This window comes from Streptomyces sp. NPDC047453 (assembly GCF_040643155.1).
Taxonomy (GTDB): domain Bacteria; phylum Actinomycetota; class Actinomycetes; order Streptomycetales; family Streptomycetaceae; genus Streptomyces.
Window position 1 is genome coordinate 56453 of record NZ_JBEYTS010000020.1, and the last position, 56114, is coordinate 112566.

Consider the following 56114-nt stretch of genomic DNA (forward strand, 5'->3'; position numbering starts at 1 on the left):
CGCCCGGGCCTTCAGCGCCTCCTTCATCGGGTACAGGACGTTGTCCTCGCCCTTCGCGGCCTTCTTCAGGGCGGACAGCGCCGTGTCCACGGCCGTCTGGTCGCGCTCGGTGCGCAACTTGGCCAGGCGTTCGGCCTGCTGGGCCTCGATGGCGGGGTCGACGCGGAGCGGCTCGTACGGCTCCTCCTCGTCGAGTTCGAAGCGGTTGACGCCGACGACGACCCGCTCGCCGGAGTCGGTCTCCTGGGCGATGCGGTAGGCGCTGCGCTCGATCTCCTGCTTCTGGAAGCCGTGCTCGATCGCCGAGACCGCGCCCCCGAGGTCCTCGACCTTCCGCATCAGAGCGACGGTGGCCGCCTCCACCTCGTCCGTCATCTTCTCGATGACGTAGGAGCCGGCGAACGGGTCCACCGTCGCGGTCACGTCCGTCTCGTACGCCAGGACCTGCTGGGTGCGCAGAGCCAGGCGCGCGCTCTTGTCGGTGGGCAGCGCGATCGCCTCGTCGAAGGAGTTCGTGTGCAGCGACTGGGTGCCGCCCAGAACCGCAGCCAGGCCCTGGACGGCGACCCGGACCAGGTTCACCTCGGGCTGCTGCGCCGTCAGCTGGACACCCGCCGTCTGCGTGTGGAAGCGCAGCATCAGCGACTTGGGGTTCTTCGCGCCGAACTCCTCCTTCATCACACGCGCCCAGATCCGGCGGGCCGCGCGGAACTTGGCGACCTCCTCCAGGATCGTCGTACGGGCGACGAAGAAGAACGACAGGCGCGGGGCGAAGTCGTCGACGTCCATGCCGGCCGCGACCGCCGTGCGGACGTACTCGATGCCGTCGGCGAGGGTGAACGCGATCTCCTGCGCTGGGGACGCGCCCGCCTCGGCCATGTGGTAGCCCGAGATCGAGATGGTGTTCCACTTGGGGATCTCGGCCTTGCAGTACTTGAAGATGTCCGCGATCAGCCGCAGGGACGGCTTGGGCGGGAAGATGTACGTCCCGCGCGCGATGTACTCCTTCAGCACGTCGTTCTGGATCGTGCCCGTCAGCTTGTCGGCGCCGACCCCCTGCTCCTCCGCCACCAGTTGGTACAGCAGGAGCAGGAGCGCCGCGGGGGCGTTGATCGTCATCGACGTCGACACCTTGTCCAGCGGGATCCCGCCGAACAGCACCCGCATGTCGTCGATCGAGTCGATGGCCACGCCCACCTTGCCGACCTCGCCGTGCGCGATCGGCGCGTCGGAGTCGTGGCCCATCTGGGTGGGCAGGTCGAAGGCGACGGACAGGCCCATCGTGCCGTTGGCGATCAGTTGCTTGTAGCGGGCGTTGGACTCCACCGCCGTGCCGAAGCCGGCGTACTGGCGCATGGTCCAGGGGCGGCCCGTGTACATGGTGGGGTACACACCGCGGGTGAAGGGGTAGGCCCCCGGCTCGCCCAGCTTCTCGGCCGGGTCCCAGCCCTTCAGGGCGTCCGGCCCGTAGACCGGCTCGATGGGCAGCCCCGACTCCGACTCGCGCGCCATGGTGTGTGCCTCCGCGTTTCCTTGTTACTCGCCAGTTACCCGCCAGTACAACCGACTCTCGCCACGGACTGTAGCGGCGGCCGTGCGCCGGGTGGAGTGCCCCACGCTGGGAGCTATCTCACAGCCCTGGTGGTCACTCTGTCTCCCCACCTTGCCCCCTGGTTCGCCGCCCGTCACCTGTGGGGAGACATTCCGGTGTACGCCGGCGACGGAGGCCGGTGAGACAGCGGGGAGCGCCATGCGTACCAGGGGCATGAGGGGCATGAGGAGAGCGATCTCCGCCGTCGCCGCGGCCACGGCACTGGCCGCCGTGTGCGGCTGCACGGTGCAGTCCCCGGGCCCGGACGGCCGGCCGCGCTCGCCGGTGCACATCGAGATCCCGGACACCGGGCCGCCCGGCGCCCGCACCAGCGCCCCCGGCGACGCGGGACGGACCCGGACCCCGGTCCGCACCGCCGCCCGGGTCCTGTGGTCCCGCGGCGACAGCGGCCGTGACGTCCGGGAGCTCCAGGCCCGGCTGCGCCAGATCGGCTGGCTGTTCGACGGGCCCACCGGGTCCTACGACGACCTGACCCAACAGGCCGTCACGGGCTTCCAGGGAAAGCGCGGGCTGCCGCGGACGGGGCGGACCGACACGGGGACCTGGCAGCGGCTGCTGCGGATGACGCACGAGCCGGGCCGGTGGGAGCTGTACCTGATGGGCGGTCAGCCGGCCGGCCCGCCGGACCGGCGCTGCCTGACCGGCCGGGTGCTGTGCATCGACAAGACCAGCCGGACGCTGCGCTGGATGGTGGACGGGCGGACGCTCTCGACGATGGCGGTGCGGTTCGGGACGGAGTACACGCCCACCCGCGAGGGTGTGTTCCAGGTCTACTGGAAGTCGCGGCACCATGTGTCGACGCTCTACGACTCCCCCATGCCCTACGCGCTGTTCTTCAGCGGCGGCCAGGCCGTGCACTACTCCTACGACTTCGCGGCGCGCGGTTACGCGGGCGGCTCGCACGGATGCGTCAACGTTCGGGACGAGGCGGCGGTCTCACGGCTGTTCGCGCAGGTGCGGATCGGCGACAGGGTCGTCGTGCACTGGTGACGCACGGGGCGCGGCGAGGAGAGTGGAGGAGAGGGAGAGAGCGGGGGCGCGGGCGGGACCGGGGGAACGTGTCCCGCCCGCGCCGAAATGCACGAGCCGTGGGTACGGGGGGAACCCCGGCTCTGTGCGGTGGCCGATGACCAGTCGGCTCACTCACTACTGCGCCACCGCCGCGGAAAACGTCACACCCCGCCGGGACAATTTTTCCCGCGGAACGAACTCGCAGGTCAGAGCAGCGGCAGGCGGGTGATCACAGGGCGCTGGAGCAGGATCACAGGGCACTGTAGGTGGGCCCCGGCGACGACGCCGAGGGCGAGGGCGGGGCCGGCTCTTCCGGGACCGACGAGGCGGAGTCCGGGAGCTGCGGGGCGAGGACTGTGGGTGCGAGGCCTTTGCGGAGACCGAGGTCGCCGCTGCTGCCGTCTCTGTCGCCGCCTTGGTCGTCACCCTGTTCGCCCGGGGCGCCCTTGTCGTCCTGGCCGTTCCCGCCGCCCTTGCTCTTCCCGCCGCTCTTGCCGTTGTGGCCGCCGTCGTTCTGGCCCTGGTCGTCGCCGCCGGTGTCACCGGAGCGGCCGTCGACCGCCTTCAGGACACCCCGGCAGTAGGACCACACGCGCGTGGAGCCGCCGGCCGCTCCCTCCAGGTCGCGCAGGCGGCCGGAGTCCAGGGTCTTGCCGTCCCGCAGGTCGCGGCAGGACGAGACCAGCCGGTTCCAGCTGTCGCCGGAACCGCCCTGTTCGCCGGCGGAGCCGGTGGCCGCGTCGCGGCCGGGGGCGGTGCCGCCCTCGTGCGGGGTGCTTCCGGCGTCGCCGTCGGTGGCACCGGTCGTGGTGCCGCCGGGCCTCGGCGTGCCCGGACCGCTGCCCGTGGTGCCGCCGGGCGAGGGCGACACCAGCGGGCGTTCCGGTGCCGCCGGGACGGAGACGGAGGTGCCGGGTGCGGGCTCGTCGCCGCCGAACGGCGTCGGCAGCACGCCGGTGGTGGCCGCCGCCGCGACCCCGCCGACCGCGCCCGCGGCGAGCGCGGCCGACACCGCGAGGCGTACTGGTCGGCCCCGGCGCCGCGCCCCGGCACGCCGGGCGCGCCCTCCCGTACCGCCACGCGCGTGCGTGCCGATCCGGACGAGCCCGACGTCGTCGGCGAGCGGGGAACGCGGACGGGAGTGCGCTCCGAGGGCCGCGCCGCGCACGTCGGTCCCCTCCGCGGCCCGCTCGTCGGCGCGCTCGGCGCGCGCCTTGCGGAAGGCGGCCAGCGCGGCGGCCTCACCGGGCAGCGCGGCGTCGGCGGAGTCGTCCGGGTACGCGGAGGCGGGAGAAGCGTTCGGGTCCGGGAATGCCCGGGCGGCCGGAGGAGACGGGTACGACTCGGCGGACAGGGCGCCGAGCGCCTTGGCGAGCCGTTCGGCCTGGTGAAGGACGGTGATGTCGACGGTGTCCAGTGGCTCCCCGCGCAGCAAACGCTCCGCGGTGTCGTGGTCCAGCCACCTGTGCTGCTCCTCGGCCATCACATGTCCTTCTGCGTCCGGGCACGCATATGCGTCACACCGGCGGATGTCACCGCGCGGCCGCGCGGTTCTCGCGGAGGCGGCAGCGCATCGAGCGCGTGGGGGGATTCCGAATCGTCGCCGAGGAGTTCCGCGAGCCGTTTCAGACCGCGGTGCGCGGCGGTGCGCACGGCACCGGGGCGCTTGCCGAGCGTCTCCGCCGCGGTCTTCGCGTCGAGGCCCACGACCACGCGCAGCACCACGGCCTCGGCCTGGTCCTGCGGGAGTTGGGCGATGAGCGAGAGGGTGCTGCCGGTGGCCAGGGCCTCCATGGCCTCGCCCGCGGTGTCGGACTCCGCGGCCCGGCCGGTCAGTTCCGCCTCGTCGCCGCCGATCGCGGGGCGGCGGCCGCGCATGCGTATGTGGTCCAGAGCGCGGTTGCGGGCGATCCTGGCGGCCCAGCCGCGGAACCGGTCGGCGTCCCCGCTGAACCGCTCCAGATCGCGGGCGATCTGGAGCCAGGCCTCGGACGCCACGTCCTCGGCGTCCGGGTCGCCGACCAGCGTGCGTATGTATCCGAGCAGCCGCGGGTGCACGGCACGGTACACAGTCCGGAACGCGGTCTCGTCCCCGTCCTGCGCCGCGAGCACCGCGGCGGTCAGCTCCGCGTCGTCCCCCAGCACCCGTGGTGCCCTTCCTTGCGACTGAACCGGCACCGCTGTCGCGGACCGGACTCTGGCCGTCGTAATTCCTCGGTTGATGGTTGCGGTGTTCGAGGCGGCAGATCGTTGCGGTGGCCATGCCCGCCACGCCTCGGCGCGAAAGGCACGTTACGGCCTGAAACCGCCTTCCGTCCATGACCGTACAACGTGCAACTAACCGGAGCCGGGGTGAGGTGTGACAGAAACCGCACGCTCGGCGCTGTAAGGAGTACGGGCCGCGCGGCCCGTGCCGCGCGACGGCCGGGGCCTCTCCTGTGGGGGGTGGCGGCCCCGGTCGTTGCCTCGGCACTCATCGCTCCCCCGCCCCGCCCCGGGCCTCCTCCTCGAGCTGCCGCGCCAGCCGTTTCAGCCCCCGATAGGCCGCGGTGCGCACCGCGCCCGGCCGTTTGCCGAGGACACGTGCGGCGGCGGGGCCGTCGAGGCCGACGACGACCCGAAGCAGTACCGCCTCCGCCTGGTCGCGGGGCAGCCGGCGGACCAGGTCGAGAGCGCGCTCGGTGGTCATGGACTCCAGGGCCTGGTCATGGGTGCTGTACGGGCCGGGCAGCTCCAGGACGTCCTGTTCCAGTGTGGCGGCCTGGGGCCGCACCCGCCGCCGGCGCAGATGGTCGAGCGCCCGGTGCCGGGCGATGGTCGCCGTCCAGCCGCGAAAGCCCGCCCCGTCGCCCCGGAACCGGCCGAGGTCCCGCGCGATCTCCAGCCAGGCCTCGGACGCCACGTCCTCGGCGTCTTCACCGACGAGTCCGCGCACATACCCGAGCAGTCCGGGCTGCGCCAACCGGTACGCGACGGCGAAGGCCTCCTCGTCGCCTTCCTGAGCCCGTGCGACGGCCGCGCCCAACTCCCCGTCGTACGCCTGCGCGCGGCGGGGTTCCCCTCCCTGGCCCAAGAACCGTCCTCGTCCGTAGCGAGTCCCCAGACGTACGCACCGCCGACCGGCCGTGTCCACGCCCCCACGGTCATCAGCGTCGGCTCCCACAGAAGTGTCACAGCTCGTCAGCAGCCCCACGGCCACGGCTCAGGTCCGCTCGGTCCCCATCGCGTCCCGGCACAGCAGCCGCAGCGACCCCTGGCCCGTGAAGCACTGCCCGGCCTCCTCGATGGGGTCCCACAGCCGTCCGTCCGCGGTGCGCACCCAGTGCTCACCGCCGCTCGCCCACCACTCGGCCCCGTCGCCATGACGGACGATCACCTCGCCGGCGTACGCGCCGAAGCCGCGCAGCACGCTCCGCACGGCCGCGTGCGGCGTGCCCTCGCGGCGTATCTCCTCGATCGTCCGGTCGACGCGCCACAGGCTCTGCGCCGAATAGTCCAGGCGCAGCCGAGCGCCCTCGCGCATCGCCGTCACGGTGTCCGCCGCCCACCGCACCGGTTTGGTGGCGGCCTGGGGCCTGCTCTGCTGATGAGTCGTCACATGCTGGACTGTCACATAGGGAAGAGCGCGATCCGCCCTCGGTTCGTCACCCGTGATCGCGGTCTTGCCCACAACCGGCGCACGACCGGCGCAGGACCACCGCACCGCGCCCGCAGGACGCTCACAGATCCCCGCCGCGTGTTCGGCCCGTCCGGGGCCCCCGGCTCACACCCGGCCGCGGGCCCGGCGGGACACCACCGCCCGCAGGACGCGGCGCCCCTCCGTGGAGACCTCCAGGGCCTGGCGGAGTCCGGCCCGCCCGTGTCCGGCGACCAGCTCCAGGACGGTGATCTGGCGGCGCAGCTCGCCGGCGACCAGCGGCGACATGCTTTCGACGGGACCCGGGACGGGGCTCGCCCCGGCGCGAACGGAGTCGAGCGCCTCGGGGAGGGAGTCGGCGGGGGCGGCGTCCTCGGCCGGGTCGAGGAGCCGGTGGATCTGGAGCGAGGCGACCGAGCAGGCGTCGGCCCACTGCCGGACCCCGGCCGCGGACCGGGCGGCCGGCGCGGCGGCCAGCATCCGGCGGGCCAGCAGCGCGGCCTCGTCCTCGGTCTCCTCGGCGGCCTCCCCACCCAGCGCGGCCAGCGCGCCGCGTGCCTGCTCCAGCCGCTCGGCCCAGTCGCCGTCCGAGGAGTGGGCCGAGTCCTCGGCGAGGCTCCCCCACAGCGGCCGCAGGACCTCGTCGTCGCCGCCGAGCAGCGGCACGCAGCGATCCAAACAAGCCAGCCCGCTGGCGGCCAGTCCGCGCTCGTCGGCCTGCGCGATCAGTTCCACCAGACTCATCAACGCCTCCTCAAAGGGCGCCGACCCCTACGGAGCCCGCACTTGCCCTTACTGCGTGCGATCGGCCGGTAGTGTCACACGGGTCGCACGCAGAGTCGAGCAAGTTGGCATAAGAGAAGGTTTCGGCCAATGACCGAGGTCGGCGGCCGGGGCGGGGGAAGCGGGGTCAGGCCGCGGCCGGCGCCGGTCCCCGCAGCGCCTTCTCGTGCTGCATACGGGTCAGCCGGAGCACCACGAGAACGGCGAACACGGCGGCGATGATGTCGAGGACGTCGCTGAACATCATTCCCCCGGCGGCCTCGTGAAGGTCCTTGGCCGTGACGGCCCGGTTGTATTCGGTGGCCGCGAACCGGCCGGCCACCACCCCGATGAGCCACAGCGTCCACCAGGTTTTCACCAACCAGTTCGACCTGGGCCCGTCCGCCGGGCTGCTGGCCCCCCAGATGTCCAAGGCGATCCTGCGCGGGAACCACAGGTTGACGACCGGGGTGAACCACGCGCCGATCGCCCAGCCGCGCTTCATGCGGTGCCCGAAGGGATCGAACACCTCGGCGTTGACCCGCACCCGGTAGAACCAGCACAGGAAGACGACGCAACTGGCGAGCAGCGTGACCAGCTGGACGACGCCCGCGACGGCGTAGAGCCGGTCGGCGTCGTCGGCCCGCCGCATCACGTCCGCGCCGAGCGAGCCGTTCGCGAGGTCGCCCGAGACGTCGTACATCACGATGTCCGTCCAGACGGCGAACAGGTCGGCGGCGGCGGCGAGGAGGAGCAGCGCGGCGGCGGCCCGGCCGAGTCCGACCGGCGAGCGCAGCCAGGCCCGCGGCACCCCCGCGTACGGCGGGGCGGCCGGCGTCGGGACGGCCGCGCAACTGGTGCACAGGGTGCCGCCGGGTACCGCCGCGAGGTGGTGACAGCGTGCGCAGATCATGTGGGTCCCCCCGAGGTGTCGTAGTGGAGCCGGCCCGGCTCCCCCCGGAGCGCGGGCGCGGCACCCGGAACCTACGGCGCCCGCCCTTCGCACGTCCACTCGATTCGGCGTCAACTCAGCTTGTCGGCAAGCCTCTTGAACTCCGCCCAGGACATCGCCGGTTCGCCCGGGTGCCACAGCTTCTGGACGGTCGCCCGCAGCGGCATCCGGATACCGGCCGCGACCTGGTCCTGGGTCTGGGAGTCGGCCAGGTCGCACCACACGGCGAAGGAGCCGCCCAGAATCTGCGCGTCGTACTTGGCGGACACCGGCTCGGTGCCGCGCAGCACGCGCGGGGTCCACTGCTCGTAGATCCGCCGGCCGGTCGGGTAGACGAAGGTCTGCGGCTCGCCGAGGACGTAGTAGAGGAACTCGTCGTTGTAGTTGAGCACCTTGCGGCCGGCGTCGAGGTACTCGAGCGGCTGCCGGGCGCCGTACTCCTTGCCCGTCCAGTAGGCGACCTCGATGTCCCGGGCGGGCGGTACCGACGAACTCCGGAAGAACCCGTCGTTCCAGGCGCGCGGGGCGCGGTCGTGTTCGCGGACGGTGGCCACGCGGTCGTTCAGCCAGCCCGTCGTCAGGTCGGCCACGTTGCCGCCGGAGCCGTAGGCCTTCCGCGCGGCGGCTGCCAGCTGCGGGTAGGACGCCTGGGGGTCGCGCACGGTCAGCGCCTGGTACTCGTCGCCGCCGAGGTGCCAGTGGCCGCCGGGGAAGAGGTCCGTGTACTCGTCGAGCAGGTCGTCGACGATCGCGGCCGACCGGGGTTCGGAGATGTCGATGGCGCCGCGTGTCGCCACGCCCTGCGCGTTGCGCAGCTGCAACTCGGGGTGGGCGGCCATCACGGCGCCGAGGTGGCCGGGCGAGTCGATCTCGGGGACGACGGTGATGTGCCGGCTGGCGGCCAGGTCGACCAACCGTTTGACCTGGGCCTTGGTCAGGTGGTCCGCGGAGACGACCTCCGGGTGCGTGTCGGACTCGATGCGGAAGCCCTGGTCGTCGGAGTAGTGCAGGCCGAGCTCGTTGAACTTCAGGTCGCCGAGTTCCCGTATGCGGTCCTCCAGCCAGTCGGCCGTGTACGGCTTGCGGGCGATGTCCAGCATGAAACCGCGCCGCGGCTTGTCCGGCGCGTCCTCCACGACCCCCTCGGGGGCCGTGCCGCCGCCGTGCACCTCCTGCTTCAGGGTGCGGGTTCCGTAGAAGACCCCCGCGTCGGCCGGACCGCTGATGGTCACCCCGCCGCCGCGCACGGTCATGGTGTACGCCTCGGGGTTGCGGCCCGCGCCCTTGTCCAGCGCCAGCCGCACGTCCCCCGGGCGCGCGTCGCCGCTGCGACCGGAGTAGGTGAGACCGAGTTCACCCGCGATCAGCTTCCCCTCGTCGGCGAGGGAGGCGTCGTCCACCACGACCCGGGAGCCGGACTCCGGGCGCCAGCCGGGGCCGTGGGCGGCGGTGTGGGAGCGCACGGCGGGGATGGTCCGCGGCGCCTGCGACAGCGGGTAGCTGCGGGTGGGGCTGGGACTCCCCGAGCCGGAGGCCCCGCCCGGCGCCGCGTCCGCAGGGGTTCCGTCGCCCCCGAAGGACCACACGGCCAGTCCGATGCCCAGTCCGGCAGCGGTGACGAACCCGCCGACGACGACAGCCCGCGTGCGCGGCGGCTTGCGTGCCGGAGCCCGGCGCCTGTGCTTGCTCACCCGGCCAACCTAACGGCCGATGACCACCGCCCGTGTCCACCGCACGTTCTCAAACTCTCCCGTCCGAGTGAAATTCAAGCACCCGTCGAACACGTCATGAGCACACCCGATAACGTAGCGGCGCATCTCTCACGGATTCCCCTGCCGACACGCTGCCGGCATCCTGCCGACATCCCTGCCGACCTAGGACCCACGCTGCCCGCGCAGAACCTGGAGCGCTTCAACACCGCCCCCGCCCCCAAGGTCCACCGGACCCTCCTGACCTGCCTGCACAGCCCCCGCTGGGCCCACCGTGTCGCCGCCCACCGCCCCTATCCGGACGTGCCGTCCCTCCTGGCGGCGGCGGACGAGGCGACGTACGACCTGGGCCCCGAGGAACTCGCCGGGGCCCTGGCGGAAGAACCCCTGCCGAAGCTGCCCGCCCACACGTACGCGGCCGCCTCCACGGCCCTGAGCGCCGGCTACGCCGCCTACGAGGCCAGATTCGGCCACACCTTCGTCATCTGTCTGGACGGCACCGCTCCGGACGAGGCCCTGGACCGGGTCCTGCCGGCGATCCGGTCACGTCTGGCCAACGACCCCGAGGACGAGCGCGTCGTCGCCCGGGAGGAGCTGCGGAGGCTGGCGAACGGGCGACTTCGGGGCCTTCTGGGCGCAGCCACTGCGCCGTCCGTGCACCTTTGAGGACGAGTTCGATCACACGGGCGGACCCCCCGTAAGGCCCCAGCCAGCTCATCGGTACGATACTGGGGGCCGGTGGACCGTACCCGGCCGGGCCCGACCGACAGTGAAGCCGGCGCGGCCCTAGTCCCCGCTCCCGGAGGGTTCTTCCGTGCCGGCTGGAACGCTGTACCGCGGCCGGGAAGGAATGTGGTCCTGGGTGGCTCACCGAGTCACCGGCGTCCTCATCTTCTTCTTCCTGTTCGTCCATGTGCTGGACACCGCACTCGTGCGTGTGTCTCCGGAGGCCTACGACAAGGTCGTGGCCACCTACAAGACGCCGATCGTCGCCCTGCTCGAATACGGCTTGGTCGCCGCCATCCTCTTCCACGCGCTCAACGGCCTGCGCGTCATCGCCGTCGACTTCTGGGCCAAGGGCGCCCGCTACCAGAAGCAGATGCTGTGGACCGTGGTCGGCGTCTGGGTCCTGCTCATGATCGGGGCGATCTACCCCGTCCTCGGCCATGCCGCTCGTGCAGTATTCGGGAGCTGACGCACATGTCCACCACTGAAACCACCGCTTCCGGCATCGGCCCGGTCGAGGGCGGCTCCGTCTACGGCGTGGACAACCCCGCCCCCCTCATCGAGGCCCCGCGTCAGCGCACCAAGAAGACCCCGAAGTCGACCCGGGGCAACTTCGAGATGTACGGCTGGCTGTTCATGCGCCTGTCCGGCATCGTCCTGGTCGTCCTCGTCCTCGGCCACCTGCTGATCCAGCTCGTCCTGGACGGCGGCGTCTCCAAGATCGGCTTCGCCTTCGTGGCGGGCCGCTGGGCCTCCCCGTGGTGGCAGGTCTGGGACCTCGCCATGCTGTGGCTGGCGATGCTGCACGGCGCCAACGGTCTGCGTACCGTCATCAACGACTACGCGGAGCGGGCCAACACCCGGCTGTGGCTGAAGGCACTGCTGTACACCGCCACGGTGTGGACCATCCTGCTGGGCACGCTGGTGATCTTCACCTTCGACCCGAACATCCGCTAGGCCCCGGGACCGAGGTATTTCACTGATGAAGATCCACAAGTACGACACCGTCATCGTCGGCGCCGGCGGCGCCGGTATGCGGGCCGCCATCGAGGCGACCAAGCGCAGCCGCACCGCGGTCCTGACCAAGCTCTACCCCACCCGCTCCCACACGGGCGCCGCGCAGGGCGGCATGGCCGCCGCGCTGGCCAACGTGGAGGAGGACAACTGGGAGTGGCACACCTTCGACACGGTCAAGGGCGGTGACTACCTGGTCGACCAGGACGCCGCCGAGATCCTGGCGAAGGAGGCCATCGACTCCGTCCTCGACCTGGAGAAGATGGGCCTGCCGTTCAACCGGACGCCGAACGGGACGATCGACCAGCGGCGCTTCGGCGGGCACTCCCGCAACCACGGCGAGGCCCCGGTCCGCCGCTCCTGCTACGCGGCCGACCGCACCGGCCACATGATCCTCCAGACGCTGTACCAGAACTGCGTCAAGGAGGGCGTGGAGTTCTTCAACGAGTTCTACGTCCTGGACCAGCTGATCACCGAGGTCGACGGCGTCAAGAAGTCGGCCGGCGTGGTGGCGTACGAGCTGGCGACCGGCGAGATCCACATCTTCCAGGCGAAGTCCGTGATCTACGCCTCCGGCGGCAACGGCAAGTTCTTCCGGGTGACGTCGAACGCGCACACGCTGACCGGTGACGGCCAGGCCGCCGTGTACCGGCGCGGGCTGCCGCTGGAGGACATGGAGTTCTTCCAGTTCCACCCGACCGGCATCTGGCGCATGGGCATCCTGCTCACCGAGGGCGCCCGCGGCGAGGGCGGCATCCTGCGCAACAAGGACGGCGAGCGCTTCATGGAGAAGTACGCGCCGGTCATGAAGGACCTCGCCTCCCGTGACGTCGTCTCCCGCTCCATCTACACGGAGATCCGCGAGGGCCGCGGCTGCGGTCCCGAGGGCGACCACGTCTACCTGGACCTGACCCACCTGCCGCCGGAGCAGCTGGACGCCAAGCTGCCGGACATCACCGAGTTCGCGCGGACCTACCTGGGCATCGAGCCGTACACCGACCCGATCCCGATCCAGCCGACCGCGCACTACGCGATGGGCGGCATCCCGACCAACGTCCAGGGTGAGGTGCTCGCGGACAACACCACGGTCGTGCCGGGCCTGTACGCGGCCGGCGAGGTCGCCTGCGTCTCCGTGCACGGCGCCAACCGCCTGGGCACCAACTCGCTGCTGGACATCAACGTGTTCGGCAAGCGGGCCGGCATCGCGGCCGCGGAGTACTCGGCGAAGGCCGACTACGTGGAGCTGCCGGAGAACCCCGAGTCGTTCGTGGTCGAGCAGCTCGAGCGGCTGCGGACCTCCACCGGCACCGAGCGGGTGGCGAACATCCGCCGGGAGCTGCAGGACACCATGGACGCCAACGTCATGGTGTTCCGCACCGAGCAGACGATCAAGACGGCCGTCGAGAAGATCGCCGAACTGCGCGAGCGCTACAAGAACGTGGCGATCCAGGACAAGGGCAAGCGGTTCAACACGGACCTGCTGGAGGCCGTCGAGCTGGGCAACCTGCTGGAGCTGGCCGAGGTCATGGCGGTCTCCGCCCTGGCCCGCAAGGAGTCCCGCGGTGGTCACTACCGCGAGGACTACCCCAACCGCGACGACGTCAACTTCATGCGCCACACCATGGCGTACCGCGAGGTCGGCGACGACGGGTCGGAAACCGTCCGTCTCGACTACAAGCCGGTCGTCCAGACCCGCTACCAGCCGATGGAGCGTAAGTACTGATGGCAACCCCCGTTCTGGACAAGGTGGAGGCGGAGTCCGCCGCTTCCCCCTACATCACCGTCACCTTCCGCGTCCGCCGGTTCAACCCGGAGGTCTCGGCCGAGGCGACCTGGGAAGACTTCCAGCTGGAGATCGACCCCAAGGAACGCGTCCTCGATGGCCTGCACAAGATCAAGTGGGACCTCGACGGCACCCTGACCTTCCGTCGCTCCTGCGCGCACGGCATCTGCGGCTCGGACGCCATGCGGATCAACGGCAAGAACCGTCTGGCCTGCAAGACGCTGATCAAGGACATCAACCCCGAGAAGCCGATCACGGTCGAGCCCATCAAGGGCCTCACGGTCCTGAAGGACCTGGTCGTGGACATGGAGCCGTTCTTCCAGGCGTACCGGGACGTCATGCCGTTCCTGGTCACCAAGGAGACGAACGAGCCGACGCGGGAGCGCCTGCAGTCCGCCGAGGACCGCGCCCGCTTCGACGACACGACGAAGTGCATCCTGTGCGCGGCCTGCACCTCGTCCTGCCCGGTCTTCTGGAACGACGGCCAGTACTTCGGCCCGGCGGCCATCGTCAACGCCCACCGGTTCATCTTCGACAGCCGTGACGAGGCCGGTGAGCAGCGCCTGGAGATCCTGAACGACAAGGACGGCGTCTGGCGCTGCCGCACCACCTTCAACTGCACCGACGCCTGCCCGCGCGGCATCGAGGTGACGAAGGCGATCGCGGAGGTGAAGCGGGCGCTGATCACGCGCCGCTTCTGATCTTCCGCCGTACCTGACGCCGAGGGCCCCGTTCCGTCCGGAACGGGGCCCTCGGCGTGCTGTGCCCGGCCGCCGCCGGGTGCGCGGACGGGTCAGCCACGCAGGACGCGACCGTCCTTGTCGGTGCGGTCGTTGCTCGTGAAGAAGAGGATGGCGTCGATCAGGGCCCAGATGCCCAGACCGCCGCAGGTCAGCAGCTGGGCGATGCCCACACCCACGGAACCGACGTAGAAGCGGCCGATGCCCAGGCTTCCGAGGAAGAGCTGGAGGATGCCCGCGACGATCTTCGACTTGTCGGAGTACGGGCGGCCCTGCGGGTCGTAGCCGTAGGGGGCGTCAGGGGTGGGGACAGTCATGACTGGTGCTCCTGGGGAGTGGTGAGAACACCCGGAGTGGGACCCTCCGGGGCCAGGGAGCCCGACTGCCTGCCCGGTCACACGGCATCCGTACGCGATTCCACGCGCGTCGACCGGATGCGGCCGTCCCCCTGCGCGTTGGGAGCATAAAGATCTTGCAGGGCGGCGCGGGAGGGGGTTCGAAGGAACGTTCCCGTTCCGTGATCAAATTCGGCCACATTGGCGGCATTTGGCGCCGCGCCCGGCCCCGACCCGTCCGCCCGCCCGCGCCGGCGCCGTACGCGCTCGTCGGCGCCGTACGCCCTCGCCGACGCCGTTCCGCCTCGTCGGCGCCACACCAACCGCCTCTGTCTCTAGACGACGTTGCGGACCACGGTCCACGCCACGGCCACCAGCAGCACCGCCGCCTGCGCCCGCGGGCTGAGCCGGGGGTGCCAGCGGCGCCCGCGCAGCCCCTCCAGGGCCCACTTGCCGAGCAGCGCCAGCGCGAACGGCGCGGCGAGCAGCAGCATCCTGTTGTCCAGCCAGGCCTGGGTGAGCCGACCGTGCATCAGGTCGTACACCATGCGCGTGCCGCCGCAGGCCGGGCAGAGCAGTCCGGTGACGTACCGGAAGGGGCACTGGGGCAGGACGTGGCCGGGCTGGTGCGGGTCGGTGACGAAGAGGTACCCGGCTCCCGCCACCCCGGCGCACAGCACCGCGAGCGGAGCCGCGGCCGGATGCCGCAGCAGCCGGCCGCGCACCGCGCCGGACACCGCGTCAGCCACGCAGGATCCGGCCCTGCGCGTCGGTGTTGTCGTTGCCGGTCAGCAGCATGATGCCGTCGATCAGGGACCAGATGCCGAACCCTCCGCAGGTGAGGAGCTGGGCGATGCCGATCCCGACGTGGCCCATGTAGAAGCGGCCGATGCCGAGGGTGCCCAGGCTGAGCTGGAGGACACCGGCGACGATCTTCGACTTGTCGGAGTACGGGCGGCCGTAGGGGTCGTAGCCGTAGGGGGCGTTGGGGTCGTACTGCATGCCCGGGGGAGGCGGGTACGCACCGGGAGGCGGGTAGCCACCGGGCGGCGGCGGGTACGCGCCGGGCGGCGGGTAACCACCCGGGGGCGGCGAGTACGCGCCGGGCTGCTGGTTGGGATACCCGTATCCCGGGGCCTGGTTGGGCTGCTGCGGCTGCTCGGACACGTGGCTCCACTCTTCGACTGCCGACGAACTGACGGTCATATTGCAGGAAGAGCGGCCGAAGAGAAACATCGGGGTCCCGCTCGGCGCCCGGCCCGATCGAGTGACCCGGCGCCCGCTGCGCGCTCGGCCTCCCGGACCCGGCGGATCCCGCTCCTAATCTGATGGCATGTCAGATGACGAGTCGTACGAGCTGCTCGGGTTCGACAACGTCCTGCTGCCCGTGGGGAATCTGGGCGAGGCCGTGAGGTTCTACGAGTGGGCCGGGTTCGCGGTGGCGTTCCGTCTGGACGAGGCCGGCATCGCGCTGCTGAAGGTCGGGGGCGAGACGCCGGGGATCCTGCTGCGCGAGGAGGCGTTCGGGCACCGTCCTCCGCCGTGGCCCTCGCCGCGGGTGTGGCTGGAGGTGCCGGACGCACGGGCGGCGGCGCGTGAGCTGACGAAGGCCGGGATCGCCCTGCTCGACGAGCCCTTCGCCGTGGCGACCGGCTGGACCGTCGAGATCGCCGACCCGTGGGGCAACGTCCTGGGCTTCACGGACTACGGCAAGCGGCCGGAGCTGGGGCGCAGGCCCTGAGGCGTCCATCACCACCGGATGCCCCCACCCCCGTATTGAACGCGTTCAAAAACAGGTCTAGAGTCACTCCTGCCAGCGTTTTGAACGCGTTCAAAAGAAGGGGTGGGGGCATGGACCGCACGGTCATCGCCTACGTCATCTATCTGCTCGTCAGCATCGCCCTGACCGTCTGGGTGGCCCGCACGCTCAGCAGGAACGGGCGGATCTTCCTGGCCGACGTGCTGCACGGCGACGACAAGCTCGCCGACGCCGTGAACCACCTGCTGGTGGTCGGCTTCTACCTCGTCAACCTCGGCTTCGTAGCGCTGTACCTGAGCGGCGACCGGAGCATCGACGACACACGCGGCATCTTCGAGGCCCTGTCGACGAAGCTCGGCGTGGTGCTGCTGGTGCTCGGCGTGATGCATCTGGGCAACGTGTACGTGCTGAACCGGATCCGCCGCCGCGGGGTGCTGGAGCGCGAGCAGGTGCCGCCGGTCGCGCCGCAGGACTGGGCCGCCCCCTCGGCCGGGGCGTGAGCGCGGTGCCGGCCGCCGCCGGCCGGGACCGGGACGCCTCCGTGCGCGTCCCGGTCCGCGGGCTGACCGTCCTGTACGACGCCGAGTGCGCGCTGTGTTCGTTCGTGCGCGACTGGCTCGCCGGGCAGCCGCAACTGGTGCCGCTGGAACTCCTCCCGGCCGGCTCCGAGCAGGCCGGGAGGCGTTTTCCGGGCCTCGACCACGGGGCCACCCTGGACGAGGTCACGGTCGTCGGCGACTCGGGCCAGGTCTACCGGGGCGCCGCCGCCTGGATCGTCGTCCTGTGGGCGCTGCGTGAGCACCGGCCGCTCGCCCACCGGCTCAGCACCCCGGCGGGCGCGCGGCTCGCCAGGGGCGCGGTGCTGGCGGCCGCCAAGTGGCGCGGCGGGCGGTGGGGCGGGGGTGCGTACCGGCGCGGGGACGGGTGGTCCTACGACCCGCGCCACGGCTGGACCTACGACCCGCCAGGCTGTGACGGCGGCGCCTGCGCCACTGGCTAGGCTCTGTCCGTGCCCGCGAAGAACGACGACGGCCCCGATGAGGGCGTGCCCGCCAGCAAGTCCGAGCAGACCCGCGCGCTCATCCTGGAGACAGCCATGCGGCTGTTCCAGGAGCGCGGCTACGACAAGACGACCATGCGGGCCATCGCCAAGGAGGCCGGGGTCTCCGTCGGCAACGCCTACTACTACTTCGAGGGCAAGGAACACCTGATCCAGGGCTTCTACGACCGGATCGCCGCCGAGCAGCGGGAGGCGGTCCGGGAGGTCCTGGCCCGGGAGACCGACCTGGAGGCCCGGCTGGCGGGCGTGCTGACGGCGTGGCTGGACATCGCCACGCCGTACCACGAGTTCGCGGTGCAGTTCTTCAAGAACGCCGCCGACCCCGACAGCCCGCTCAGCCCCTTCTCTCCCGAGTCGGAGCACGCGCGCGCGGAGGCCATCGACATCCACAAGGAGGTGCTGCACGGCGCGCGGACCAAGGTCCCGGCGGACCTTCGGGAGGTGCTGCCCGAGCTGATGTGGCTCTCCCAGATGGGGCTCGTCCTGTACTGGATCTTCGACCGCACCGAGGGCCGCGAACGCAGCTACCGGCTGGCCGAGCGGGGCGCCCGGCTCACCGCCCGCGGGGTGTCCCTGGCCCGCTTCCGCGTCCTGCGCCCCCTGGTGCACGAGGTGCACGACCTGTTCACGGACTTCCTCCCGGGTATGACGAGGATGATGCCGAACCCGGCGGGCAGGAGGCGGAACACTGCGACCGAGTGATCACCTTCGGGTGAACGGGCGCGAACGGGACACCGACTCCCGGCCTGCCTACGATGATGCTCTCGACACCAGCCCCTAGGAGGCACGCGATGTCCGCTGCATCCGTCGAGCAGCCCTTCGACGACGACCGGCCGTTCTCGCTCACGGCCATCGCCGACGAGATCATGGAGCGCCATCCGGGCTACCGTGTCGAGATCATCGGAGGCCACCTCCTCGTGACCCCATCACCGGATGCCCCCCACGCCCGCGCCCTGACGAAGCTGATGCGTCCCTTCATCGCCGCAGGACTCGACGACGACGAGACCGAGGTCCTCCAGAGCATCGGGCTCTGGCTGCCCTCCGGCGCCGAGGACTACGCCATCCCCGACCTCGCCGTGGTGGACGCCGACATCGACGAGCACTTCGTCGAGAACAACGCGTACGACCCGGTCTGCTTCCGTCTCGTCCTGGAAGTGACTTCCAGCAACTGGAAGGACGACCTGAAGACCAAGGTCGCCGCCTACGCGGAGGCGAAAGTCCCCGTCTACCTCATCGTCGACCGCAAACACCAGCGTCTTCACGTCCTGGCGGAGCCGGCCGAGGGCAAGTACGAGTACCACCGCCCCCACGCCCCCGGCGAGCTCGTCACCCTGCCCGACTCGATCGGCGCCAAGGTCACCCTCGATGTGACCGAGATCCTCAACGCCGGGCAGAAGAAGGCTACTTGACCGCGTCTACCTCCCCCTCCGCAAGCTCCACGTCGTGGACCAGGGGGCCGTCGGTCACGACGACGTGGCGGGCGCGGGAGCCGTAGGGCGATGCCGTGGCGGCGAGCAGGTAGGTACCCGGGCCCGGTACCGCGACGATGTACGAGCCGTCGGCCAGGGACGTCACCCGGTCCAGTTGCCGGCCGCCCTTGGACAGCAGGGTCACGGCCGCGCCGTGGACGGGCTCGCCCTCCTCGGTGCGGATGAAGCCGTGGACCACCGAAGCGGGGCCCGGCTGCCGCGGGACCGGCGCCTCCTCGGGCTCCTCCTTCGCTTCCACCGCCAGATGCGGCAGGCGGCGCTCCAGCCAGGCCGGCAGCCACCAGTTGGCCCTGCCGAACAGATGCATCGCCGCCGGCACCAGTGCCGTCCGCAGCACGAACGCGTCCAGCGCGACCGCCGCAGCCAGGCCGACACCCGCCATCGCCGCGCCCTGGTTTCCGCTGAGAACGAAGGCGAGGAAGACGCAGACCATGATCAGGGCCGCTGAGTTGATGACCCGGCTGGTCTCGGCGAGGCCCACGCGGACCGCACGCGCGTTGTCCCGGGTGTGCACCCACTCCTCGTGCATCCGGCTCACCAGGAAGACCTGGTAGTCCATCGACAGGCCGAACAGCAGGGACAGCATGATGACCGGCAGGAACGCCTGGATCGGTCCCTCCTTGCCGAGGCCGAGCAGGTCCAGGCCCCAGCCCCACTGGTAGATCGCCACGAGGACGCCGAAGGACGCGGCGGCGGCGACCAGGTTCATCACGGCCGCCGTCAGCGGCACCAGCAGCGAGCGGAAGGCGACCAGCAGGAGCAGGAAGCCCAGGCCGACGATGGTCGCGACGAAGACCGGCAGACGGTCGCCCGTGACGGAGGCGAAGTCCTTCGAGACCGCCGTGACCCCGCCGACGTGCGCCCGCGCCCCCGCCTCGGGGATCACCTCGTCGCGCAGGGTGTCGATGAGCCGGTCCGTCCGCTCGGACTGCGGCGAGGTGGTCGGGACGACCTGGATAACGGTGACGCCGTGCGCGGGCGGCAGCGCGGCCACCCGGGCCACCCCGCGGGTCCCGGCGATGCCCTTGACCAGCCCGGTGGTGTCACTGTCGGTGGAGACCACCTGGAGCGGCCCGTTGAAGCCGGGTCCGAAGCCCTCGGCCAGCAGGTCGTACGCCTTGCGGGTCGTCGTCGAGGCGTCGTCGTTGCCCTGGTCGGTGGCGCCCAGCCGCAGCGACAGCACCGGCAGCGCGAGCAGGACCATGACGACCAGCGCGAGGCCCGCGATCCAGCCGGGACGCCTCTGCACCGTGCCCGACCAGCGTGCCGCGAGCGTGCTCGCCCGCTCGTCCCGGGAGGGCCCCCGGTCCGCGAACCGCCGCCGCTGGCGCCGGCTGAGCACCCGCGGGCCGAGGAATCCGAGCAGCGCCGGCAGCAGGGTGACGGCCGCGAGCACGCTCAGCACCACGGTGAGCGAGGTGCCGATGACCACGCCGTCCAGGAAGCGCAGGTTCGTCACCAGCATCCCGGCGAGCGCGATGCACACCGTGCCGCCCGCGAAGAGCACCGCCCGGCCCGAGGTGTTGAGGGCGACGACCGCCGACTCCTCCGGTTCCAGACCGCGCAGCAGTCCGCGCCGGTGCCGGGTGACGATGAACAGCGCGTAGTCGATGCCCACACCGAGGCCGATCAGCGAGGCGAGCAGCGGGGCGATGTCGGGCACGTCCGTGACATGGCTGATCATCTGGGTGGAGAACAGGCCGATGCCGACGCCGAAGACCGCCACGGCGATCGGCAGGAGCATCGCGAAGAGCGAGCCGAAGGCGAGGAACAGCACGACCGCCGCCGCCGCGAGGCCGACCAGCTCGGCCAGACCCGTGGGCGGCTGCTGGATCCGGGTGATCGCCTGGCCGCCCAACTCCACCCGCAGGCCGTCGCGTTCGGCCGCCTGCGCGGTGTCGACGACGTCCCGCACGAGTTGCTCGGGCACCGCGTTCGCCCGCTCGGTGAACGTGAGCTGCGCGTACGCGATCGTCCCGTCGCGGCTGATCTGCGCCGCGCCCCGGGCGCCCGTGTACGGGCTGCTGACCGCGCCCACCCCCGGCATCCGGCCGATCTCCGCCAGGGCGGGCTCGATCCGGGCGCGCACCGACGCGTCCCGGACCGACCCCTCGTCGACCTTCCACACCACCGTGTCGGTGTCGCCCGCGGCCTTCGGGAACGCCTTCTCCATCAGGTCGTACGCGGTCTTGGAGTCCGTGTCCGGCAGGGAGAAGACGTTCGCGTAGGCCGTGCCCCCTGCGGACGCCCCCACGCCCGCCCCGACCAGTGCCACCACCCACAGCAACAGGACCAGCAGCCGGTGCCGGTAGCACCACCGCGCCAATGTCGTCACGCTCTACGCTCCTTCATCCGGGTCCCCCGGGTCCTGGGACACCAGCATCCGCAGCGGCGGGCGCGGACGGGCACACGCCGCCGCGACTCTCAAGGAACTCCAAAGCACCCGCGGCCCCGCCGCCGGTCCCGCCGCGGATACTGGGGGACATGACCGTCAACGAGGCAGCGCACGAAGGGGCGACGGTCCTCGTCGTCGAGGACGAGGAGTCCATCGCGGACGTCCTCGCGATCGCCCTGCGCTACCACCGCTTCCAGGTGATGACCGCGGGCACGGTCCGCGAGGCGTGCGCGCTCGCCGAACGCACCCGGCCCGACGTGGCCCTGCTCGACGTGATGCTGCCGGACGGGGACGGCCGGGCGCTGGGCCGCGAGCTGCGCACCCGCTGCCCGGACCTGGCGCTGGTCTTCGTCACCGCGCGGGACGCGCCCACGGAGATCGTCGGCGCGCTCGGCTTCGGCGACGACTACATCACCAAGCCGTTCCACATCGACGAGGTCGTCGCCCGCGTACGGGCCGTGCTGCGCCGCACCCGCCCCGCCGACGTCCTCCCGCAGCGCCCGCCGCTGCGCTACGGCGACCTGGAGCTGGACGAGACGACGTACTCCGCGCACCGCGCGGGCCGTGCGGTCGAGCTCACCCCCACCGAGTACGCGCTGCTGCGCTTCCTGGTGCGCAACGGCGGCCGGATCGTGCCCAAGGAGCAACTCCTCAGGCACGTCTGGCAGTACGAGCACACACCGCCCGAGTCGACCGTCGTCGAGACCTACATCAGCTATCTGCGCCGCAAGCTGGACACGCTCGGACCGCCGCTGATCACGACCCGGCGGGGCGTGGGATACGGGCTGGCATGAGGCCGCGCCGACCGCGTCCGCGGCGCCGCCGGCACGGCGTCCACTCCCTGCGCGGCAAGCTGACCCTGGCGAACGTCGGGCTGCTGGCCGTGGGCGTCGTGGTGGCGACCGCCGCGAGCCTGATGGGCATGCGGCACTACCTGCTCGGCCAGATCGACACCCAGCTGATCAAGACCCGTGAGTCCGTGGCGGACTCACGGCTCACCATGCGGCAGATCGACTCGCTGGCCGCGCTGACCCTCATCCGGGACCATTTCGTACAGCCCACCGTCAACACGCCGCGGCCGGAGTCCGTCTTCACCGCCGTCGGCAGTGGCGGTGAGGCCGTGCCCATCGCCGGTTTCGCGCCGACCGGCGCCCAGCGGGCCCTGGCCGCCGCGATCGGCGACCCGCGCGCGCTCGCCGCCGACCCCGCACCGCACGAGGTGACACTGCACGGCGCCACCTACCGGGCGACCTCCGCCCGTCTGACCGACGGCAACTACCTGGTGTTCGCCACCTCCACCGACGCGCTGCACCAGGGCATCGCCAAGGCCCTCAGGCTGGACCTGGGCGTCGGCACGCTGCTGCTGGCGCTGCTCGCCTGCCTGACGATGTTCAGCGTGCGCCGCCGGATGCGGCCGCTGGAGGACATGGTGGAGACCTCCTCGGCCATCGCCGAGGGCGACCTGACCCGGCGTGTGCCCTCCAGTCACCATCCCACCCAGGAGGTGGAGCAGCTGCGCGTCGCGCTGAACTCCATGCTGCACCAGGTGGAGTCGGCGTACCGCACGCGCGAGCGCAGCGCCGCCCAGCTGCGCCGCTTCGTCGCCGACGCCTCGCACGAGCTGCGCACCCCGCTGTCGGCGATACGCGGCTACCTCCAGCTGTACGACAAGGGGATGCTGACCGAGCCGGGCGAGCGCAGGCGCGCCTGGGACCGGATGAACGCCGAGGTGGACCGGATGGGGCGGCTCGTCGACGAACTGCTCACCCTGGCTCGCCTCGACCAGCGGCCTCGGTTGCGGCCGCGGAACGTCGACGTCGTCCGGCTGGTGCGGGACGCCGCCGAGGACCTGCGCGCACAGCAGCCGGAGCGGCCCGTAACGGTCGGCGCCGAGGGCGTCCTCCTCGTGCACGCCGACGAGTCGGGGCTGCGGCAGGTGCTCGGCAACCTGGTGGCCAACGTGCGCGTCCACACGCCCGCCGACGTTCCGGTGCGGCTCACGGCGGAGCGCGCCGACGGTGTCGTACGGCTGTGTGTGCGGGACAAGGGGCCGGGGCTGGCCGAGGAGGACGCGGCGCGTGTCTTCGACCGCTTCTTCCGCGCGGGCGGTGGCGCGGGCAGCGGCCTCGGCATGGCCATCGTCCAGGGGGTGGCCGAAGCACACGGCGGGCAGGTGGCCGTCCACACGCACCCCGGTGAGGGGTTCGCGGTGACGGTCACGCTGCCCGCGCGGGACCGGTCGTAGCGGTCAGATCCAGTCGAGCTTCCAGAGCCGGAAGCTGCCCGTGCCGTCCGACAGGTACTGGCCGCCGCCGACGTCCTCGCTGCTGACCACGTACTCCTTGCGCTGCCACAGCGGGATCAGCGGCACGTCGGTGGCGACGTTCGCCTGGAGGCTGCGGAAGTCCGCGACGATCCGGCCCCGGTCGGCGAACTGCCGGGTGTCCCGGATGAGGTTGTCGACGGCCTTGCTGCTGTAGCCGGTGTTCATGGAGCTGCCGGTGCCGACGAGCGGGGAGCCGAAGGTGTCCGGGTCCGGGTAGTCGGCTACCCAGCCGACCGCGTACGCGTCGAGCTTGCCGCCCGCCCAGAGCTTCTGGAAGGCGGACCACTCGTAGCCCTTGGCGTCGACCTTGAACAGGCCGCTCGCCTCCAGCTGCCGCTTGAGCTCGTCGGCCTCCTCGCCGGCGGCGCCGCGCCCCTTGCCGTAGCCGTAGGTGAACCGCACCGGGACCGACACGCCGGCCTCGGTCAGCAACTCGCGGGCCTTCTCGGTGCTCTGCGCCGGGTAGGCGTCGAAGAACGCCGTGTTGTGGCCCGTGATACCGGCCGGGATCAGCGAGTACAGCGCGTCCACGGTCCCGTCGTACACCGTGCTGGCCAGCTGCTCGCGGTTGATCAGCCAGGCGATGGCCTGCCGGACGCGGACGTCGTGCAGCGGCGAGGAGTCACGGGTGTTGAGGTACAGGTTGCGGGTCTCGGCGCTGTCGGACACGGACACGCGCATCCTGGGGTCGCTCGGGTTGAGTCCGGCGAGGAGCTTCGGGGGCAGGTTGCGCGTGGCGACGTCGACCTGCTTGCCGTCCCAGGCCTTCTCGAGCTCGGCCGGGCTGTCGAAGTAGCGCAGCTCGACCGGCCGCCCGGTGCCGCTGATGACTCCCTTGTAGGAGCCGTTCGGCGCCAGTTCCGCGCTCTTGTCCTTGGCGTACCCCTTGAGCTCGTACGGCCCGGTGCCGTCGACCGCGGTACCGGTGCGCAGCCCGTTGGCCGGGTAGCGGGTGTGGTCGACGATGGCCCCGGCGCCCGTGGCCACCTTCAGCGGGAAGGTGGCGTCCGGGGTCGACAGGTGGAAGGTGACGGCCATGCCGCCGGCCTCCACCGAGCCGAGGGTCGACAGCAGCGAGGCGGGGCCGACGTCGGAGTTGACCTTCTTGATGCGGTCGAAGGAGAACTTCACGTCCTCGGCGGTCATCGTGCGCCCGCTGGGGAACGTGATGTCCTCGCGCAGTTCGCAGCGGTAGGTGCGCAGTCCGCCGCCGACGAAGCCGCAGCTCTTGGCCGCGTCCGGCACGGGTTGGACACCGCCCGGCTCGAAGGCCAGCAGGGACTGGAACACGTTGCTGAACAGTGCCCAGGAGCCCGCGTCGTACGCTCCTGCCGGATCCAGTGACGTGACGGCGTCCGTCGTACCCACGACGATCGCGTTGTTCTTGTCGTCCTTCGACGGCAGCAACTGCCAGCCGCCCACCCCCACGATCGCCAGCACGAGCAGCGTCGTGAGGATCCGCATGCGAACCGATCGCACCCGTACCCTCCCCAGACCCCTTTTGGGCCCTTCTGCATATGCCACACACCTGAGTGGCGCCGTTACCTAATCACACGCTTTTCGCCACGGGGAAGCCGGGTCTGGGGAGAATGCGAAGAAGTTACGAAGACTTGTTGTTCGAGTGCTTCGGGGGTGGTTCCGGGGCGCTAGGCCTGCTTCGAGGCGAGCTGGATGAGGGTGATGTCGGAGGGGGCGCCGACCCTTGTCGGCGGGCCCCACGCGCCCGCGCCGCGGCTGACGTACAACTGGGTGTCGCCGTAGCGCTCCAGGCCCGCGACGGTCGGGTTGGCGGCGGCCGCGAGGAGGCTGCCGGGCCAGAGCTGGCCGCCGTGGGTGTGGCCGGAGAGCTGGAGGTCCACACCGTGCCGGACGGCCTCGTGGATCTGCACCGGCTGGTGGGCGAGCAGCACGCACGCGCGTGCCGTGTCGCGGTCGCCGAGCGCCCGCTCGAAGTCGGGGCCCTGCCCCTCGCTCTCGCCCCGTACGTCGTTGACGCCGGCCAGGTCGAAGGCGGGCAGCTCGGTGCGCGCGTTCTCCAGGGGGTGCAGGCCGAGGCGCCCCACCTCCTCCACCCACTGCTCGGCACCGGAGAAGTACTCGTGGTTGCCCGTGACGAAGTACGCCCCGTGCCGCGCCCGGAGCCCGGCCAGCGGTGCCGCCGCGGGCCCGAGGTCCTTCACGCTGCCGTCCACCAGGTCCCCGACGACGGCGATCAGGTCCGGCTGGGTCGCGTTGACCGTGTCGACGACCTTCTGCGCGAAGCCGCGTCCGAGGACGGGACCGAGGTGGACGTCGCTGACGACGGCGATCCGGAATCCGTGCGCCGCCCGCGGCAGTTTCGCCAGCGGCACGGTGACCCGCTTCACCCGCGGCCCGCGCAGCACCCCGTAGGTCCCGTGGCCGACGGTCCCCAGGGCGACGGCGGCGGCGCCTCCGGCGACCACCCGCGACACGAACAGCCGCCGGCTGGGGAGGTCGCGCGGGGACGGCGACGTGGCGTCCGCGGGCGGAACCGGACGGCCGGGGGCCGGTGGGGCCTCGGGCTCGGCGGGACCGGCGGCCGCCGTCTTCGCCTCGCCCACCGCCAGACGACCGGAACCGGACTGCGTCCCGACGGCGGGGAGCGGCACGCGGTCGGGCACCGGCTCGGCGGCGGAGGGTGACTCATGGACGGAGGGCGGCTCGTGGGCGGCCCCCGGCTCGTCAGCGGTCCACGCCTCGCGGACGGGCGCCTGCGCGACGGGGAGCGGGCCGTCCGGATCGGGGGCGGGCTCCGGAGCGCGAGCGGGCAGGAGACGGCGCAGGACCGGGCGGAGGGGTTCGGTCGCCAGGGTGGCCAGCAACAGGTACAGCGCCAGGGCGAGCCAGAGGAAGCCGGGCCAGGCCAGGGTGCGCTGGAGCCAGAAGGGGGCCCCGGCGCGTTCGGCGACGAGGGCCCCGACGGCCAGGAGCCAGCCGCCCGCGATCAGGACCGCGCCCGCGCGCCGCACCGGACCGGGACCGCGGGTGGTGTCGCGGAACAGGCGGCGCCACAGGTACCAGTTGGCCGCCACCACCCCGGTGACCACGAGCAGCGCCACGAGCACGAAGACGACCACCATGCCGTCTGTTCCTTCCGCCTGTTGCCTGTGCCGGCCTCTGCCCCTGCGAAAGGCCCCGTGGAGCTGTCCGGAACGCTATGACGTCCGGCGCAGTGCCCGCAGTCCGCGCAACCCGATGACCCCGATGACCGTCCCCAATACGAAGGAGACGACGGCGAGCGCCAGGTGCACCCAGAAGTACGCCGTCGGTTGCCCGTGGTCGAACGCGAGACCGCTGCCGTCCTTGACGAGATTCTTGACGAAAGTGACCCAGATGACCCAGCTCCACACCCCGAAGGCGAGCAGGAACCAGGAGACGGGGCGGCTGAGCTTCATACGTTCAGTATCGCTGACCGGGGCCCGGCTCCGCGTCCGGGGTGGGAGGCCGGGAGGGACGTCACTGCCCGCGCCCTGTACGTTTCCGACCGTGCCCGCACCCAATAAGATCATCAGTCGATCGCCGTTGGTCGCTTCTGCCACCGTGCTGTCTGCGCTGTCTGCGTTGTCCGTTCCGCTGACCGCACCCGCCGCTCTCGCAGCACCGGTCCCGTCGGCCGCGCCCCCGGCCCGGATGTCCACGGTGGGCGGCGCCCGCCTGGGACTGCCCGGCACACAGGTCGACCTGGGCGACGGCGCGCCCGTGCTGCCCAAGGACCTCTCCGCGCGCTCCTGGATCGTGGCCGACGCCGAGTCCGGCGCGGTGCTCGCCGCGCACAACGCGCACTGGCGGCTGCCTCCGGCCAGCACGCTGAAGATGCTCTTCGCCGACACCGTGCTGCCGAAGTTCCCCCGAACGCAGACGCACAAGGTGACCCCGGCCGATCTGGCCGATGTGGGCTCCGGGTCCAGCCTGGTCGGCATCAAGGAGAAGGAGACCTACACGGTCCACGACCTGTGGCTGGGCGTCTTCCTGCGCTCCGGCAACGACGCCGTGCACGTGCTGTCCGCGATGAACGGCGGCATAAAACCGACCGTGGACGACATGAACGCGCACGCGCAGGAGCTCCAGGCGCTCGACACGAGCGTGATGAGCCCGGACGGATACGACGCCAAGGGCCAGGTCTCGTCGGCGTACGACCTCACGCTGTTCGCCCGCTCGGGGATGCAGAAGAAGGACTTCCGCGAGTATTGCTCGACCGTGCGGGCGTCGTTCCCGGGCGAGACGAAGAAGAACAAGAAGGGCAAGACCTCCCGCGGCTCCTTCGAGATCCAGAACACCAACCGGCTGCTGAGCGGCGACTACGACGTCTCGGTCTACCAGGGCATAGCGGGCGTGAAGAACGGCAACACCACCCACGCGGGAGCCACCTTCACCGGAGTCGCCGAGCGCGACGGCAGGGTGCTGCTCGTGACCGTGATGAACCCGGAGAAGAAGGACCACAACGAGGTCTACAAGGAGACCGCCAAGCTCTTCGACTGGGGCTTCGCCGCCCTGGACAAGGCGCGCCCGGTGGGCGAACTGGTGCCGCCGAGGAGCGCCGCCGAGGCGAAGAGCCGGCCGGGCGCCAAGCCACCCGCGGGCCGGGCCGACGGCGGCTCGTCCCCCGCGGCCGAGGCGAGCGCGTCCGTCAGGAACGGCTCCACCGGAATGGGGATCGCCCTCGGGGTCGCCGGTGGCGCGCTGGCGCTGCTCGCGGCCGGCGTCTTCCTGGTCAACCGCCGCTGGCCGCTGCCGGACCTGATGCGCCGCCGGACCCGCCCCTGAGATCGACGGCCCGGCCGTCGTCGCCCCCGTCCTCGCCGGGCGCACCGCCCCCCTCGCCCGTACCGCTCTGCGTCGCCGTCCAGGCGGCGCAGTACAGGACCAGCCTGGACGTGAAGTTGATCCACAGCAGCAGGGCGACGGGGACCCCGAAGGCGCCGTACATGCTCTTCGCCGCCACCCCCTGGATGTAGCCGCTCAGCAGCAGCTTCAGCAGCTCGAAGCCGACCGCGCCGAGCAGTGCGGCGACCAGCAGCCGGTGACGTGGCGGCTCGACGCCGGGCAGCAGGGTGAGGACGTACAGCAGCACCAGGAAGTCGGCCAGTACGGCGACCGCGAACGCGATGATCCGCAACAGGAGGCTGCCCCAGCCCTGTTCGGCGAGCCCGATATGCCGGGAGAGATAGCCGACGGCGGCCGAGGCGACGGTGGACACGGCGAGCGTGACCAGCAGCGCGCCACCGAGGCCGATCAGGACACCCGCGTCCTTCACCTTGCTCATCAGCGGGTTCTCCTCCGGGTCCGGCAGTTCCCAGACCGCGCGCAGGCAGTCCCGCATCTGGCCGACCCAGTTGACGCCGGTCAGCAGCAGGGCGGCACCGGCGATGAGCCCGACCGTCCCGGCGTTCTGCACCAGGGCGCTGATGTCCAACTGCCGACCCAGGCCCGGGAACTGCTGGGCGATCTTGTCCTGGAGCGTGTGCTGCCGCTGCGGACTGAGTGTGGCGGCGCCGATCGCGGCGGCCACCGTCAGCAGCGGGAACAGCGCGACGAAGCTGATGAACGTCATGGCGGCGGCCAGTCGCGACCACTTGACCCGGTCCAGACGCTCGTACGACCGCCACGCGTGCGTGGTCATCAGGCGGGCCACCCACGGCCCGACGACGGGAAGCTTCTTCAGCCAGTCCATGATCGGACTGTGCCCGCTCTGCGGCCACGTGAACACCGCGTTTCTGCGTCAAAACACGCATAACCGGACGATACAGTCGTCTGCCGTGAAGGATGCCTCCGGTCGTCTCCCCCGGTCCCTGCTCGTGCTCGGCGGCACATCCGAGATCGCCCTGGCCACCGTGCGCCGCCTGATAGCGCGTCGCACCCGCACCGTGTGGCTGGCGGGCCGCCCGTCACCGGCCCTGGAGGAGGCTGCCGCACACCTGCGCGGCCTGGGCGCGGAGGTGCGCACCGCCCCCTTCGACGCGCTCGACTGCGCGTCCCACGAGACCGTCCTCGGCAAGGTCTTCGCCGAGGGCCGTATCGACATGGTGCTGCTGGCCTTCGGCGTCCTCGGCGACCAGGCGTACGACGAACGGGCGCCGCTGAACGCGGTCCGGGTCGCGCAGACCAACTACACGGGGGCGGTGTCCGCGGGGCTGGTGGCCGGGCAGGCGCTGCAGAACCAGGGGCACGGCTCGCTCGTGGTGCTCTCCGCGGCCGCCGGCGAACGCGCCCGCCGCGCGGACTTCATCTACGGCTCCAGCAAGGCCGGTCTGGACACCTTCACCCAGGGCCTGGGCGACGCGCTGTACGGCACCGGGGTGCACGTCATGGTCGTACGCCCCGGGTTCGTGCGCTCCAGGGCGACCGCCGGCCGCGAGACCGAACCCTTCACCGTCACCCCGGAGCAGGTCGCCACCGCCGTCGAACTCGGCCTGCGCAGACGCTCGGAGACGGTGTGGGTGCCCGGTGTGCTCCGGGTGGTGACGTCCGTACTGCGGCATCTTCCGCGCGCGGTCTTCCGGCGGCTGCCGCTGTAGCCGCCGCTTCCGCACCGCCTGTTCGCCGCCGGGGCGGGTCCGTCCCTACCGGGCGGCATGCCTACCGGGGGGCGGCGTGCCTACCGGGCGGGCAGCGTGCCGCGGTCCACGGGGGCCGCCTGCGGGGGCACCACCGTACTGCCGCCGAAACCGAACTCCCGTAGTTTGCGCCACACCCCGTCGGCGCCCTGCTCGTGCAGGGCGAATCCGGTGCACGGCCACTCGGCCTCGTACCCGGCGAGTTCCTCGAAGGCGCGGTCCATCGCCGCGTCGTCGATGCCGTGCGCCACCGTCACATGCGGGTGGTAGGGGAACCGGAGTTCGCGTGCCACGGGCCCGGAGGCGTCGCGGACCTGCTTCTGCAGCCACGTGCACGCCTCGGCGCCCTCGACGACCCGTACGTAGACCACCGGGGACAGCGGCCGGAAGGTGTCCGTGCCGGACAGCCGCATGGTGAAGGGGCGCCCGACCGCCGCCACCTCCGTCAGATGGGCTTCGACGGCCGGCAGCTCCGCGGAGTCGACCTCCGTCGGCGGCAGCAGGGTGACGTGCGTGGGGATGCCGTGAGCCGCGGCGTCGCCGAAGCCCGCGCGCCGCTGCTGGAGCAGGCTGCCGTGGGGCTCCGGGACCGCGATCGACACGCCGATCGTTACGGTCCCCACGTCGTCTCCTTCGTCGTGCCGGGTGGGTTTTCTGTTTCGTTCTCAGCCGTTTCGTCACCGCCGTCCGGCTATGACTGTACGACCACGGCACCGTTGTGGGCAGGCGCAGCCACAGTGATGTACAGCGCTCTGCCCGGCGGTACGCGTGTGCGGTGGTGCGCCTCAGTGCTTGGCGGGCAGGAAACCCACCCGGTCGTACGCCTGGGAGAGGGTCTCCGCGGCGACCGTGCGCGCCTTCTCCGCGCCCTTGGCCAGGATCGAGTCCAGGGTCTCCGGGTCGTCCAGGTACTGCTGGGTCCGCTCCCGGAACGGCGTCACGAACTCGACCATGACCTCGGCGAGGTCCGTCTTGAGCGCACCGTAGCCCTTGCCGGCGTACTTCTCCTCCAGTTCGCCGATACCCGCCCCGGTCAGCGTCGAATAGATCGTCAGGAGGTTGCTGACGCCCGCCTTGGTCTCCGGGTCGTAGCGGACGACGGTGTCGGTGTCCGTGACCGCGCTCTTGACCTTCTTGGCGGTGGCCTTCGGGTCGTCGAGCAGGTTGACCAGGCCCTTCGGCGTGGACGCCGACTTGCTCATCTTGATCGTCGGGTCCTGGAGGTCGTAGATCTTCGCCGTCTCCTTGAGGATGTACGCGCCCGGGACGGTGAAGGTGTGGCCGAAGCGGCCGTTGAAGCGCTCGGCGAGGTCGCGGGTGAGCTCGATGTGCTGGCGCTGGTCCTCGCCCACCGGCACCTCGTTGGCCTGGTAGAGCAGGATGTCGGCGACCTGGAGGATCGGGTACGTGAACAGGCCGACGGAGGTCCGGTCGGTGCCCTGCTTGGCGGACTTGTCCTTGAACTGGGTCATGCGGCCGGCCTCGCCGAAGCCGGTGAGGCAGTTCATGACCCAGGCGAGCTGGGCGTGCTCGGAGACGTGGCTCTGGACGAACAGCGTGCAGCGGTCCGGGTCCAGCCCGGCGGCCAGCAGTTGGGCGGCCGCGACCCGGGTGTTGGCGCGCAGCTCGGCCGGGTCCTGCGTGACCGTGATCGCGTGCAGGTCGGCGAGCATGTAGAACGCGTCGTGGCTCTCCTGAAGGGCCACCCACTGGCGGACGGCGCCGAGGTAGTTGCCGAGGTGGAACGATCCGGCCGTGGGCTGGATTCCGGAGAGCACGCGGGGTCGGTCAGTCGCCATGCTCACCATTCTCTCAGGTATGGGGGCCCGATCCGGAACCGGCTGGAAACAGGTGGGAACCGAATCGTCCAGCGCGGTGTAACAAGGGTGTGAGAACGCGGGAGGGGGGCCGCATCGTCGATGAGGCCGCGGTGATCGCACGCGTACGCGCCGGAGAGCCGGAGGCGTACGCGGAGCTGGTGCGAGCCCATACGGGCATCGCGCTCAGGGCGGCCACCGCGCTCGGGGCGGGGGCGGACGCGGAGGACGTGGTGCAGCAGGCCTTCGTCAAGGCGTACTGCGCCCTGGGCCGGTTCAGGGGCGACTCGGCCTTCAAGCCGTGGCTGCTGTCGATCGTGGCCAATGAGACGAGGAACACAGTGCGCGCCGCGGCCCGGCGGCGCACGCTCGCCGGCCGGGAGGCGGCGTTCGCGGAGGCCGAGCCACTGATACCGGAGTCGGCGGACCCCGCAGTGGCGACGCTGCGCACGGAGCGCCGCGCCGCCCTGCTGGCCGCGCTGGAACAACTGAGCGAGGAGCACCGCCTGGTCGTCACCTACCGCTATCTGCTGGAGATGGACGAGTCGGAGACCGCCCAGGCCCTGGGCTGGCCCCGCGGCACGGTGAAGTCCCGTCTCAACCGCGCCCTGCGCAAGCTGGGCCGGCTGCTGCCGGATGCCCGGACCCAGCCCCGGGAAGGAGGTGAGGAGCGTGCGTGAGCAGGAGGGGGCGGGAACCCCCGGGCTGCCGGAGGAGCTGCGGGCGCTCGGGCGGTCGCTGGACGCGCCCGGGGCGGCGGGGCCGGCGGGTCCGGAGGCGGGACCCGAGTCGATGGTGGAGCGGGTGCTTCAGCAGATACTGGCCGATCAGGTGCCGGTCCCGGTGGCCGAGCCGGCGGGTGCCGGTGAGCGGCTGCGGGCGGTGCGGCGCTGGACGCGGACGCGATGGCGTTCCCTGATGGCGGCCCTGTGCGGTCTGCTGACGGTCCTCGCGCTCACTCCCCCGGTACGGGCGGCGGTCCTCGACTGGTTCGGCTTCGCCGGTGTCGAGGTGCGGTACGACCCGTCGGCGGTGCCCTCGCCCGGCGTCGAGGTCCCCGGTTGCGGCCGGTCGCTGTCCTTGGAGCAGGCCCGGCGGCAGACGGGCTTCGAGCCCCTCGTGCCGGACGCGCTCGGCGTGCCGGACGCGGTGACGGTGACCGACGAGCCGCGGGGACGGTTCCTGGTGACCCTGTGCTGGCACGAACAGGGGCGGACGATACGGCTCGACGAGTTCCCGCAGCGGCTGGACGTCAGCTTCGCCAAGAGCCTGCGGGAACCACCGGAGTGGATCACGCTGGACGCGCCGTCGGCCGATGGCGTTCAGGACACCGCCCTGTGGTTCCCGAGGCCGCATCTGCTCAGCTTCTGGCTGATGGACGCCGACGGCCATCGCTTCACCCGGAGCAGGAGGACCGCCGGTCCGACGCTGCTGTGGATGCACGGGAGGGGCGACGACACCGTGACGCTCCGGCTGGAGGGAGTGGCGTCGAAGGCGCGCGCGACGCGGATCGCCCGGTCGGACCTGCTGGAGTCCGGGACTTCCGGGCGGCCTTCGCCCTAGGTGTGCTGATCGGACAGGTTGGTGACGCGGGGTGGGAACCCGGACGGGCCGGGCGGTGTACCAGAAGTGATGCGCGGCCCGGGGCGGGCCGCGCCGGATTCGGCCGGTGGGGGTTCGGATGGGCAGGTGGAGGGTTCGTGAACTGACCGCGCTCATGGGCGCGTTGACGATGGTGCTCGCCGTGATGGTGTGGGGCGCGTCCTCCGCGGCGGCGGGCGGTCCGACCAGTGTGCTGGTGACCTCGCCGCAGAGCGGGGAGGCCGGCGCGCTGTACTACTCCGCGAAGGAGTACGGGCAGTTGGAGAGGCTCCTGGGCCCGGCGGGCTCGGGCAGCCGCGACAAGCCGCCCGAGGCCGACCTGGTCCACGCCCGGCAGATCAACGTGACCTGGCTGGCGCACGACATATCACCGTGGCGACTCGACCAGGTCTTCCCGGTGACCGGCGATAGCGCCGTCTGGATCCACACGGCGGCGAACGTGCCCGAGTCCATGAACGGGTACTGGCACCGCGCCGAGCAGCCCGCCCGGCTGCGTGCCCTGCTCGCGGAGCTGGGCGTGATGGGCAAGGCCTCGGCGGGGGGCCAGGGGTACAGCGGCATCTTCCCGGCGCCGTGGCAGGCGGAAACGGCCGCACCGGACACCGCCGCACCGGACACCGCCGGACCCGACGCGGACGAGGGGACGCAGACGGTGCGGGTGAGTGTGCCGGCCGCGGGTGGCGACGGCACCGACTGGTGGTGGGCGATACCGGGAGCGGCGGCCGGGGCGGTGCTCGCGCTGGTGCTGCGGCCCTTCGCTTCGAGGCTCCCGCTCGACCGCCTGCGGCGGCAGCGGGACCCGGGGCCCCGGCAGGAGCTGCGGGACGTGTAGGACGCGCGCCAAGGACGAGAGACGTGCGCGGGGGGACGGAGGGGGTGGTCGGATGGCACTGCGCGGCGGGCGCTCGGCGCCATGGCTGATCTCGGTGCTGCCGGTGGCGGTGGCCGGAGTGGGGGTGCTGCTGTGCGGGGTGCCGGCGGTCGCGGCGGCCTCGGACGGGGGCGGTGAGCCGCGTGCGCCGGATGTGGCCCTGGTCGTCGCGGGCGGTTCGGGGCGGACCCGGGCGTTGCACCTGGGCGATCGCGACTTCGCCCGGCTCCGGGAGTTGCTGCGCCCGGCGTACACGGGGACGGAGCCGGTGCCGGACGCCTGGGCACGGGGGCGGCATCCGGGGGTGCGGGTGACCGTGGTGTGGGGGCTGACCGGGGTCGGAGGGTGGCCGGTGACGAGCAGGCCGCCGGGAGGGGATGTGGCCGTGGAGCGGCAGGACCAGTTGATCGTGGCGGAGGACGGCGCACCGTGGGTGCGCTCGGACCTGGCCCCGGATGTGGAGGACGACGACATCCGCTGGCACCGGGCGCCACGGGACCTGTACGAACGGCTGGCCCGCACGGGGCTGCTGGGTGACGTGGACGGTGCGCCCGGCAGGACTCCGGGCGGCAGTCCGGACGGCCGGGGTGATCACTTGTGGTGGGCGGCCGGCGGGCTGGCCGCCGGGGCCGGCGGCACGCTGCTGATATGCCGCGCGGCGGCCCGGCGCGGTGCCGGACCGCCGCGGGAGGAACCACGGCAGGAGCTGATCGACCTGTGAGTCCTGTGCCCTGTCAGTCCAGTGCCCTGTGACCTGTGAGTCCCGTGCGGGGACGGGTCAGCCGAGGTCGATCTCCTGGTAGAGGGGGAAGACCGCCACGAGGTCCGTGGCCCGGTGGGCGATCTCGTCCGCGATCTTCGGGTCGAGGACGTGCTGGGCCTTGGACGGGGTGCCCTTGCCGGTGGTGCCGGGCTCGGTGGCCGTCAGGACGCGGTCGATCAGGCCGGCGACCTCGTCCATCTCGGCGGTGCCCAGACCACGGGTGGTCAGCGCGGGGGTGCCGATGCGGATGCCGGAGGTGTACCAGGCGCCGTTGGGGTCGGCCGGGATCGCGTTGCGGTTGGTGACGATGCCGGACTCGAGCAGGGCGGCCTCGGCCTGACGGCCGGTGAGGCCGTAGGAGGAGGCGACGTCGATCAGGTTGAGGTGGTTGTCGGTGCCTCCGGTGACGAGGGTGGCCCCGCGGCGCATCAGACCCTCGGCGAGGGCGCGGGAGTTGTCGACGATGCGCTGGGCGTAGTCCTGGAAGGAGGGCTGCCGGGCCTCGGCCAGGGCGACCGCCTTGGCGGCCATGACGTGCGGGAGGGGGCCGCCGAGGACCATCGGGCAGCCCCGGTCGACCTGGTCCTTGAGGGAGTCGTCGCACAGGACCATGCCGCCGCGCGGGCCGCGCAGGGACTTGTGGGTGGTGGTGGTCACGATCTGGGCGTGCGGGACCGGGTCGAAGTCGCCGGTGAGGACCTTGCCGGCGACCAGGCCCGCGAAGTGGGCCATGTCGACCATGAGCGTGGCGCCGACCTCGTCGGCGATCTCGCGCATGATCCGGAAGTTCACCAGGCGCGGGTAGGCGGAGTAGCCGGCGACGATGATCAGCGGCTTGAACTCGCGGGCGGAGGCGCGCAGGGCCTCGTAGTCGAGGAGGCCGGTGGCCGGGTCGGTGCCGTAGGAGCGCTGGTCGAACATCTTTCCGGAGATGTTCGGGCGGAAGCCGTGGGTGAGGTGTCCGCCGGCGTCCAGGGACATGCCGAGCATGCGCTGGTTGCCGAAGGCCTGGCGCAGTTCGGCCCAGTCCGCCTCGGAGAGGTCGTTGACCTGGCGGACCCCGGCCTTCTCCAGGGCGGGGGCCTCCACGCGCTGGGCGAGGACGGCCCAGAAGGCGACGAGGTTGGCGTCGATGCCGGAGTGCGGCTGGACGTAGGCGTGGCGGGCGCCGAAGAGTTCCTTGGCGTGCTCGGCGGCCAGCGACTCGACGGTGTCGACGTTGCGACAGCCGGCGTAGAAGCGGCGGCCGATGGTGCCCTCGGCGTACTTGTCGCTGAACCAGTTGCCCATGGCCAGCAGGGTGGCCGGGGAGGCGTAGTTCTCGGAGGCGATCAGCTTGAGCATCTCGCGCTGGTCGGCGACCTCCTGGCCGATGGCGTCGGCCACGCGCGGCTCGACGGCGCGGATCACGTCGAGGGCGGCACGGAAGGCGGTGGACTCGTTGGACAGGGGCGCGGTGTTCTCAGGCATCGGGACCTCCGGACGTGGCATCGGCGTTCACGTTACGGCCCAGGCGCACGGCACACTTTCCGCTCGGGCCGCTCCCCGATGGTCGGTCCCATCCCAGCGCGCCAGTCACGGCCCGTCGTCAGCCTACCGGGCGCACCCCACGGCGCAGTTCCCGCGTCCGCCATGCGAGCGAGGATAGGAAGGAGGACAACCTCCCCTTCCCGGGGGAGGCGCCCCTCGTCCTCGGGAGCCGCCGTGACCGCCACGGAAGACCTCATCGCCGCAGCCGACGCCCACAGCGCACCCATCTACCGCCCGCTGCCCGTGGTGATCGCCACGGCGGAGGGCGCGTGGATGACGGACGTGGAGGGGCGCCGGTACCTCGATCTGCTGGCCGGTTACTCGGCGCTGAACTTCGGGCACCGCAACCGGCGGCTGATCGAGGCGGCCAAGGCACAGATGGAGCGGGTGACACTGACCTCGCGGGCCTTCCACCACGACCGGTTCGCGGCGTTCTGCGAGCAGCTGGCGGAGCTGTGCGGCATGGAATCGGTGCTGCCGATGAACACGGGCGCCGAGGCGGTGGAGACGGCCGTGAAGACGGCCCGGAAGTGGGGTTACCGGGTCAAGGGCGTGCCCGGGGAGATGGCGAAGATCGTGGTCGCGGGCAACAACTTCCACGGCCGTACGACGACGATCATCAGCTTCTCCACCGACCCGGAGGCCAGGGCGGACTTCGGGCCGTACACGCCGGGCTTCGAGATCGTGCCGTACGGGGACCTGACGGCGATGCGGTCGGCGATGACGGAGAACACGGTCGCCGTGCTGCTCGAGCCGATCCAGGGCGAGGCGGGGGTGCTGGTGCCGCCGGCCGGTTATCTGCCCGCGGTGCGGGAGCTGACACGGGAGCGGAACGTGCTGTTCGTCGCCGACGAGATCCAGTCGGGTCTCGGGCGCACCGGCCGTACCTTCGCGTGCGAGCACGAGGGGGTGGTGCCGGATGTGTACGTGCTCGGGAAGGCGCTGGGCGGCGGGATCGTGCCGGTGTCGGCGGTGGTGTCCTCGCGGGAGGTGCTCGGCGTGTTCCGGCCGGGCGAGCACGGGTCGACGTTCGGCGGGAACCCGCTGGCGTGCGCGGTGGCGCTGGAGGTGATCGCGATGCTGCGCTCGGGCGAGTTCCAGGCACGGGCCGCGGAGCTGGGCGGGCATCTGCACCGCGAGCTGGAGCGGCTGGCCGGCACGGGCCGGGTGCGGGCGGTGCGCGGACGCGGGCTGTGGGCGGGCGTGGACGTGGACCGGTCGCTGGGGACCGGGCGGGAGATCGCCCGGAAGCTGATGGACCGGGGCGTCCTGGTGAAGGACACCCACCCCTCGACGATCCGGATCGCCCCGCCGCTGGTGATCGGCGAGGAGGACCTGGACTGGGGGCTGGCCCAACTGCGGGCGGTGCTCGGCGCGTAGCCAGTTGACACACGGAGTCCGGCAGGAGCCGGCGGTGCGTGCGGCCGGATCGGGCGGTGCGCGGATCCACCGCTCCCCTAGAGTCGCCTCGTGCTCTTCGGAATGGTGTGCGCGCTCGGTGCGGCGGTGTGTTTCGGCATGGCAACGGTGCTTCAGGCCATCGCCGCACGGGCCGCGGCGGACACCGGCGGGGACGCGGCGCTGCTGCTGCGGGCGGTGCGGCAGTGGCGGTACCTGGCGGGCCTGGGCCTGGACGGCCTCGGGTTCCTGCTCCAGATCGCGGCCCTGCGCTCGCTGCCGATCTATGTGGTCGGCGCGGCCCTCGCCGCCAGCCTCGCGGTGACGGCGGTGACCGCGTCCCGGCTGCTGCGGGTGCGGCTGAGCGCGGTGGAGTGGTCGGCGGTGGGCGTCGTCTGCGCCGGTCTGGCCATGCTGGGGCTGGCCTCGGGCACGGAGGGCCGCGAGGACGGCTCGGCGGCGCTGAAGTGGGCGATGCTCGGGGCGGCGCTGGCCGTACTGCTGCTCGGGGCGGTCGCCGGCCGCCTGCCCGAACGCGTCCGTGCCCTGCTGCTGGGCCTGGGCGCGGGCTTCGGCTTCGGCGTGGTCGAGGTGACGGTGCGGCTGATCGACTCGCTCGCCCCGGCGGCGCTGTTCACCAACCCGGCGGCCTACGCGCTGCTCCTCGGCGGCGGAGCCGCCTTCCTGCTGCTGACCTCGGCCCTCCAGCGCGGTTCGGTCACCACGGCCACCGCGGGCATGGTCATCGGCGAGACGATCGGCCCCGCGGCGATCGGGGTGGTGTGGCTGGGCGACCGCACCCGCGAGGGCCTGGCCTGGCTCGCGGTGCTCGGCTTCGCGGTGGCGGTGGCGGGCGCCCTGGCGCTGGCGCGGTTCGGGGAGGCGCCGGCCGAGGAAGAACCGGCCGGGAAGGTGCCTGCCGAGCAGGGGTGACCACCGCCCGGCGGTCCGCCCGACGGGCCGTCAGGGCAGCACCCGGCACAGGGCGTCCAGGGCCGCCGCCCACGCGTGGTCCGGTGGGGTGCCGTAGCCGACGACCAGGGCGTCCAGCGGTGCCACGGCGGCCTGCTCGTGGCGGAAGCGGGACAGCCCGTGCAGGGCGAGGCCCTGCCAGGCGGCCGCCTGGACCACCGCGGGTTCGGTGCCGGGCGGCAGGCGCAGCACGGCGTGCAGACCGGCGGCGATGCCGGTGGGGCGGACGTCGGGCGCGCGGGTGGCGAGGGCCTCGACCAGGGTGTCGCGCCGCCGGCGGTAGCGCAGACGGGCCGAGCGCACATGGCGGTCGTAGGCGCCGGAGGTGATGAACTCCGCGAGCGTCAGCTGGTCCAGCACCCCGCAGGTGTCGGAGGGCCCCTTGGCGGCCGTGGCCTCCGCCATGAGGGACGGGGGCAGCGCCATCCAGGCCAGGCGCAGGCCGGGGGCCAGGGACTTGCTCGCCGTGCCCAGGTAGACCACGCGGTCGGGGTCCAGTCCCTGGAGCGCGCCGACGGGCTGGCGGTCGTAGCGGAACTCGCCGTCGTAGTCGTCCTCCAGGATCAGGCCGCCGGTGCGCCGGGCCCAGTCCGTCACGGCCGCGCGCCGGTCGGGGCGCAGGGGCACGCCCATCGGGAACTGGTGGGCGGGGGTGAGCAGGACCGCTCCGGGGCCGCTCAGTTCGCCGGTGACGGTGCCGAGTTCGTCGAAGGGCAGCGGGCGGGTGCGCAGGCCCGCGCGGGCCAGGAGGTCCCAGTGCACGTCGAGGCCGTACGACTCGACGGCGACCGTGGTGACGCCGCGGGCCCGCAGCACCGTGCCGAGGATCCGCAGTCCGTGCGAGAAGCCCGCGCACACCAGCAGGTGGTCGGGGTCGGTGCGGACGCCCCGGACGCGGGCGAGATGGCCGGCGAGCGCGGTGCGCAGTTCGGGCCGGCCGCGCGGGTCGCCGTAGCCGAGGGCTTGGTGGGGGGCGGCGGCCAGGGCGCGGCGGGCGGCCTTGAGCCACTGGGTGCGGGGGAAGGAGGCGAGGTCCGGGGTGCCGGGGACGAGGTCGTGGACGGGGCGGGGGCGTTCGCGGGGATGCCGGGCCGAGCCGGTCTGCCGGACGTCCGCGCTCGGCGGCGGCCCGAACGGCGAGGCGGGTGCCCCCGTGGCCACGCGCGTACCCGAGCCCTGGCGGGCGGTGAGCCAGCCCTCGGCGACCAGGTCGGCGTAGGCGTCGGCGACCGTGTTGCGGGCGATGCCCAGGTCGGCGGCGAGGCTCCGGGAGGAGGGCAGCCGGGTTCCGGGGGCCAGGCGGCCGGTGCGGACCGCCTCGCGCAGGGCGTCGGTGAGGCCGCGGCGCACGCCGGGGCCGGCCGGTTCCAGATGCAGGTCCACGCCCAGAGTGGCCCATGATTCCGCCATGGAAATGGACCATACTCCTGGGCTGCTTCGCTCATAGGGTCGGGCGTATGGCTACGACGACGAACACCGGCGAACACACGGACACCATCGAAGGCGCGCCCGCGTACGCGCCCGAACACGAGCCCCGGATGCAGTGGGCCAAGCACGCCCCCGAGGTCTACAAGGCGATGGTCCGGCTGGACGCGGCCGCGGGCCAGGGCCTCGACCCGCGGCTGCGCGAGCTGGTCAAGATCCGCGCCTCGCAGCTGAACCACTGCGCGTTCTGCCTGGACATGCACACCAAGGACGCGCTCGCGGCCGGCGAGAGCGTGGAGCGGATCGTGCAGCTCGGCGCCTGGGAGGAGTCGCGGCACTTCTACACGGAGAAGGAGCTCGCGGCGATCGAGCTGACCGAGGCCGTCACGGTCCTCACCGACGGCTTCGTGCCGGACGAGGTGTACGAGAGGGCTGCCGCGCACTTCGAGGAGGCCGAGCTGGCCCACCTGATCGCCTCGATCACGGTGATCAACGCCTGGAACCGGTTCGGTGTGACGGCCCGCGCGGTCCCGGGCCACTACACGCCGGGGCAGTACAAGTGACGCCCCCGGTCCAGGGGCCGCCCGCGCCCCTGGACCGGAAGGCCCGGCGGGCCCCGGCCGCCCTCAGGGCAGCCACGCCTTCCACGTGGACCGGTGTCCGTCCACCCACTTCTTCGCCGCCTCGGCCGGGGTGAGCTTCTGGTCGGCGATCATCAAGGAGACCTCGTTCTGGTCCTCGGTGGTCCACTTGAACTTCTTCAGGAAGGCGGCCGCCGCGCCGCCGGACCGGGCGAAGTCGGCGTTGAGGTACTTCCGCAGCGCCGTGTGCGGGTAGGCGCAGGCGACCTTGGCCGCGTCTGCGTCGCAGCCCTCCTTGTACGGCGGCAGGCGCACCTCCGTCATGGGGACCTTCTCGAACAGCCACTGCGGCGCGTACCAGTACGTCAGGAAGGCCTTCTTCTCCTTGGCGAACTGCTTGATCTGGGTGATCTGCGCCGCCTCGGAACCGGCGAAGACCACCTGGTAGTTCAGGTTCAGGTTCTTCACCAGCGCCTTGTCGTTGGTGACGTAGGACGGGGAGCCGTCCAGCAGCTGGCCCTTGCCACCGCTCTCCGCGGTGCGGAAGAGCGGGGCGTACTTGTCGAGGTTCCTCCAGTCGGTGATGTCCGGGTACCGCTTGGCGAGGTACGTCGGGACGAACCAGCCGATGTGCCCGGTCACCCCGAGGTCGCCGCCCCGCGCGATGGTCTTCTTGTCGTCGACGTAGCGCTTCTCCTGGTCGGGGTGGCCCCAGTCCTCCAGGATGGCGTCGACGCGGCCCTGGCTGAGCGCGTCCCAGGCGGGGACCTCGTCGACCTGGACGGTGTCGACGCGGTAGCCCAGCTCGTGTTCGAGGAGGTACTGGGCGACGGCCACGTTGGCCTGCGCGCCGACCCACGACTGCACGGACAGGGTCACGGTCTTCGAGCCCCGCGCGCCCGCGAACGGCGAGGCCTGCCGGGTCATGTCGGCGGCGCCGCAGCCGCAGGTCAGCGCCAGCACCGCGACGGCGGTGGTGGTGAGAGTCGTACGACGTCCCATGTCAGGCTCCCTTCCTGGTGCGGCGGCCGGTCGGCTGCGTCACCCGGTCGAGCATCAGGCCGAGGCAGACGATCGCCGCGCCGGCGACCAGGCCGGTCGCCAGGTCGCCCTGGGCGAGGCCGAAGACCACGTCGTAGCCGAGCGCGCCGCCACCGACCAGGCCGCCGATGATGACGACCGCGAGGACGAGCACCACGCCCTGGTTGACGGCGAGCAGCAGCGCCGGGCGGGCGAGCGGCAGCTGCACCTGGCGGAGCTGCTGGCCGCTGGTCGCGCCGAGCGAGCGGGCGGACTCCAGGGCCGCCGGGTCGACCTGGCGCAGGCCCTGCGCGGTGATCCGGACGACCGCGGGCAGGGCGTAGACGACGGCGGCGGCGACGGCCGGGGCGCGGCCCACGCCGAACAGCGCGACCACCGGAATCAGGTACACGAACTGCGGCATCGTCTGGAAGACGTCGAGGACCGGGCGCAGCAGCTTCTCGACGCGGTCGCTGCGGGCGGCGGCGACGCCGGTCACGAAGCCGAGGACGAGAGTGACGGCGACGGCCGCCAGCACCTGGGACAGGGTGTCCAGGGACGGCTTCCACACGCCGAGCACACCGATGGCGGCCATGGCGAGGACGGCGGTCAGCGCGGTGCGCCAGGTGCCGATCAGCCACGCGAGGGCGGCGACGATCAGCAGCACCGACCACCACGGCAGCCACTGGAGGCCGGAGCGGACCGGGTCCAGGATCCAGGTGGTGAAGTGGCCCGCCCAGTCGGCGGTGCCGCCGATGTACGGGACGCCGGAGTACAGGTGGGCGGTCATCCAGCCGACGGCGCGGTTGACCGGCTCGGCGATGCCGACGGTCCAGTCCGCGGGCCAGTCCGGGCTGCCCGCCAGGCGCGCGGCCAGGGCGACGGCCACGGTGGCGACGGCGGCGTAGGCCCAGGGGCGGACGCCGTGCCGCTCCTGCCCGAGGCGCTCTCCGGCGGCTCCGGTCACCCGGTCCAGTACGACGGCCAGCAGCACGATGGGGATGCCGGCCGCGAGGGCCGCGCCCACGTCGACCGAGGCGAGCGCCTGGTAGACACGGTCGCCGAGGCCGCCGGCGCCGATCACGGAGGCGATGACCGCCATGGACAGCGCCATCATGATCGTCTGGTTGACGCCGAGGAGGAGTTCCTTGCGGGCCAGCGGGATCCGGGCGGTCAGCAGGCGCTGGCGTGCGGTGGCGCCGAGGGAGTCGACCGCCTCCAGCACCTCCGGGTCCGCGCCGCGCAGGCCGAGCGCGGTCAGCCGGGCCATGGGAGGGGCGGCGTAGACGACCGTGGCCAGGACCGCGGCGGGTACGCCGATGCCGAAGACCAGGACGACGGGGAGCAGGTACGCGAACGCCGGGAGCACCTGCATGGTGTCCAGGACCGGGCGCAGGACCCGGTCCATGCGGTCGGACAGGCCCGCGGCCAGACCGAGCAGGGTGCCCACGAGGACGGAGGCGAGCACCGCGACCACCATCAGGGCGAGCGTCTGCATGGTCGGCACCCACATGCCGAGCAGTCCGCAGGCGACGAAGGCGGCGGCCGTGCCGAGGGCGAGCCGGACACCGGCCACGCGCCATGCCACGAGGGCGGCGGCGGCCGTGACGCCCGCCCAGCCGGCGGCGAGGAGCGTGAGGTAGACGGCGCGCACGGAGATCACGACCGCGTTGCTGACGTGGCCGAGGAAGTAGAGGAACAGCGGGTGGCTGTCGCGGTTGTCGATGATCCAGTCGCTGGCGCTGCCGAGCGGGCCGGACAGGTCCACCGTCAGCGCGTGCGGCCAGGTTCCGCTCGACCAGCGGGAGTGGGCCAGCGGGACGAGGACGGCGGCCAGGACCGCGAGGACCAGGAGCTTGTGGCCGGCGGGGCGTTTGAGCACGCCGGGCAGGCCGGCACGGAGGGCCGGTGCGCCGATCGCCGTCATCAGACGGCCTCCGGGGTGGCGTCGGCGTCGCGCGGGACCGCCTCCGCGCGCGCGAGCGGTTCCGTGGCGTCGGTTCCGGCCACCACGGACAGCAGCGCGTCGGAGTCGACGACGCCGACGCAGCGGCCTTCGTCGACCACGCGGGCCGGCGCTCCTGCGCGGGCCACCGCCTCGATGGCCTGCGCGACCGTCGCCTCCGGGGGAACCGCCGGGCCGCTGCCGGCCTCGTCGGCGGAGGCCGGGCGCATGGCCCCGCGGACCGTCAGCACCTGCTCGCGCGGGACGTCCCGGACGAACTCGCGGACGTAGTCGTCGGCCGGGGAGCCCACGATCTCCTCGGGGCTGCCCAGCTGGACGATGCTGCCGCCGCGCATCAGGGCGATGCGGTCGCCGAGCCGGAGGGCCTCCTGGAGGTCGTGGGTGATGAAGACCATCGTCCGGCCCTCCTCCTGGTGCAGGCGGACGACCTCTTCCTGCATGTCCCGCCGGATGAGCGGGTCGAGCGCGCTGAACGGCTCGTCGAACAGCAGCACTTCGGGGTCGACGGCGAGGGCGCGGGCCAGGCCGACCCGCTGGCGCTGACCGCCGGAGAGCTGGGCCGGGCGGCGCTCCTCCATGCCCTTCAGACCGACCTTGGCGACCATCTCGGCGGCCCGCTCGCGCCGCTCGGACCGGGCGACGCCCTGGATCTGGAGGCCGTAGGCCACGTTGTCGAGGACCGTGCGGTGCGGCAGCAGGCCGAAGTGCTGGAAGACCATCGCGGCGCGGTGCCTGCGCAGGGCGCGCAGCCGGGCCCCGTCCATGGCGCGCACGTCCTCGCCGTCGATGGCGATGGTGCCCGCGGTGGGCTCGATCAGCCGGGTCAGGCAGCGCACCAGCGTGGACTTGCCGGAGCCGGACAGGCCCATGACGACGAAGACCTCGCCCTTGCGCACGTCGAAGGAGACGTCGCGGACCGCGGCCGTGCAGCCGGTGCGCTCGCGCAGTTCGGCTGGCCCGAGCGCGCCGAGCTCCCGGTCGGCGGGGACCCGGTCGGCGCGCGGGCCGAAGACCTTCCACAGGCCGTCCACCGAGAAGACGGGGGTGGGCTCGGAGCCGTCGGTGGGCGGTTTGCGCGTGGGGACCTCGAGAGCCATCAGCGCTCACCTCCGAGCAGGTCGACGGCCTTCTCCCCGACCATGAGCACACCGATCATGGGGTTCACGGCGGGCATGGCCGGGAAGACGGAGGCGTCCGCGATCCGGATGCCGTCCAGCCCACGGATGCGCAACTCAGGGTCGACGACCGCGAGTTCGTCGTCGGCGGCGCCCATCCGGCAGGTGCCCGCCGGGTGGTAGACGGTGTGGGCGACCTTGCGGGCGTACTCGCTCAGCTCCGCGTCGCCGAGGATCTCCGGACCGGGGCACACCTCCCGCTTCAGCCAGCCGGCCAGCGGTTCGGTCTGCGCGATCCGGCGGGCGATGCGGATGCCGTCGACGAGGGTGCGGGCGTCGTAGTCGTCCTCGTCGGTGAAGTAGCGGAAGTCCAGGGCCGGCTTGACGGACGGGTCGGCGCTCGTGAGGTACAGCCGGCCCCTGCTCCTCGGCTTGGGGATGTTCGGGGTCATCGACACGCCGTACGGCGGGCGTTCGTAGCCCAGGCGCTCGGGGTTGTCCGTGAACGGGATCTGGTAGAAGTGGAACATCAGGTCCGGGCCCGCGCTTGCGGGGTCGCGGCGCACGAACAGGCCGGCGTCGGAGTCCATCGCGGAGTTCTCCGGGATGGGGCCGTTCGTCTCCCACACGATCACCGACTCGGGGTGGTCGAGCAAGTTCTCGCCGACGCCCGGCAGGTCGTGGACGACGGGGATGCCGAGCTTCTCCAGGTCCGCCTTCGGGCCGATGCCGGAGTGCAGCAGCAGCCGGGGCGAGTCGACGGCGCCCGCGCAGATCACGACCTCGCGGCGGGCCCGTACGAGGAGTTCGGCGCCGTCCTTGGTGCGCACGTGGACGCCCTCGGCGCGGGTGCCGTTCAGCTGGAGCCGGTGCGCCCAGGTCTCCAGCAGGATCGTCAGGTTGGTGCGCTCGTCCATCACCGGGTGCAGATACGCCACGGACGCGCTGGAGCGCTTGTTGTCCTCAGGGTGGTAGGCGAGGTCGAAGAAGCCGGCGCCCTCGTGGAACGGCTTCTTGTTGAAGCCCTCGACGCGCGGCACATCGAGCGCCGTCTGCGCGGCGTCGACGAAGTCGCGGGCGATGGCGTTGCGGTCCTTCTCGTCGACGGCCACGACGTTGTTCTTGAGCCGGGCGTAGTACGCCTCCATCGGGACCGCGCCCCAGCCCTTGGCGCCGGCCGTCTCCCACTCGTCCCAGTCGGACGGCAGCGGCTTGAACGCGATGAGCGTGTTGTGCGAGGAGCACCCGCCGAGCACGCGGGCACGGCTGTGCCGGATGTGGGAGTTGCCGCGCGGCTGCTCGGTGGTCGGGTAGTCGTAGTCCAGTTCGCCGCCGAGCAGGCCCATCCAGCGGCGCAGGGTCAGCACGTCCTCGCGGCCCACGTCGCTGGGGCCGCCCTCGATGACGGCGACGGTGACGTCCGGGTTCTCGGTGAGGCGGGAGGCGATGACGGAACCGGCCGTGCCGCCGCCTATGACGACGTAGTCGAACTCGTGGGTGTTGTCGGGCATCGGGCTCGTACTCCAGTGGGGGGTCAGGAGGTCCGGGGACTTCGATGTCTGCGGTGGTGCCGGAACGCGGCCGCGGCGGCGGGGTGCGCGCCCGCGGCCCACGGGGCTCAGCCGGCGAACCAGCGCACCGGCCTGGGGGCGAGGTTCTGGTAGACGTGCTTGGTCTCGCGGTACTCGGCGAGCCCGGCGGGGCCGAGTTCGCGGCCGACGCCGCTCTTGCCGAAGCCTCCCCACTCCGCCTGCGGGAGGTAGGGGTGGAAGTCGTTGATCCAGACGGTTCCGTGGCGCAGCCGGCCGGCCACGCGCCGGGCACGGCCCGCGTCGGCGGTCCACACGGCGCCCGCGAGCCCGTACTCGGTGTCGTTGGCGAGCGCGACCGCCTCGTGCTCGGTACGGAAGGTCTCGACGGTGAGGACGGGGCCGAAGACCTCCTCCCGGACGACCTTCATCTGGCGGGTGCAGTGGTCGAGGACGGTCGGCTCGTAGAAGTAGCCGGTGGCGGGCCGGCCCTCCCCGGGCTCGGGCCGCTTGCCGCCGCAGCGCGGTACCGCGCCCTCGGCGAGCGCGGAGGCGACGTACGCCTCGATCCTGGCGCGCTGCTGCTCGGAGACGAGCGGACCGCACTCGACACCGGGCGCGGTGCCCCGGCCCAGGCGGATCTTCTGGGCGCGGCGGCCGAGTTCGGTGACGAAGCGTTCCCGGACCGGTTCCTCGACGATGAGCCGGGCGCCCGCGGAGCAGACCTGGCCGCTGTGCAGGAAGGCCGCGTTGAGGGCCTGGTCGACGGCGGTGTCGAAGCCCTCGTCGGTCGCGCAGGCGTCGGCGAAGACGATGTTGGGGTTCTTGCCGCCGAGTTCGAGGGCGACCTTCTTGACCGTGTCGGCGGCGGCCCGGGCCACCTTCGCACCGCTGAGCAGGCCGCCGGTGAAGGAGACCAGGCCGACGTCGGGGTGTTCGGCGAGCCGGGCACCGACGGTGTGGCCGGGGCCGGTGACGATGTTGGCCACGCCCGCGGGCGGGCCCGCCTCGACGAGCAGGTCGATCAGCGCCACGGTGGTCAGCGGGGTGATCTCGCTCGGCTTGATCACGAAGGTGTTTCCGGCGGCGAGCGCCGGGGCGATCTTCCAGCTCGCCTGGAGCAGCGGGTAGTTCCAGGGCGTGATCAGCGCGCAGACGCCGACCGGCTCGTGCACGACGACACTGTGCACGTCGGGCGTGCCCGCGTCCACGACCCGGCCGGGGGCTTCCGCGGCGACGAGGTCGGCGAAGTAGCGGAAGGCGTCGGCGACGCAGTCGACGTCGACGCGGCCCTCCTCCACGGTCTTGCCGGTGTCCCGGCTCTCCAGCAGGCCGAGCTCCTCCCGGTCGCGTACCAGGAGGTCGGCCACCCGGCGCAGCAGGGCGGCGCGCTCGGCGACCGGGGTACGCGGCCAGGCGCCCTCGCCGCCGTCGAAGGCGCGGCGGGCGGCCTCGACGGCCACGTCCGCGTCCTTCTCGTCACCCTCCGCGACCACGGCGAACGGAGCCGCGTCCGCGGGGTCGAGGATCTCGCGTGCCGCGCCGCCGATCGCCTCGCGCCACTCCCCGCCCGCGTGGATGGTGCCGCGCGCACCGTGTCCCGTACTGTCCGCCATGATCGGTACTGCCTTCCGCTCCCGCTCAGTTGCCCTGCGTCACGTCGTGCCCTCCGCAGGGAGAGTGAGCGAGCACCTGCCCCCTTCCATGACGTCCATGCCCGACCGATGGCCGAAAGTGTTCCGAGTCACGGAACTTACGGACATTGCTGGGTGAAAGGGACGCCATGAGGGCGGTCAGGGCGGTTGGACCGCGGCGGATCAGTCTCCGCAGGTGGCGGAGGACGGGCAGAACCAGTCCACGGCCGCGCTGAGGACCTCCTGCTCGTCGTCGCGGCCGTCGGATTCGGGGCCGTAGGAGGCGAGCGCGTACAGCCTGCCGTCGGCGGCCCGGAAGCGTTCGTCCACGACGTGCCAGGTGCCGATGTCCGGTTCGCCCCTGAGGGAGTCGGCCAGGTACTCCAGCCGGGAGCCGGTGAAGTCGCCGCTGTCCAGGTTCACCAGGGACAGCGTCCGGAAGCCCGGGGGCTTGGGCACGTCCGCGGACAGGTACAGGTCGAACGACTCGTCCGGGGAGGACTCCCGCACCTCGTAGACCTGAAGCCGGTGACGGCCCGTGGAATCACGGTAGTTGACGACGTCCATCCCGAACTGCGAGCTCACGGTGGACCGCTGGTGCTGCCAGCCGTCGGGCACGGCGATACGGAAGCCCTCCGGGTCGTCGTAGGCGGCGTAGCCGGCCGGCGGCTCGCCGGCCGACGGGGACGGGGACGGGGTTTCGGTGTCCGGTTCCGGTGAGGCGTTCGTCGTCGGGGGCGGTGCGGTCGCGGCCGGCGTGCCGCTCGCCGTGGCGGCGCCCCGATCGTCGCCGTGCCCTTCGCCACCGGGACCGAGAGTCACCACCAGGGCCACGGCGACACCGACGGCGGCGGACGCGCCGATCACCGCCCAGACGGTGCGGCGGCTGTGGCCGCCGGGAACGGCCGGCGGCGCGGGCGGGGCCGCCACGGGCCACGCGCCGGTGGGCGCGTCGGGATCCCGGACCTCACCCGGCGGCGGTGCCGGCGTATGGCCGGGCCGGGCGGGCGGCGGCGGGGTCGCCCGCGCCACGTCCCGCACGCCGTCCTCCCAGCGCTGGGTCTCCTCGTTCCAGTACCGCCCGCCCCCGTTGGCCACGGTGTTCTCCTCTCACATCCCGAGCAGGCCGGCCACCGTCCCGGCCGACGCGAGCAGGGTCAGCACCGACTGGGCGTCGGTGAGCAGTTCGCGCAGCCGCTGCCGACCGCTCGCTCCGGCGGTGCCGGTGCGGGTGATCTCGTCCTCGGTGTCGGCCAGCGTGGCGTCCAGGTCCCGGGTCTGGTCGGTGCTCCGCAGGCGTCGCAGATCGGCGCGCAGCTCGCGTACGGCCTGGAGCAGTTCCTCATCGGCCGGGTCGCGCGGGGCCGTGTGGTGGTGGCTCTCGGCATGCGCGTGGCTGCCGATGGCGAAGGTGCTGTGCGAGACGTCGCCGATGCTGACGCCCGGCTCATCCGCGGTGGTCATCGCTGCCGGGTCCCTTCTGTCCGGTCACGGACCGTCGGTGGTCGGGGAGGTGGTGGTCGGGGGGTGCGCGCCGTCGTCCGTGGCGGAGGTCGCCCGGGCGTGCGCGCCGATCGCGAACGTGCTGCGCGCGACCGAGTCGATGTGCACCCCGCCGTTGCTGATGTTGACGACCTTCTGGACGAACTCGCCCGTCCGGTAGCCGTGTTCGGTCAGGGCCGTGCGGACGCCGTGCGCGATGCGGTCCTGGATGCTGCGCAGGTAGCGGTCGACGTCCATCTGCTGGAACAGCGAGCGGGAACGGGCCGCGCCCAGCTCCCGTACGGACACGGCGGGACCCTCGGGCAGGGCGTTGCCGTAGCCGCCGGTGAGCAGCTGCCAGCCGTGACCGGCGGCCTGGAACAGGGTGAGCAGGGAGCGGACCGCTGAGACGGGGACCTGTCCGGCAGCCCAGGTCGCCCTGCCGAACGCGCTGTTGGTACGCAGCTGATGGGCCGTCCGGTCGGCGTCCTTGAAGTCCTCCCGGACCGGCATCAGCACATGCGGGGCGATCTCCAGCATCAGCATCCGCCCCTGGGTGTGGATGCGCACGTAGACGGTGACGACCAAGTCCTCCTCCCAGCCGCCGACCCGCACCCGCAGGAAGTGCCGCCGTTTCTCGGCGCCCTCCTCCACGGCCCGGTCCCGGTGCGCCTCGAAGGCCTCCGGGCCGTACGGGGCGTCCTCCCGGCGGGTCATGCCCTCGGCGGGCAGGAACACGCACTCGTCCAGCTCCAGCCAGCGCAGCCGGTCGCGGACCGCGTGCCCCGCGTACCGCGGGGGCAGCCGCAGGCCCTCCAGGAGCGACCGGACGGTGTCCAGGACCGTGCGGTTGCTCAGCGGGAGCGGCTTCTTCCCCTCGGCGGGGCGCATCTCGACGGCGAGCACCCAGGTGTCGTGGGCCTTGCCCGCGCCGCAGAACGGGCGCGACTCGCGGTACATGACCAGCGGGGCGTGCTGTTCCAGCCGGATGCGCTCCTTCAGCCGCTGGAAGCGCGGGCTCTCCGCCCGCTCCGCCGGGTCGGAGGCGGCGTCCGGGAAGCGCTCCGGGGCCAGTTCGCCACCCAGGGCGCGGGCGAACTGGCTGCGCTGGACGCCCGCGCACACGGCGACGGCCAGGAACAGCACGAGCGCCAGCCAGGCCTGGAGCGCGCCGATCGTGCCGTGGCCGCCGAGCATGCCGGCCAGTCCGGGCAGCAGGCCCAGCAGGAAGCCCTTCGGTCCGTCGACGTAGCCGTAGCGGGCGGCCTCGGCCTCCTCCTTGCTGGAGAACGCGGCGACCACGGTCGCGATCAGGAGGACCCCGAACACCAGGCGGCCCAGCCAGCGCATGGCGAGCGCCGCCGCCTTGCGTCCCGCCGGCTCGCGCGGGTCGTCGCCGCGGACGGCCACGCCCGTCGCCAGCAGCAGGCCGGGCAGCAGGTAGACGGCCATCGCTCCGCCGGTCAGCGGCCACCCCACGATCCACAGGCCCACGATCGCCGCGGCCCAGCTCACCTCCACGCGGCGGGCGCGCAGGGCGTGGGCCAGGACGCGCGCCGCGTCGAAGCCGAGGGAGGGGGCCACGATCCGCTGTTCGTTGAGGTGCAGTTCCTCGATGACGCGGTCCCGGAAGGCGGGGTCCAGATAGGTCCCCGCACACAGCAGCCGGGTGGCCTCGCTCGCGTGCGGCGGCACGGGCGGGGGCACGTCCGGGGGCGTCGGCTGCGGTTGCTGCGGCACGGATGCGGTGCTCACGCGACTCCCCCGAGTGCGAACGGTCCTCAGCGCTACGGAACTGATGAACCATCAGCATAGGGGGACGGAAAGCCGCGAGGGAAGCGATTTGTCAAGAGGACACCACGGTGACACGAGCCACACGACGGCCGTCTCCTTCGCTCCCGAGCGGGCGGCACGAACGCGCAGGCCCCGCTCCGGCCGGAACCGGAACGGGGCCTTGCGGACAGGCGTGGTGGCTCAGATGAGGCCGAGCGAGCGGACCGCCTCGCGCTCCTCCGCCAGCTCCTTGACGGAGGCGTCGATGCGGCTGCGGGAGAAGTCGTTGATCTCCAGACCCTGGACGATCTCGTACGAGCCGTCCTTGCAGGTGACCGGGAAGGAGGAGATCAGGCCCTCGGGAACGCCGTAGGAGCCGTCCGACGGGATGCCCATGGAGGCCCAGTCGCCGTCGGCGGTGCCGTTGACCCAGGTGTGGACGTGGTCGATGGCGGCGTTGGCGGCGGAGGCGGCCGAGGAGGCGCCGCGGGCCTCGATGATGGCCGCGCCGCGCTTGGCGACGGTCGGGATGAAGTCGTCGGCCAGCCACTTCTCGTCGTTCACGACCTCGGCGGCGTTCTTGCCGGCGATCGTGGCGTGGAAGATGTCGGGGTACTGGGTCGCGGAGTGGTTGCCCCAGATGGTGAGGCGCTTGATGTCGGCGACCGTCGAGCCCGTCTTCTTGGCGAGCTGGGTCAGCGCGCGGTTGTGGTCCAGGCGGGTCATCGCGGTGAAGCGCTCCGCCGGCACGTCCGGCGCGGCGGCCTGGGCGATCAGCGCGTTGGTGTTCGCGGGGTTGCCGACGACCAGGACCTTGATGTCGTCCGCGGCGTGGTCGTTGATGGCCTTGCCCTGCGGCTTGAAGATGCCGCCGTTGGCCTCGAGGAGGTCACCGCGCTCCATGCCCTTGGTGCGCGGGCGGGCGCCGACCAGGAGGGCGACGTTGGCACCGTCGAAGGCGACGTTCGGGTCGTCGCTGATGTCGATGCCCTGGAGAAGCGGGAACGCGCAGTCGTCGAGCTCCATGGCCGTGCCCTCGGCGGCCTTCAGCGCCGGCGTGATCTCCAGGAGGCGCAGTTTGACCGGCACGTCCGCGCCGAGCAGCTGGCCGGAAGCAATGCGGAAGAGCAGGGCGTAACCGATCTGGCCGGCCGCGCCGGTGACGGTGACGTTCACGGGAGTGCGGGTCATGGCGTTCTCCGTATGACAGCAGGCGGTGGGGCGTCCCTGCCCCGGGGTGCGGGATCCCGCCGCCGGCCGGTGACCGGCGGCGCCGCGATGACCGATCACTCAACGGATGATCGATCTCTTGGCGTCAAGAGAGATCCGGCCGTCAGGCTATCGCCTCTCCGGCATCCCGGTGGGTCGGGCCCCTGTGGCCCGGCCCACAGAGCGGCCCCTTGACGTGGGAGAGGCGGCCGCCCGTCCGGGAGAGGAGGGACGAGGGCGGCCGCCGGATGGGGGTTGCCGGAAAACCGGACTCCCGTGGGGGTACTGTCCGCGTGCCCGGTTCGGCGGCCCCCACACCTGTCCCGTGCCACTTGTCACCCGGACGGGCCCGGACCGCCGCCCCCGGTCTCACTGACCCGGACCGCCGCCCCCGGTCTCACTGACCCGGACCGCCGCCTCCGGTCTCACTGACTGGTGCACCCCGTCTGTCCCGACGCCAGCGTCGCGCACGCCTTGGCCTGCGTCGCCTCCCGCACCGCGACCATGGGCGTGTACGCGATCGTCTCGCCGGCCGCCGCGAGGGTGCCGCGCTCCGTGCGCGCGCCGACCGAGACCCGGACCTCGTCGCCCTGAACGGCCTGGGTGATACGGGCCCAGGCGGCACCGCAGGTCTTGCTGTAGCGGACCTCGACCAGGGTCGTGCCGACGGTGACGCTCTCGACCGTGCTCACCAGGTTGCCACTGCACCCCATGGCCTCGGCGTCCTTGCCCGTGCAGCCGTCCGCGACGCACTTGACACCGGGCGGCAGGCTGACGTCGGCGGACGGGGAAGGCGACTTGGCCGCGTCCGCGGCCTTCTTGTCGTCCCCGCCGCGGGTGAGGAAGAAGACGGCGCCGATCACGGCCAGGGCGCTGGCCGCGCCCGCGAGGAACATCATCACCTGCCGCTTGCGCGCCCCGCCGCCGGAGGAGGAGGCGGGCCGGGGAGACCGCGGAGGCTCGCCGTGCGGGCCCGGGGAGCCCTGGGTGTACGGACGGCCGGGGTCGCCCTGGGCGTACGGGACGGGGGAAGCCGCGGAGTGCGGACCCGGAGGTCCGGCAGCCGGCACGGCGCCGCCGGGCGGGGACGCCGCGGCACCGGGGGCGCGTCCAACCGCCCGGGACGGTCCCCGGTAACCGGCCAGCCCCCAGGAGTTGCCGCCCGACGCCTCGGAATCGGAACCCGATCCGGTGGTGGGGTCGGGGCGGGCGCCGGAGGCGGAGCCGGGGTCCGGGCCGGCGCCGGGCGCGACGGGCGTGGGAGCGGCGGCCGGGAGGACAGCCGTTCCCGAGACGCCCTCCGAGGCCGGCGACGCCTTCCTCGCCGTGCCCTCACGGGCGTCGGCGTCGGACGCCGTCGGCTGCACCGGCACCGCGGGGGACGCGCCCGCCGGGCCCGCGCTCCCCGGGGCCGCCGTGGCGGTGCCGTTCCTGCGGGCCGCCTTGCCCCCGCCCGCCTCGGCGCCGGGTGCCGCCGCGCCGAACTCCCCCAGCGCGGCGCGTGCCTGGGCTATTCGGATGGCCTCCATGGTCCGGTCGTGACGCATCTCCGCACGGCTCCAGGCCCGTTCGGCCAGTTCCCACATGGTGGTGAGATGGACCGGATTGGTGCCGGTGACCTCGGCGAGAGCCACGACCGCACCCTTGGGCGCCAGGAGCCGTCCGTTGAGATAGCGCTCCCAGGACGTCTTGCTGTAGCCCGTGCGATCGGCCAGCGCGGCGATGCTCAGGCCGCCGCGGTCCACGAGCCTCCTCAACTGGCTCGCGAACTCCCTTATCTGTGGATCGAGTTCATCGGGCAAGGCCTTCCAACGAGGCATCGCTTCCCCTTCCCCCCGGTACGTGCTGGTTGTTCCCCGCGCATGACGTCCTGTGCCGAGTCCGTGCCCTCGGTCTTCGGTGTTCTTCAGTGTGCTTCGGTGTTCGTCGGTGTGCTTCGGTGTTCTTCGGTGTTCTCGGTTCTCGTTACCCACAGGAGTGCGCCCCGCCAGGATCTCAGGTCCCACTTCGGGGGCGCACGGGAGCATTCGAACCGAAGCGCGCGCCGGTGCGCCGGCTGCCCACGCTAGCCCGATGGGGGGAATGCCTCACCCGCGCGGCGGGCTCTGTCGACACATCGGCACATCCCGGATCCCGGCGTGACCTCGTGCGCCGCAGAGGTCACGCCGCAGAGGTCTCCGGCTCCCCCGGCGAGGCCGGGTCAGGGCCTGTAGCAGAGCGCGGACACCGTAGCGGAACGGTCACTTCCGTGCCACAGCGCACGGACAGGCGTTGAACAGCCCGTTCACGGTGCAGGAGGGTTGGTCCCGGCGGCGGCCCGTCCTGACTCGGGGGAGAGGATGGGCCGCCATCGTACGGCTACAGGGCCTCTCGTTTGGATCAGGCCGGACCAGGGAGCCGGCCTGATCCAAACGAAAGACCCTAGCCGTTGCGGACGGTGAAGTGCAGCGCGTCGTCCAGGAACGGAATCTCCAGCCAGGGCTTGGGCTGGACCATCAGCGCCAGCAGGACGATGACGCAGCCCAGCAGGCCATAGGTGACGATGTCCGTGAAGCGGGAGCGGACCGCGAGCATGCCGACCCGGGGCAGGAACCAGCGCAGCCCGGCCCCGCCGAGCAGCGCGAGCCCGATCAGCAGCAGACCGAACCTGAAGGCGTCGAAGGCGGTCACCAGCAGCCCGAGCCCCACCGTGCCCAGCACGGCCAGCAGCGGCCACTGCCGGGCGGGCGCCGGTGCGCCGCCGGACGCGGCCCGGCCGCCGCCCTCCGGCCGCGCGGTGTCCCGCGTGAGCGTCGGAAAGCGGCCTGCGCCCCGGCGCGGCTTCCCGGCGGCGGCCGGCACGCCGACCGCGTCCCGTACCTCTGTCTCCGGCTCCGCGGGAGACGGCTCCCGCCCGGTGCCCTCCGCCTCAGCCGACACTGCGCTCCGCCGCCTCGACCACGTTCACCAGCAGCTGGGCGCGGGTCATCGGGCCGACTCCGCCGGGGTTCGGGGACAGCCAGCCGGCCACCCGGGCCACGTCCGGGTGGACATCGCCGACGATCTTGCCCTCGGCGTTGCGGGAGACACCGACGTCCAGGACGGCCGCGCCGGGCTTGACGTCCTCGGCGCGGATCAGGTGCGGGGAGCCGGCCGCGGCGACGACGATGTCCGCGCGGCGCAGGTGCGCGGACAGGTCGCGGGTGCCGGTGTGGCACTGGGTCACCGTGGCGTTCTCGCTGCGCCGGGTCAGCAGCAGCGGCATCGGCCGGCCGATGGTCACGCCGCGGCCGATGACCACGACCTCGGCGCCCTTGATCTCCACGCCGTGGCGGCGCAGCAGCGTCAGCACGCCGTTCGGGGTGCAGGGCAGCGGGGCGGGCTCGTTGAGGACGAGCCGCCCGAGGTTCATCGGGTGCAGGCCGTCCGCGTCCTTGTCCGGATCCATCAGCTCCAGGACGCGGTTCTCGTCGATGCCCTTGGGCAGCGGCAGCTGGACGATGTAGCCGGTGCAGGCGGGGTCCTCGTTCAGCTCCCGGACGACCGCCTCGATCTCGTCCTG

The 56114-nt window shown here is 72.3% G+C and carries 54 protein-coding genes and 1 riboswitch (2 of these 55 running past the window's edge); of the genes, 22 read left to right on the forward strand and 32 right to left on the reverse strand.

Features of this window, described 5'->3' with window-relative positions; all coding sequences use genetic code 11:
- Nucleotides 1–1512, reverse strand: the 5' portion of a protein-coding gene (locus tag ABZ818_RS19540; RefSeq protein WP_361415903.1) for a methylmalonyl-CoA mutase family protein. Its footprint begins 69 nt before the window's first position; 1512 of the gene's 1581 nt are visible here — the first part of the coding sequence; the start codon lies at nucleotides 1510–1512; its stop codon lies beyond the left edge, outside the window.
- 262 nt (nucleotides 1513–1774) lie between these two features.
- On the opposite strand from ABZ818_RS19540, the gene ABZ818_RS19545 reads away from it, so the two are divergent.
- Nucleotides 1775–2602, forward strand: coding sequence for a L,D-transpeptidase family protein (locus tag ABZ818_RS19545; protein ID WP_361415905.1), 828 nt, complete (start codon nucleotides 1775–1777; stop codon nucleotides 2600–2602).
- A gap of 271 nt (nucleotides 2603–2873) precedes the next feature.
- Here ABZ818_RS19545 and ABZ818_RS19550 read toward each other — a convergent pair whose 3' ends face one another.
- The 7 genes from ABZ818_RS19550 to ABZ818_RS19580 all read right to left on the reverse strand — a co-directional run bounded on the left by ABZ818_RS19550 (nucleotide 2874) and on the right by ABZ818_RS19580 (nucleotide 9665).
- Entirely contained in the window at nucleotides 2874–4106 is a 1233-nt protein-coding gene (locus ABZ818_RS19550) for an extensin (protein WP_361415907.1), read from the reverse strand.
- The gene (locus tag ABZ818_RS19555; RefSeq protein ID WP_361415909.1) at nucleotides 4106–4768 is read right to left on the reverse strand and encodes an RNA polymerase sigma factor; all 663 of its coding nucleotides are present in this window, start codon (nucleotides 4766–4768) and stop codon (nucleotides 4106–4108) included. Before ABZ818_RS19555 ends, ABZ818_RS19550 begins: the two co-directional genes overlap by 1 nt.
- Before the next feature lie 328 nt (nucleotides 4769–5096).
- Nucleotides 5097–5696 carry an RNA polymerase sigma factor gene (locus ABZ818_RS19560; protein ID WP_361415911.1) on the reverse strand — a complete coding sequence of 200 codons (600 nt, stop codon included), beginning with the start codon at nucleotides 5694–5696 and terminating at the stop codon, nucleotides 5097–5099.
- Nucleotides 5697–5825: 129 nt separating this feature from the next.
- Entirely contained in the window at nucleotides 5826–6221 is a 396-nt protein-coding gene (locus ABZ818_RS19565) for a hypothetical protein (RefSeq protein WP_361415913.1), read from the reverse strand.
- 165 nt (nucleotides 6222–6386) lie between these two features.
- Complete coding sequence (locus tag ABZ818_RS19570) at nucleotides 6387–7004, reverse strand: hypothetical protein (protein WP_361415915.1); 618 nt, start codon at nucleotides 7002–7004, stop codon at nucleotides 6387–6389.
- Between the two features lie 166 nt (nucleotides 7005–7170).
- Entirely contained in the window at nucleotides 7171–7935 is a 765-nt protein-coding gene (locus ABZ818_RS19575; protein ID WP_361415917.1) for a DUF4328 domain-containing protein, read from the reverse strand.
- 110 nt (nucleotides 7936–8045) lie between these two features.
- Nucleotides 8046–9665, reverse strand: a complete 1620-nt coding sequence (locus tag ABZ818_RS19580) for a glycoside hydrolase family 20 protein (protein WP_361415919.1) — start codon at nucleotides 9663–9665, stop codon at nucleotides 8046–8048.
- A gap of 96 nt (nucleotides 9666–9761) precedes the next feature.
- Here ABZ818_RS19580 and ABZ818_RS19585 point away from each other — a divergent pair, with 96 nt between their 5' ends.
- The 5 genes from ABZ818_RS19585 to ABZ818_RS19605 all read left to right on the forward strand — a co-directional run bounded on the left by ABZ818_RS19585 (nucleotide 9762) and on the right by ABZ818_RS19605 (nucleotide 13907).
- A complete protein-coding gene (locus tag ABZ818_RS19585) occupies nucleotides 9762–10349 on the forward strand; it encodes a 2-oxo-4-hydroxy-4-carboxy-5-ureidoimidazoline decarboxylase (protein WP_361415921.1) in 588 nt (195 codons plus the stop codon).
- Nucleotides 10350–10497: 148 nt separating this feature from the next.
- Entirely contained in the window at nucleotides 10498–10878 is a 381-nt protein-coding gene (gene sdhC, locus ABZ818_RS19590; protein WP_100569866.1) for a succinate dehydrogenase, cytochrome b556 subunit, read from the forward strand.
- 5 nt (nucleotides 10879–10883) lie between these two features.
- Nucleotides 10884–11366, forward strand: a complete 483-nt coding sequence (locus ABZ818_RS19595) for a succinate dehydrogenase hydrophobic membrane anchor subunit (protein ID WP_361415923.1) — start codon at nucleotides 10884–10886, stop codon at nucleotides 11364–11366.
- Nucleotides 11367–11391: 25 nt separating this feature from the next.
- Nucleotides 11392–13146: a succinate dehydrogenase flavoprotein subunit gene (sdhA, locus tag ABZ818_RS19600; RefSeq protein ID WP_361415925.1), complete on the forward strand. Its 1755-nt coding sequence runs from the start codon at nucleotides 11392–11394 to the stop codon at nucleotides 13144–13146.
- Complete coding sequence (locus tag ABZ818_RS19605; RefSeq protein ID WP_141359142.1) at nucleotides 13146–13907, forward strand: succinate dehydrogenase iron-sulfur subunit; 762 nt, start codon at nucleotides 13146–13148, stop codon at nucleotides 13905–13907. Before sdhA ends, ABZ818_RS19605 begins: the two co-directional genes overlap by 1 nt.
- Nucleotides 13908–13999: 92 nt before the next feature.
- Here ABZ818_RS19605 and ABZ818_RS19610 read toward each other — a convergent pair whose 3' ends face one another.
- From ABZ818_RS19610 to ABZ818_RS19620, 3 genes are all read right to left on the reverse strand, one after another.
- The gene (locus tag ABZ818_RS19610) at nucleotides 14000–14263 is read right to left on the reverse strand and encodes a TM2 domain-containing protein (RefSeq protein ID WP_361415927.1); all 264 of its coding nucleotides are present in this window, start codon (nucleotides 14261–14263) and stop codon (nucleotides 14000–14002) included.
- 353 nt (nucleotides 14264–14616) lie between these two features.
- Nucleotides 14617–15030, reverse strand: a complete 414-nt coding sequence (locus tag ABZ818_RS19615) for a DUF2752 domain-containing protein (protein ID WP_361415929.1) — start codon at nucleotides 15028–15030, stop codon at nucleotides 14617–14619.
- Nucleotides 15023–15448 (reverse strand): TM2 domain-containing protein, encoded by a 426-nt coding sequence (locus ABZ818_RS19620; protein ID WP_361415931.1) that lies wholly within the window; start codon nucleotides 15446–15448, stop codon nucleotides 15023–15025. Before ABZ818_RS19620 ends, ABZ818_RS19615 begins: the two co-directional genes overlap by 8 nt.
- 166 nt (nucleotides 15449–15614) lie before the next feature.
- Between ABZ818_RS19620 and ABZ818_RS19625 the strand changes: the two genes are divergently transcribed.
- From ABZ818_RS19625 to ABZ818_RS19645, 5 genes are all read left to right on the forward strand, one after another.
- A complete protein-coding gene (locus tag ABZ818_RS19625; RefSeq protein WP_361415933.1) occupies nucleotides 15615–16022 on the forward strand; it encodes a VOC family protein in 408 nt (135 codons plus the stop codon).
- A gap of 110 nt (nucleotides 16023–16132) precedes the next feature.
- A complete protein-coding gene (locus ABZ818_RS19630; RefSeq protein ID WP_361415935.1) occupies nucleotides 16133–16540 on the forward strand; it encodes a hypothetical protein in 408 nt (135 codons plus the stop codon).
- Entirely contained in the window at nucleotides 16537–17040 is a 504-nt protein-coding gene (locus ABZ818_RS19635; protein ID WP_361415937.1) for a DCC1-like thiol-disulfide oxidoreductase family protein, read from the forward strand. Before ABZ818_RS19630 ends, ABZ818_RS19635 begins: the two co-directional genes overlap by 4 nt.
- Nucleotides 17041–17049: 9 nt before the next feature.
- Entirely contained in the window at nucleotides 17050–17802 is a 753-nt protein-coding gene (locus ABZ818_RS19640; RefSeq protein WP_361415939.1) for a TetR family transcriptional regulator, read from the forward strand.
- A gap of 89 nt (nucleotides 17803–17891) precedes the next feature.
- On the forward strand, nucleotides 17892–18509 hold the full coding sequence (locus tag ABZ818_RS19645; protein WP_361415941.1) for a Uma2 family endonuclease: 618 nt from the start codon (nucleotides 17892–17894) through the stop codon (nucleotides 18507–18509).
- Here ABZ818_RS19645 and ABZ818_RS19650 read toward each other — a convergent pair.
- Nucleotides 18502–20916, reverse strand: a complete 2415-nt coding sequence (locus tag ABZ818_RS19650; protein ID WP_361416020.1) for an MMPL family transporter — start codon at nucleotides 20914–20916, stop codon at nucleotides 18502–18504. The two genes, ABZ818_RS19645 and ABZ818_RS19650, sit on opposite strands and share 8 nt — an antisense overlap.
- 158 nt (nucleotides 20917–21074) lie before the next feature.
- Here ABZ818_RS19650 and ABZ818_RS19655 point away from each other — a divergent pair, with 158 nt between their 5' ends.
- Nucleotides 21075–21779: a response regulator transcription factor gene (locus tag ABZ818_RS19655; protein WP_361415943.1), complete on the forward strand. Its 705-nt coding sequence runs from the start codon at nucleotides 21075–21077 to the stop codon at nucleotides 21777–21779.
- Nucleotides 21776–23230 (forward strand): HAMP domain-containing sensor histidine kinase, encoded by a 1455-nt coding sequence (locus tag ABZ818_RS19660; RefSeq protein WP_361415945.1) that lies wholly within the window; start codon nucleotides 21776–21778, stop codon nucleotides 23228–23230. Before ABZ818_RS19655 ends, ABZ818_RS19660 begins: the two co-directional genes overlap by 4 nt.
- A gap of 3 nt (nucleotides 23231–23233) precedes the next feature.
- On the opposite strand, the gene ABZ818_RS19665 is transcribed toward ABZ818_RS19660, so the two are convergent.
- The 3 genes from ABZ818_RS19665 to ABZ818_RS19675 all read right to left on the reverse strand — a co-directional run bounded on the left by ABZ818_RS19665 (nucleotide 23234) and on the right by ABZ818_RS19675 (nucleotide 26727).
- A complete protein-coding gene (locus tag ABZ818_RS19665; RefSeq protein WP_361415947.1) occupies nucleotides 23234–24775 on the reverse strand; it encodes an ABC transporter substrate-binding protein in 1542 nt (513 codons plus the stop codon).
- Nucleotides 24776–24957: 182 nt separating this feature from the next.
- On the reverse strand, nucleotides 24958–26412 hold the full coding sequence (locus ABZ818_RS19670) for a metallophosphoesterase (protein ID WP_361415949.1): 1455 nt from the start codon (nucleotides 26410–26412) through the stop codon (nucleotides 24958–24960).
- A gap of 75 nt (nucleotides 26413–26487) precedes the next feature.
- Nucleotides 26488–26727 carry an SCO4848 family membrane protein gene (locus ABZ818_RS19675; RefSeq protein ID WP_225078982.1) on the reverse strand — a complete coding sequence of 80 codons (240 nt, stop codon included), beginning with the start codon at nucleotides 26725–26727 and terminating at the stop codon, nucleotides 26488–26490.
- A gap of 91 nt (nucleotides 26728–26818) precedes the next feature.
- Between ABZ818_RS19675 and ABZ818_RS19680 the strand changes: the two genes are divergently transcribed.
- Complete coding sequence (locus ABZ818_RS19680; protein WP_361415951.1) at nucleotides 26819–28096, forward strand: D-alanyl-D-alanine carboxypeptidase; 1278 nt, start codon at nucleotides 26819–26821, stop codon at nucleotides 28094–28096.
- On the opposite strand, the gene ABZ818_RS19685 is transcribed toward ABZ818_RS19680, so the two are convergent.
- Nucleotides 28044–29003, reverse strand: a complete 960-nt coding sequence (locus ABZ818_RS19685) for a YihY/virulence factor BrkB family protein (RefSeq protein WP_361415953.1) — start codon at nucleotides 29001–29003, stop codon at nucleotides 28044–28046. The genes ABZ818_RS19680 and ABZ818_RS19685 overlap by 53 nt on opposite strands.
- 85 nt (nucleotides 29004–29088) lie before the next feature.
- Here ABZ818_RS19685 and ABZ818_RS19690 point away from each other — a divergent pair, with 85 nt between their 5' ends.
- Nucleotides 29089–29847: a decaprenylphospho-beta-D-erythro-pentofuranosid-2-ulose 2-reductase gene (locus tag ABZ818_RS19690; RefSeq protein ID WP_361415955.1), complete on the forward strand. Its 759-nt coding sequence runs from the start codon at nucleotides 29089–29091 to the stop codon at nucleotides 29845–29847.
- Nucleotides 29848–29927: 80 nt separating this feature from the next.
- Here the strand turns inward: ABZ818_RS19690 and ABZ818_RS19695 are convergent, their stop codons facing one another.
- Nucleotides 29928–30509: a 2'-5' RNA ligase family protein gene (locus ABZ818_RS19695; protein ID WP_361415957.1), complete on the reverse strand. Its 582-nt coding sequence runs from the start codon at nucleotides 30507–30509 to the stop codon at nucleotides 29928–29930.
- A 162-nt stretch (nucleotides 30510–30671) separates the two neighbouring features.
- On the reverse strand, nucleotides 30672–31685 hold the full coding sequence (gene trpS / locus ABZ818_RS19700) for a tryptophan--tRNA ligase (RefSeq protein ID WP_361415959.1): 1014 nt from the start codon (nucleotides 31683–31685) through the stop codon (nucleotides 30672–30674).
- A 131-nt stretch (nucleotides 31686–31816) separates the two neighbouring features.
- Here trpS and ABZ818_RS19705 point away from each other — a divergent pair, with 131 nt between their 5' ends.
- The 4 genes from ABZ818_RS19705 (at nucleotide 31817) to ABZ818_RS19720 (ending at nucleotide 34897) form a co-directional block, all read left to right on the forward strand.
- Nucleotides 31817–32383 (forward strand): sigma-70 family RNA polymerase sigma factor, encoded by a 567-nt coding sequence (locus tag ABZ818_RS19705; protein WP_361415961.1) that lies wholly within the window; start codon nucleotides 31817–31819, stop codon nucleotides 32381–32383.
- Nucleotides 32376–33266, forward strand: coding sequence for a hypothetical protein (locus tag ABZ818_RS19710; protein ID WP_361415963.1), 891 nt, complete (start codon nucleotides 32376–32378; stop codon nucleotides 33264–33266). The genes ABZ818_RS19705 and ABZ818_RS19710 overlap by 8 nt, the downstream gene beginning before the upstream one ends.
- 118 nt (nucleotides 33267–33384) lie before the next feature.
- The gene (locus ABZ818_RS19715) at nucleotides 33385–34137 is read left to right on the forward strand and encodes a hypothetical protein (RefSeq protein ID WP_361415965.1); all 753 of its coding nucleotides are present in this window, start codon (nucleotides 33385–33387) and stop codon (nucleotides 34135–34137) included.
- A gap of 52 nt (nucleotides 34138–34189) precedes the next feature.
- Nucleotides 34190–34897: a hypothetical protein gene (locus tag ABZ818_RS19720; RefSeq protein ID WP_361415967.1), complete on the forward strand. Its 708-nt coding sequence runs from the start codon at nucleotides 34190–34192 to the stop codon at nucleotides 34895–34897.
- A gap of 57 nt (nucleotides 34898–34954) precedes the next feature.
- Here the strand turns inward: ABZ818_RS19720 and ABZ818_RS19725 are convergent, their stop codons facing one another.
- Nucleotides 34955–36409: a glycine hydroxymethyltransferase gene (locus ABZ818_RS19725; RefSeq protein WP_361415969.1), complete on the reverse strand. Its 1455-nt coding sequence runs from the start codon at nucleotides 36407–36409 to the stop codon at nucleotides 34955–34957.
- 30 nt (nucleotides 36410–36439) lie between these two features.
- Nucleotides 36440–36528: riboswitch (ZMP/ZTP riboswitch) on the reverse strand.
- A 115-nt stretch (nucleotides 36529–36643) separates the two neighbouring features.
- On the opposite strand from ABZ818_RS19725, the gene rocD reads away from it, so the two are divergent.
- Together rocD and ABZ818_RS19735 are read left to right on the forward strand one after the other, a co-directional pair.
- The gene (gene rocD, locus ABZ818_RS19730; protein ID WP_361415971.1) at nucleotides 36644–37849 is read left to right on the forward strand and encodes an ornithine--oxo-acid transaminase; all 1206 of its coding nucleotides are present in this window, start codon (nucleotides 36644–36646) and stop codon (nucleotides 37847–37849) included.
- A 102-nt stretch (nucleotides 37850–37951) separates the two neighbouring features.
- Nucleotides 37952–38800 (forward strand): hypothetical protein, encoded by an 849-nt coding sequence (locus tag ABZ818_RS19735; protein WP_361416022.1) that lies wholly within the window; start codon nucleotides 37952–37954, stop codon nucleotides 38798–38800.
- A gap of 30 nt (nucleotides 38801–38830) precedes the next feature.
- Here ABZ818_RS19735 and ABZ818_RS19740 read toward each other — a convergent pair whose 3' ends face one another.
- Nucleotides 38831–40249 (reverse strand): PLP-dependent aminotransferase family protein, encoded by a 1419-nt coding sequence (locus ABZ818_RS19740; protein WP_361415973.1) that lies wholly within the window; start codon nucleotides 40247–40249, stop codon nucleotides 38831–38833.
- A gap of 128 nt (nucleotides 40250–40377) precedes the next feature.
- Between ABZ818_RS19740 and ABZ818_RS19745 the strand changes: the two genes are divergently transcribed.
- The gene (locus tag ABZ818_RS19745) at nucleotides 40378–40827 is read left to right on the forward strand and encodes a carboxymuconolactone decarboxylase family protein (RefSeq protein WP_361416024.1); all 450 of its coding nucleotides are present in this window, start codon (nucleotides 40378–40380) and stop codon (nucleotides 40825–40827) included.
- 63 nt (nucleotides 40828–40890) lie between these two features.
- Here the strand turns inward: ABZ818_RS19745 and ABZ818_RS19750 are convergent, their stop codons facing one another.
- The 12 genes from ABZ818_RS19750 to ABZ818_RS19805 form a co-directional block, all read right to left on the reverse strand.
- Complete coding sequence (locus tag ABZ818_RS19750) at nucleotides 40891–41847, reverse strand: ABC transporter substrate-binding protein (protein ID WP_361415975.1); 957 nt, start codon at nucleotides 41845–41847, stop codon at nucleotides 40891–40893.
- 1 nt (nucleotide 41848) lies between these two features.
- Entirely contained in the window at nucleotides 41849–43792 is a 1944-nt protein-coding gene (locus tag ABZ818_RS19755) for an ABC transporter permease subunit (protein WP_361415977.1), read from the reverse strand.
- Nucleotides 43792–44928, reverse strand: coding sequence for a glycine betaine/L-proline ABC transporter ATP-binding protein (locus ABZ818_RS19760; protein ID WP_361415979.1), 1137 nt, complete (start codon nucleotides 44926–44928; stop codon nucleotides 43792–43794). The genes ABZ818_RS19755 and ABZ818_RS19760 overlap by 1 nt, the downstream gene beginning before the upstream one ends.
- The gene (locus tag ABZ818_RS19765; RefSeq protein WP_361415981.1) at nucleotides 44928–46457 is read right to left on the reverse strand and encodes a GMC oxidoreductase; all 1530 of its coding nucleotides are present in this window, start codon (nucleotides 46455–46457) and stop codon (nucleotides 44928–44930) included. The genes ABZ818_RS19760 and ABZ818_RS19765 overlap by 1 nt, the downstream gene beginning before the upstream one ends.
- A 107-nt stretch (nucleotides 46458–46564) precedes the next feature.
- Nucleotides 46565–48091, reverse strand: coding sequence for an aldehyde dehydrogenase family protein (locus ABZ818_RS19770; RefSeq protein ID WP_361415983.1), 1527 nt, complete (start codon nucleotides 48089–48091; stop codon nucleotides 46565–46567).
- Between the two features lie 201 nt (nucleotides 48092–48292).
- Complete coding sequence (locus ABZ818_RS19775) at nucleotides 48293–49207, reverse strand: hypothetical protein (RefSeq protein WP_361415985.1); 915 nt, start codon at nucleotides 49205–49207, stop codon at nucleotides 48293–48295.
- A gap of 12 nt (nucleotides 49208–49219) precedes the next feature.
- A complete protein-coding gene (locus tag ABZ818_RS19780; protein WP_225079001.1) occupies nucleotides 49220–49573 on the reverse strand; it encodes a hypothetical protein in 354 nt (117 codons plus the stop codon).
- Between the two features lie 24 nt (nucleotides 49574–49597).
- Nucleotides 49598–51346, reverse strand: coding sequence for a hypothetical protein (locus ABZ818_RS19785; protein ID WP_361415987.1), 1749 nt, complete (start codon nucleotides 51344–51346; stop codon nucleotides 49598–49600).
- 219 nt (nucleotides 51347–51565) lie between these two features.
- Nucleotides 51566–52555 (reverse strand): malate dehydrogenase, encoded by a 990-nt coding sequence (locus tag ABZ818_RS19790; protein ID WP_361415989.1) that lies wholly within the window; start codon nucleotides 52553–52555, stop codon nucleotides 51566–51568.
- 443 nt (nucleotides 52556–52998) lie between these two features.
- Nucleotides 52999–54393 carry a DUF2690 domain-containing protein gene (locus ABZ818_RS19795; RefSeq protein WP_361415991.1) on the reverse strand — a complete coding sequence of 465 codons (1395 nt, stop codon included), beginning with the start codon at nucleotides 54391–54393 and terminating at the stop codon, nucleotides 52999–53001.
- Nucleotides 54394–54994: 601 nt separating this feature from the next.
- Complete coding sequence (locus ABZ818_RS19800; protein ID WP_361415993.1) at nucleotides 54995–55492, reverse strand: DUF3017 domain-containing protein; 498 nt, start codon at nucleotides 55490–55492, stop codon at nucleotides 54995–54997.
- On the reverse strand, nucleotides 55482–56114 hold the 3' portion of the coding sequence (locus tag ABZ818_RS19805) for a bifunctional methylenetetrahydrofolate dehydrogenase/methenyltetrahydrofolate cyclohydrolase (protein WP_361415995.1). 222 nt of this gene lie beyond the right edge of the window; the window shows 633 of its 855 coding nt (coding positions 223–855); its start codon lies beyond the right edge, outside the window — the gene reads right to left on this strand; it ends in the stop codon at nucleotides 55482–55484. The genes ABZ818_RS19800 and ABZ818_RS19805 overlap by 11 nt, the downstream gene beginning before the upstream one ends.

Coding starts and splice junctions, on each gene's coding strand:
- ABZ818_RS19545 (WP_361415905.1), top strand. CDS start 1,775: ATGAGGAGAGCGATCTCCGCCGTCGCCGCGGCCACGGCACTGGCCGCC.
- ABZ818_RS19550 (WP_361415907.1), bottom strand. CDS start 4,106: ATGGCCGAGGAGCAGCACAGGTGGCTGGACCACGACACCGCGGAGCGT.
- ABZ818_RS19570 (WP_361415915.1), bottom strand. CDS start 7,004: ATGAGTCTGGTGGAACTGATCGCGCAGGCCGACGAGCGCGGACTGGCC.
- ABZ818_RS19575 (WP_361415917.1), bottom strand. CDS start 7,935: ATGATCTGCGCACGCTGTCACCACCTCGCGGCGGTACCCGGCGGCACC.
- ABZ818_RS19585 (WP_361415921.1), top strand. CDS start 9,762: ATGAGCACACCCGATAACGTAGCGGCGCATCTCTCACGGATTCCCCTG.
- ABZ818_RS19595 (WP_361415923.1), top strand. CDS start 10,884: ATGTCCACCACTGAAACCACCGCTTCCGGCATCGGCCCGGTCGAGGGC.
- sdhA (WP_361415925.1), top strand. CDS start 11,392: ATGAAGATCCACAAGTACGACACCGTCATCGTCGGCGCCGGCGGCGCC.
- ABZ818_RS19605 (WP_141359142.1), top strand. CDS start 13,146: ATGGCAACCCCCGTTCTGGACAAGGTGGAGGCGGAGTCCGCCGCTTCC.
- ABZ818_RS19610 (WP_361415927.1), bottom strand. CDS start 14,263: ATGACTGTCCCCACCCCTGACGCCCCCTACGGCTACGACCCGCAGGGC.
- ABZ818_RS19625 (WP_361415933.1), top strand. CDS start 15,615: ATGTCAGATGACGAGTCGTACGAGCTGCTCGGGTTCGACAACGTCCTG.
- ABZ818_RS19630 (WP_361415935.1), top strand. CDS start 16,133: ATGGACCGCACGGTCATCGCCTACGTCATCTATCTGCTCGTCAGCATC.
- ABZ818_RS19645 (WP_361415941.1), top strand. CDS start 17,892: ATGTCCGCTGCATCCGTCGAGCAGCCCTTCGACGACGACCGGCCGTTC.
- ABZ818_RS19655 (WP_361415943.1), top strand. CDS start 21,075: ATGACCGTCAACGAGGCAGCGCACGAAGGGGCGACGGTCCTCGTCGTC.
- ABZ818_RS19660 (WP_361415945.1), top strand. CDS start 21,776: ATGAGGCCGCGCCGACCGCGTCCGCGGCGCCGCCGGCACGGCGTCCAC.
- ABZ818_RS19665 (WP_361415947.1), bottom strand. CDS start 24,775: ATGCGGATCCTCACGACGCTGCTCGTGCTGGCGATCGTGGGGGTGGGC.
- ABZ818_RS19670 (WP_361415949.1), bottom strand. CDS start 26,412: ATGGTGGTCGTCTTCGTGCTCGTGGCGCTGCTCGTGGTCACCGGGGTG.
- ABZ818_RS19675 (WP_225078982.1), bottom strand. CDS start 26,727: ATGAAGCTCAGCCGCCCCGTCTCCTGGTTCCTGCTCGCCTTCGGGGTG.
- ABZ818_RS19685 (WP_361415953.1), bottom strand. CDS start 29,003: ATGGACTGGCTGAAGAAGCTTCCCGTCGTCGGGCCGTGGGTGGCCCGC.
- trpS (WP_361415959.1), bottom strand. CDS start 31,685: ATGGCGACTGACCGACCCCGCGTGCTCTCCGGAATCCAGCCCACGGCC.
- ABZ818_RS19715 (WP_361415965.1), top strand. CDS start 33,385: ATGGGCAGGTGGAGGGTTCGTGAACTGACCGCGCTCATGGGCGCGTTG.
- ABZ818_RS19720 (WP_361415967.1), top strand. CDS start 34,190: ATGGCACTGCGCGGCGGGCGCTCGGCGCCATGGCTGATCTCGGTGCTG.
- ABZ818_RS19725 (WP_361415969.1), bottom strand. CDS start 36,409: ATGCCTGAGAACACCGCGCCCCTGTCCAACGAGTCCACCGCCTTCCGT.
- ABZ818_RS19735 (WP_361416022.1), top strand. CDS start 37,952: ATGGTGTGCGCGCTCGGTGCGGCGGTGTGTTTCGGCATGGCAACGGTG.
- ABZ818_RS19740 (WP_361415973.1), bottom strand. CDS start 40,249: ATGGCGGAATCATGGGCCACTCTGGGCGTGGACCTGCATCTGGAACCG.
- ABZ818_RS19745 (WP_361416024.1), top strand. CDS start 40,378: ATGCAGTGGGCCAAGCACGCCCCCGAGGTCTACAAGGCGATGGTCCGG.
- ABZ818_RS19750 (WP_361415975.1), bottom strand. CDS start 41,847: ATGGGACGTCGTACGACTCTCACCACCACCGCCGTCGCGGTGCTGGCG.
- ABZ818_RS19755 (WP_361415977.1), bottom strand. CDS start 43,792: ATGACGGCGATCGGCGCACCGGCCCTCCGTGCCGGCCTGCCCGGCGTG.
- ABZ818_RS19760 (WP_361415979.1), bottom strand. CDS start 44,928: ATGGCTCTCGAGGTCCCCACGCGCAAACCGCCCACCGACGGCTCCGAG.
- ABZ818_RS19765 (WP_361415981.1), bottom strand. CDS start 46,457: ATGCCCGACAACACCCACGAGTTCGACTACGTCGTCATAGGCGGCGGC.
- ABZ818_RS19770 (WP_361415983.1), bottom strand. CDS start 48,091: ATGGCGGACAGTACGGGACACGGTGCGCGCGGCACCATCCACGCGGGC.
- ABZ818_RS19780 (WP_225079001.1), bottom strand. CDS start 49,573: ATGACCACCGCGGATGAGCCGGGCGTCAGCATCGGCGACGTCTCGCAC.
- ABZ818_RS19790 (WP_361415989.1), bottom strand. CDS start 52,555: ATGACCCGCACTCCCGTGAACGTCACCGTCACCGGCGCGGCCGGCCAG.
- ABZ818_RS19795 (WP_361415991.1), bottom strand. CDS start 54,393: ATGCCTCGTTGGAAGGCCTTGCCCGATGAACTCGATCCACAGATAAGG.